Source organism: Faecalibacterium sp. OM04-11BH, assembly GCF_003482185.1.
Taxonomy (GTDB): domain Bacteria; phylum Bacillota; class Clostridia; order Oscillospirales; family Ruminococcaceae; genus Faecalibacterium; species Faecalibacterium tardum.
On record NZ_QULS01000001.1, the window covers coordinates 229,678 to 285,487 of the forward strand.

Sequence of the window (55,810 nt, forward strand, 5' to 3'; positions counted from 1 at the left end):
CGGTACTGGTGATGACCAGCGTGTGCACGTCCATGGAGCCTGCCATAAAGTCCAGATTGGTGCGCAGAGACTTGTAAGCCTCCACATAGCCAAAGGGCATCTTTTTATCGGTGATCAGCTGCAGGGTGCGGTGCTCACCTTCTTTTTTCTTTTTACCAAACAGATTCCACATCGTCTTACACCTCCGGGATCAGGCCCAGCACGGGCAGGCCGAGCTTCTTCTGAATATCTTCGTCATCCACAATGGTATCATGCAGCAGATGTGCCAGCACCAGCACGCCGCACACCAGAACAGCGCCCAGCAGACCGGCCATTACAACGTACTTCTTGGTCTGGGGGAACACCTTGTTGGGGTTGATAGACACATCGCTCACCGTCTTGCAGGAACCGGCTTCCACCTTTTCCACCAGCACGTCGGGCACGATGTCCGCAATGGTCTGTGCGATCTCACCCGCACGCTCTGCATCCGTATCGGTGACCGTGATCTTCATGATCTGGGTAGAGTCCACATCGGCAACATCCACCATGTCGTACAGCTCGGCGTAGGTCATGTCCAGATTCAGCTCATCAATGACCTCGTTCAGCACGGTGTTGCCCTTGATGATGACCGCATAGGTGCTGATCAGGTTCTTAGCCGAGTTGAAGTTATCACTGGTGAAAGTAGTGGTCGTGTCCTGCCGGGTGTTCACGATCATGTTGATGGAAGCCTGATACTTGGGTGTAAGCGCAAACATACACACCAGCAGGCAGATCAGCGCTGCCGCAACAGCTGCTGCCACGATCTGCACAGCATGAGCCCACAGCAGGCGCGCCAGTTCCATCAGATCAATGGTCTCTTCGTCCTCCATGTTCCGGAGCGACTGTCCCATAGTTGTTTTTTCGTCCATAATAGAGAAACTCACCTTTCTTGTTCTTCCGCAGTGCAAGAAATGTACACCGGGTTCCTATAGATACACATTCGTTCTTTAATGATAACATATCTCGTTGTATTTTACAAGCAAAAATGCCATTTTCTACCGGCAAATACATGGATAAAATGTGCCATCTCCCGTACAAAAAAGGCATCCGCAGCACGTTGATGGCTGCGGATGCCCTAATTTTATGGATTTTTAGCAAAAGCGCTTAACGGGAGCCCTTGTCGTAGGGGATACCCTCGGCCTTGGGTGCCATGCTGTTCTTGGAGGTAAAGGCCAGAATGACCATGGAGGCCACAAAGGGCATCATATTATAGATGTTGCTGGACCAGTGCAGCTGTGCAAGAAAGGTGGAGTCTGCGATGTTGGCAAGGCTCTTGAACACGGCAAAGAACATTGCCGCGCCAAAGATGTGGAAGGGCTTCCACTGACCAAAGATCATAACTGCCAGTGCCAAAAAGCCTGCACCGGCCACGCCGACTTCAAAGTTCCAGGTTTGCACCGGGGGCACGATATAGGCCAGACCGCCGATGGCGCCCAGCGCACCGGAAAGGATGACACCGGCGTAACGCATCTTGTAAACGTTGATGCCCACCGAGTCCGCAGCCTGCGGATGCTCGCCGCAGGCACGCAGGCGCAGGCCAAAGCGGGTCTTATACAGCACGATGTAGCTGACCACCAGCAAGATCAGCCCCAACGGCACGAACACGCTGAGCTCCAGCCCGCCGATGCTGAACAGGAAGGGCTTGTTGGAGTAATTCAGCTTGGCGCTGCCGCTCTCGCTGAAGTACTTGGAGATGACCACGGCAATGGCGGTAGCCAGCAGGTTCAGTGCCGTGCCGCCGATGGTCTGGTCTGCCTTCAGGTTGATGGAGGCAAAGGCCAACAGCAGACTGTAAACCACGCCCGCCAGCGCTGCCACCAGAATGGAGATGAGCACCACAAGGAAGGGCGACAGGCTTGCAGGCAGCATAGTCAGGGTAAGCACACCGGCCACACCGCCGATGACCATGATGCCCTCCAGCGCAATGTTGATGATGCCGGAATGTTCGCTGAACATACCGCCCAGTGCCACCAGCATCAGCACGATACCGTACAGCAGGGTATATTTGATCAGAAGCAGCATATTACTTGCCCTCCTTTTTGGTCTTTTCTGCGGCAGGCGCAGGCTCTGCGTTCACGTTGGTCTTTTCGGCATTCCGGAACAGCAGGCTCTGGATCTTGCCGCGGAACAGCATGGAGAATGCGCACAGGTAGATGATGATGCCGCTGATCAGATCCGAGATCTCAGTGGGGTAAAATTTGGTGGACAGGAAGGAGCCGCCGACCGAGATATGGGAGATGAACAGCGCAGAGAACACGGTACCGATGGGGTTGGAGCTTGCCAGCAGTGCCACCGAGATACCGTTGAAGCCCATGCCCGGCAGGCTGGTGGAGTTCAGCGGGTTCCACTGGGACACGTTGGACAGAAAGAACAGACCCGCGCCGAAGCCCGCCAGCGCACCGGCAATGGCCATGGAGAGGATGATGTTCTTCTTCTCGTTGATACCGGCATAGCGGGCGGCGTTCTTGTTCAGGCCAACAGCCTTGAGCTCGTAGCCGAAGGTGGTCTTGTTCAGCACCACCCAGATCAGCACGGCCACCGCTGCCGCTAAGAAGATGGCAATGGTGGTGCTGTTGGTCTGGAACAGCTTGTTCAGGCCGAAGTCCGGGATCAGGGACTGGGCAAAATCGGCATTCTTGCTCAGGTTCAAGGTACGGGTGTTGCGCACATCGTACATAGGGCCTGTACCGTTCTGGTAGATGAGCTCATTCACCAGATACAGGCCGATCCAGTTGAACATAATGGAGGTAATGACCTCGTTGATGTTGAAGTAGGCCTTGAAGAAACCGGGGATCGCGCCCCACAGGCCGCCCAGCACGGCTGCTGCCAGCAGGCAGACGAACCAAGGCAGCTTGAGCATGATGGCGCAGTACAGCGCACCGTAAGCGCCCAGCGTGTACTGACCGGCTGCACCGATGTTGAACAGGCCGGTCTTGAAGGCAAAGGCCACGGACAGACCGGTCATGATCAGGGGTGCGGCATTGGCAAGCTCCTTGCCCACGCCGTAGGGGGCATCGTGGAAGCCGCCCTTGATGATGCGCACAAAACCATCGCCCCATGCGTGTGCGGGGTTGATGGCCACCAGCACCAGAAATCCCACCAGCAAACCAATCAGGATGCACAGCAGTGCAGCCAGCACGCTGGTAACAGAACTTTGCAGGCTGCCGCTGTGGGAAAGTTTTTTCTTATTCATGTGTTACTGCTCCTCCTTTCCCTGCTTGCGGGCGCCTGCCATATACAGACCCAGCTCCTGCACGGTGGTGGTCTTGGGGTCAAACTCGCCCACGATCTCGCCCTCGTACATTACAAGGATGCGGTCAGAAAGGTTCATCACCTCGTCCAGCTCCAAGCTGACCAGCAGCACGGCCTTGCCCCTGTCGCGCTCGGCCACGATCTGGCGGTGGATGTACTCAATAGCACCCACATCCAGGCCACGGGTGGGCTGCACTGCCACCAGCAGCTTGGGGTCGCGGTCGATCTCGCGGGCGATGATCGCCTTCTGCTGGTTGCCGCCGGACATACTGCGCACGGTGGTCACACTGCCCTGACCGCTGCGCACGTCGTACTGCTTGATCAGCCGGTCGGAGTACTCGCGCACCTTATCGGCACGGATAAAGCCACCCTTCTGGAACTCCGGCTGCCAGTAGCGCTGCAGCACGATGTTGTTTTCCAGACTGAAATCCAGCACCAGACCGTGCTTGTGGCGGTCCTCCGGGATGTGACCCATGCCGTCCTTGGAGCGCTGGCGGATGCTCTCGTGGGTGATGTCCTTGCCGTCCAGCGTAAGCTTGCCGCTAGACACCTTGCTCAGACCGGTCAGGCCGTAGATGAACTCGGTCTGACCGTTGCCCTCGATGCCCGCCAGACAGACGATCTCGCCTGCGTGCACCTTGAAGGACACATTCTTTACCACGTCCTTCTTGCGCTGGTCGTTATGGATGGTAACGTTCTCCACATCCAGCACGGTCTCGCCGGGGTGCGCGGGCTGCTTTTCTACCTGCAGCTGCACGTCGCGGCCCACCATGCGACGGGAAAGCTCTTCCTTGGTAGTGTCCTTGATATCCACCGTGCCCATATATTTGCCCTTGCGCAGCACGGTGCAGCGGTCAGCCACAGCCATGATCTCGTTGAGCTTATGGGTGATGAACAGGATGGACTTGCCCTCCTTCTTGAACCCGCGCATGATCTCCATCAGCTCGTCGATCTCCTGCGGGGTCAGCACAGCGGTGGGCTCGTCAAAAATCAGGATCTCGTTGTCGCGGTATAGCATCTTCAAAATCTCTACGCGCTGCTGCATACCCACCGAGATATCGCTGATGAGTGCGTCCGGGTCTACCCGCAGACCGTACTTTTCGCTCAGCGCCATCACCTTTTTGCGTGCCTCGGCCTTCTGCAAAAAGCCCATCTTGTTGGGCTCCACGCCCAGAATGATGTTGTCCAGCACGCTGAAGCATTCCACCAGCTTGAAGTGCTGGTGCACCATGCCGATGCCCAGTGCGTTGGCATCGTTGGGGTTGCGGATGGCAACCTCCTTGCCGTTTTTCAGGATCTTGCCCTGTTCCGGCTGATACAGGCCGAACAGCACGCTCATCAGTGTACTTTTGCCCGCGCCATTCTCGCCCAGAAGGGCGTGTACCTCGCCCTTGCGCAGTTGCAGGGTGATATCATCGTTTGCCTTGATACCGGGGAATTCCTTGGTAATGTGGAGCATCTCGATCACATAATCCTCTGCCAATCTGCTCACTCTCCTTTCGTGCCGTAACGACACCTTTTTTATACTACAAACCATTATACCTGATTTTTTGCGGTTTGCACACGGCTTTTTGATTTTTTGTCAAAAAGCACAAGTAAAAGTATTACTTTTGTACGGTCTGCACGATTTCCAACCTGATTCTCCCACACAGGCATACAAAAAGGGCGGGGTGCCCCTGCATGAGCACCCCGCCCCTATTACGGGAGTAATTCCGGGATAGCGATTACTGGATGTAGTTGACCTTGGTGAACTCGCTGACGGTGGGCTTGGTAGCGTCGTCGGAGCTGTTGTCCACAACGAGCTCGCCGGAAGCGATCTTGCTCTTCAGGGTCTCGTATTCGTCCTTGGTGAAGGTCTTGAAGTTCCAGCTGTCATCAGCAGTGGGCAGACCAACGTAGTCGCCGTCCTCCAGACCGAAGTTGCCGTTGGTAGCAGCGATGTTGCTCCACTCGCCGGCCTCGATGTCGCCCAGAGCGGTGCTGACAGACTCAGACAGGCCCTTCATAGCGGAGGTGACGAAGGGGTTGTAAGCGTAGCCGTCCTTTGCCACGCCGTTGACACCGATGTAGTTCTGGTCAACGTCAACGCCCACAACGTAGCCGTTGTTCTTCAGAGCAGCCTCGACAGCGGAGGTGTAGATGCCGCCGCCGCAGGCAAAGACGATCTGGGTGCCGTTGGCATACCAGCCCTCCATACGGGAGGTGATGTTGGCATCGCCGTAGAACTGGCCGCCGTAGAAGTAGTTGATATCAATGTTGGTGCCCAGCTCCTTTGCAGCAGCGTCAGCGCCCTGCACATAGCCGTAGCCGTAACGGATCACAGCGGGCACAGCCATGCCGCCCAGGAAGCCCAGCTTGGTGTAGCCGTCCTTGACAACGGCGTAGCCTGCCAGATAGCCTGCCTGCTCCTCCTTGAAGGTGATGCAGTAGCAGTTGGCGGGGATGCTGTCGGTGCCGATATCACCCTGGGTCACATCGATAGCGATGAGCTTGACGTCAGGGTACTGCTCAGCAGCCCATGCCAGAGAGGCACCGTACAGGTAGCCCACGCAGACGATAACGTCAGCGCCATCGTTGACAGCCTGACGGATCATGGTCTCACGGTCCTCATCGGAAGCATCGGAATCGGGGATGTAGTACTGGCAGTTGTCGCCCATGTAGCTGGAAACAGCAGCCCAGCAAGCCTGGTTGAAGCTCTCATCATCGATTGTGCCAGTATCGCAGGTCAGAGCGACCTTGGCGATCTTCTCAGCGCCGTCTGCTGCGCCGGAAGCGGCGGCAGAGCTGGCAGCTGCGGAAGAAGCAGTGCTGGTAGAAGAAGCGGAAGAACCGCCGCAGGCGGTCAGAGCAGCGGCAGCGGCAGCAGCACCGGCCACAGCCAGAAAGTTACGACGAGAAATCTTCATAAGAAACTCTCCTTTTATTTTAAAAAATTGCGTCAAATGAATGGAATGTGCGCTCTGGCACATTTACTGGCTCAAGTATAGCGGGTGGATGTGACAGATGCAAGCAATTTCCGATTACAAATTCTTTACAAATCCCTTGTATAATTTAGGAAAAAGCAATGCTTTTCCACTAATTTTCCCCTGCTTGCGCTGTTTTTCAAAGAAGAACACTTACTCCTTTTCCACGGCACTGTTGCCCGCCACGTTGGAGGGGCCAAAGCCGAAGGGCAGCAGCTCGTCCATGCTGCGCTCGATGAAATCCTCCGGGGTCTTTGCCATAATGACGTTCAGTTCCGGCCCGCCGAACTCGAACAATGCCTGACGGCACACCCCGCAGGGCGAGGTGATCTGTCGGTTCACCTCGCCCCGACGGCTGCCCACCACGGCGATATCCGTAAACGCGGTCACGCCCTCCGCCACCGCCTTGAACAAGGCGGTGCGCTCGGCGCAGCTGGTGGGGGTAAAGGCGGCGTTCTCCACGTTGCAGCCGGTAAAGATGCGGCCATCCGCAGCGCGCAGTGCAGCGCCCACCATAAAATCACTGTACGGTGCATAGGCCTTTTCCCGCGCGGCCAGTGCCATGCGGATCAGCTGCTGCTTTTCTTCCATGGTCAGTTTTGTCATGCTGTTCCCTCCTTTTACGGGCAAAAACAGCGCGGCTGTGCCTTTGGCGGCAGCCGCGCTGGAAAATTATGCGATCAGTACTCTGCGCCCAGAGCGACCTTCATCATATCGGTAAAGCTCTTCTGGCGCTCCTCGGCGGTGGTGATGCCGGGGGCCACAAAGCTGTCCGAGATGGTCAGCAGGCAGGCGGCGTTCTTGCCCAGCACCTGCGCGTTGGCAAACAGGGCAAAGCTTTCCATCTCCACGCACAGGCAGCCGTCCTCGTCCCGCAGCTTTTCCCAGTAGGTGGGCTTTGCGTCCGAGGGCTGGCGGTAGAACACATCCGAGGAGTGGATGTTGCCCTCGATCAGAGGGATGCCCTGCTTTGCAGCGGAGGCACGCAGCTTTTCATTCAAAGCTGCGCTGGGCAGGGTGATGTTGCCGGTAAAGCCGCTCTGCACCCGGGCGTAGTTGCTCTCGCTCACAGCGCCGGTAGCCAACACGGTGTCAAACAGCTTAGCCTTTTCGGTATAGCTGCCGGCAGAGCCGATGCGGATGATGTTCTCCACGCCGTAGAAGCTGAACAGCTCGTAGGAGTAGATGCCAATAGAGGGCATACCCATACCGCTGCCCATCACGCTGATGGGACGGCCTTCGTAGGTGCCGGTAAAGCCCAGCATCCCGCGCACACCGGTCACCTGCCGGACATCCTGCAAAAAGGTGTCGGCAATAAACTTGGCACGCAGGGGGTCACCCGGCATAAGGACTGTCTTGGCGAAATCGCCCATTTCTGCGCTGATGTGAGGGGTAGACATAGATGATCTCTCCTTTTTATTCATGATACAGCAGAGGGGCTTTCCCCTGTGGAAAAGCCCTTGCTGCTATTTACCGATATTTGCTGCGGTTGAACACGTTCTGCGGTGCGATGTAAGAGCCGTTGCGCCGGATCTCGAAGTGACAGTGGTTGCCGCTGGAACGTCCGGTGCTGCCCACATAGCCGATGAGCTGACCCTGCTTGACCGACTGACCGGCGTGCACCACCAGCGACAGGCAGTGGGCGTACAAGGTGGTGTAGCCGTTGCCGTGGCTGATGATGATGGAGTTGCCGTAGCCGTTGCCTGCACCGGCGCGGTTGTAGCCGGCCTTGGTCACCGTACCGCCTGCCGAAGCATAGATAGGCGTACCGGCGGCGGCGCAGATATCCACGCCCTTGTGGCTGCCGCCGTACCAGCGGGAACAATTCCGGTAGCCGGGCACCGGCCAGATGAACCGTCCGCTGCCGGTGATATAGGATGCACCGGAGGACACCTTTTTGGTGCCCACCATAACTTTTTCAGTCACCGGTTCCTTGGTCACCACAGTGCTCAAAATCTGCTGGGAAAGCTGATTGCCGTTTGCATCGTACACCCGCTGTGCCGTCACGGTGCGGATGCCGTTCTCGCCCTTCTGGGTAACACGCTTGGTACCGGAGTTCAGCTCCTTGGATTTGGTGGTCTCGGTGGTGTAGGCGATCTCTTCCTCCCAGCTTTCCACCTTGGTGATGCGCACCTCCAGCGTTTCCTCCTCCCGCACCACGGTCAGTGCATCGCCGGGCAGGATCTTGGAGTTCTGGGTCAGGCCGTTTTCCCCGTTGGCGTTAAAGCCGGTGTTCATTTCACACAGTTCCTTCACGGTCAGGCCGTTTTTCTGGGCGATGGACCAGATGGTATCGCCGTTCTGCACCGTATAGGATTTTTCTGCCTGCTGCACGCCGGAGAGCAGCTGTTCCACCTCGGCTTCCTCCTGGAAGCTCTCGTTGAAGTAGATGCCGTTTTCCAGCGTGACATCCTTGTTGAAGCCCACAGTGGTGTTGGGGTCATCAGGGTTCTCGTAGGGCTCCAGCAGGCCGCTGATATATCGTTGCAGGCTTGTGCCGTCCGCGCACACGGCGGTCAGCTCACCGTCCAGATACAAAGCCGTGCCCTCGCTGATCTGGTCGCTGGAGGTTTTGAGGATAGCGTCAGCCACGTCATTTTCGTCCATCACGTCATGGGCGATGGTCACGGAATAAGTAGGCTCCACGGTAAAGCGCGCCTGTTCTGCACCGGAATAATTGATACGCTGTTGCACGGCCTCCAGCGCAGAGTTGAACACCTCTTCGTTGGCCACATAGCCCACGGTCTTGTCATCCACCTGTACCTGCAAGGCGTAGGGCTGGCGGATGGTAGTCTGGAACACAGTCACCATAACAGCCAGCGCTGCCACCGGCAGCACATACATGGCCATGCGGGGCACAAGACGGATGTTATCAGCGATACCACGGGCAAGGAAGTGCCCACTTGCGCGCAGCGCAGCGCCAAAGCCATTTTCCTTGCGCACCCGATGTGCGTGGCGCAGCAGCGCCCCGATGCCCCGCAGGGCAAGCACTACCGGGCCGAACAGATCCCGCAGCAGCTGCGCCGCCCCAGGAAAGGCCATGGATGCGATATTTTTCAGCAGTTCTCTAACCGTTTGCAGCAGACGCTGCAAGCCGTGCTGCAAGCGGCGTCCTGTGCGAACAACGGCATACTCGGCAGAAAAGCCTACGGCGTACAACGTCTCGCCCACTATGGGCGCTACGGGGTTATGCAGCAGCTTACGCCACAACGTTTCCCGGCGGTGCTGACGCTTGCGCCGCAGCCTGTGCCGCCGCAGCACACCCCGGCACTGGAACTGCGCCCACAGCGAGCGCAGCTTCTGGCGGCGGGGCTGCCGTACCGGCTGCGCAGCGGGCTGCTGCTCCTTTGTTTTATCTTCAGTCAACGGGATTTTCTCCTTCCTACGCCGCTGCAGGGCATTTTTTCGGCCCGGAATACAGCAGCTAGATGGTGTACGTTCCCCTGTTCAAAAGGCCAACAGGGCCTGTACACAATACGCTCTCTTTTTATTATACACTTTGCACGGTTTGAAACAAGCGCTTACATAAAATTTGGCTACTTTTTTCACGCAGTTTTCACGAAAAAAGCCCTTCCATATCCGGCGGCAGCGGGCTTTCCACCGTGACGGTGCGCAGCTGCAAGGGCATTTCTACCCGGATACCGTCCGGCAGCGGGGTGTATACAGGCACCGTAAAGCTTTGTCTGGCGCAGTGCAGCGCCTGCCGGCCAATGCGTTCCCGGCTGCCGCCGTAAAGGTCGTCTCCGGCAAGCGGATGACCAATAGACGCAAAATGCATCCGGATCTGGTGGGTGCGGCCAGTCACCGGCACGCAGACCGCAAGGCTAAGGCCGTTTTCTTCCTTTATAATAGTATACTCCGTGCGGCTGGGCTTGCCCTCGGGGGTAACGCAGCGCCCAATGATGCTGTCGCTCCGGCGGCCGATGGGGGCATCGATGACCCCTTCCCCCAGCGGCAGCGCACCCTGCGCAATGGCATAGTACAGCTTTGCCACTCCGCCCGCCAATAGTGGCGCTGCGTAAGCGTTTTTCGCTGCCAGCACAAGGCCGCTGGTGTCCTTATCAATGCGGTTCACCGGACGGAACACCGGGCTGTGGCCGTGTTCTGCCGCCCACGCGGCGTAGCCGTTTGCCAGCGTACCACCGGGGTAGTTCAGGGTGGGGTGCACCGCCAGCTGCGGCGGCTTTTCCAGCACCACCGCAAAGGCGTCCTCGTAGACCACCTTGACCGGAATTTCCGGCTGCGGGGTCACGCCATCTCCTTCCGGCGGCAGCACAAAGGAGAACACCTGCCCGGGGAAGATGCGCCGGTTTGCCAGAACGGGCTCGCCGTCCGCAAAAAAGCCGCCACCTCGGAACTTGACCGCCCGGGCAAGGTCCGTAGAGACGGCACACTGGCGCAGAAAGCTGCGCACCAGCACCCCCTCGTGGGTGGTAGCCGTATCTGGCACGGCAAAATACAGCTGCATGGCCTGCCCCTCCCCTGCAAAATCCGCAAAAAATACAAATGATATTATAACAAAAATCCGTTTCACTTGCAAATCTTACTTTTTTATGGTATCATGAGGAACGGAAAACGAGTGGAACATACGGCGGCGGGGCGGCTTTGACCGCTCTGAGGAAAGTCCGGGCCTCACAGAGCACGGTAACTGCTAACGGCAGCCGAGGGTGACCTTAGGGAAAGTGCAACAGAAAACAAACCGCCGCAGCAATGCGGTAAGGATGAAACGGCGAGGTAAGAGCTCACCAGCGCATGGGTGACCATGCGGCTTTGTAAACCCTACCGGAAGCAACGCCTATATGGGACGTACAGCGCTGCTCGCGTGTCCCGAAGGCGGCACGAGCCTGTCAGCAATGGCAGGCCTAGACAGATCGTCGTTTAATACAGAACCCGGCTTACGGTCTATCTCGTTTTCCCTTTTGTGTGTTTGCGCTGTCTGCTGCGTGCAGGCAGCGTTTTTTGTTGTTGTAACGCAAAAAGACCACCGCACAGTATTTGTGCAGTGGCCTTTTTGTTGCTTGGCGGAATAATTATTTTAAATTGCATCCCGGGAAAATCTGCGGATTTTCCCGGGATGCCTTTTCACGCAAAAGGGACTGCTCAGTTCCCACCTGCGCCAAGGATGGCGTCCAGTACGGTGGAGGCAGCGCTGTACAGCGAGCCTGCGGCCTGCTCTACCTGCTCCTGTGTGGGCAGACTGACGGCGGGCGTCTCGGTGCTGCCGCCCTCGGCGGGGGTGGTCTCCGGCTGGGGTGTCTCGGTAGCAGCAGGCTGCTCGGCGGGCGTCTCCGCGGGCTGCTCGGTGGGCTGCTCTGCCGGTTGTTCGGCGGGCTGCTCCGGCACGCTTTCCGCAGGCTGCTCCACGATCACGCTGTCGGCAGGCGTCTCGGGCACCGAGACAGCGGCATCGGGGTCAGTGGTGGGGGTGTACACATCCGTCTTTTCCGGGGTCTGGGTGGTGGAGCTTACCGTGCCCTCGCCACCCAGCACAGCCGCGATCATCTCTTTGGCCTTTGCCACAGAGTTTTCATCCGGCTTCATGACGTAGAGCTTCTGCCCCTTGGCAGAGTAGCACTTGGTACTGCTGCCGGAGGTGCCTGTAACGGTGTATCGTTCAATATTCCACTCGGCAAAATCGCTCAGCTGCATGCGCACCAGCGCGCTGATCTGGTTCTGGGAAAGGCTGGTAACAAAGCTGTCGGAAACAGCATCCAGAATCTTGGTAAAGCCCATCAGCAGCGCCGGGGACTTGATCTTGTTCAGCATGGCATCGATCACCTTCATCTGGTTGATGCCGCGCTGCACATCGCCGGTCTTAAAGGCGTGGCGCTCGCGGGCAAAGGCCAGCGCGGCTTTGCCGTCCAGATGGTTCCACCCCTCCACAAAGGTGGTGGGGTCGTAGTAGCCGGGGCTGCCTACTGAGGTGAACGCCTGATCGGAGTACACGTCCACGCCGCCCAGTGCATCAATAACGTTGATGAACCCTGCAAAATTGATGCGGATGTAGTGTTGCACGTCCACCCCGTACAGGTTGCCGAGGGTGTCCATGCTGGTCTGCACGCCGTAAAGCCCGGCGTGGGTCAGCTTATCCTTGCTGTTCGTTCCGGCAAGGTCCACATAGTAATCGCGCGGGGTGTTGATCAGCACCACCTGCTTGGTAACAGGGTTCACGGCGGCAATGATATTCACATCGCTTCGTGCTTTATCAGTCAAATCACCGCGGGTATCTACGCCGCTCAGGTACACCACAAAAGGCTCTTTTGTGATCTTATTCGCCTCGGCGTTGCTCAAAAAACCATTGGTCATATTGCCCAGCGCTGCAAGGCCCTGCTGCGCCCACACGCAGCCCATTGCCATGGCGGCGCACAGCACCACCGAGAACACCCGGGACACGGTGCCTGCAGTTTTGTACTCCTGACAGCGCTTGACCAGCAGCCACAGCAGCGCCAGCAGCGCCGCCAGCACCACCAGATACAGCACCGGCAGCATCTGGGTGCGCCAGAGCTGCACCAGCACCAGAACGCTTAAAATTGCCTGTACGATCAGCAAGATCTTCCCTCGTTTCGGGGGCAGGTACGCCCCATTCTCCCCGCCAGCAGTGCTGCGGGGGGTGTTTTGCTGCGGGCGGCGGGGCGGCGCGGATTGCTCCGGCGGCAGCTCCGAGAAAAACGCGGCGCTGTCCACCACCACAGTGGCGTCCTGCTGCTCTGCCTTGTGCAAAAGACGGTGCAGGGAACGACCGTCCTCCTTGCGGGAATGCTCGTTTTCGTCCAACATGAGAATACTCCTTTTTTAGCCCACCGGAACGATGGTCAGCACGGCGCGGGCGGGCAGGCAGGTGGCGGTCTGATCCTCCGCCGACAGCCAGCCAAAGCCCTCGCAGATGTGATCCGGGCAGGGCGATTCAACAAACCGCGCTCTGCCGTCCTTTACCTCTATATGCACCGTATAATAACCGGTGTCCACACTGTAAGTCTCGTCCTTTTCCAGCGGAATGTCCAGCACAGCGTTGCTATCGCCGTAGATCAGCTGGGCAGTCAGTTTTCCTCCTGTGGCGTTGTGGCTGCGCACGGCCAGCAGCACCGCTGCTATGGCCAGCACCACCACCGCAAACAGGATATTGGTCAAAATCTTTTTGTTCTTCACGGCTTACTCCCCGGGCTTGAGCTGCTCCAGCTCAGCCAGCCAGAGGGTGGCGCAGGCATCGCTGGGCATGCGCCAGTCGCCCCGGGGCGAAAGGGTCACGCTGCCTACCTTGGGGCCGTCCGGCAGGCAGCTGCGCTTGAACTGCTGGGCAAAAAAGCGCCAGTAGAAGTTGCGCAGCCACTTGTACAGCACGGCGTCCGTGTACTCTGCCCTGCCCGCAAAGGCAGCCTTTGCCAGCCGGTAGATCTTTGCCGGGCCAAAGCCGCAGCGCAGTACATAATACAGGTAAAAATCGTGCAGCTCGTAGGGGCCCACTAAATCCTCGGTGATCTGTGCAATTTCGCCGTCCTTGGCGGGCAGCAGCTCCGGCGAGACCGGGGTGGCCAGAATATCCAGCAGTACATCGTGCAAAGCGGCGGTGGCGGCGGCTTCGGCTTCGTACTGCACCAGATAGCGCACCAGCGTTTTGGGCACACCGGCATTCACGCCGTACATGCTCATGTGGTCGCCGTTGTAGGTTGCCCAGCCCAGCGCCAGCTCCGAAAGGTCGCCCGTGCCCACCACAAGGCCGCCGGTGCGGTTGGCAAGGTCCATCAGCTCCAGCGTGCGCACACGCGCCTGCCCATTTTCAAAGGTAACGTCCAGCACAGTCTCGTCCTGTCCGATATCCGCAAAGTGGCTGCGCACAGTGTCGGCGATGCGAATTTCCTGAAAGCTTACGCCCAGCTCCCCGCACAAAATCTCGGCGTTGCTGCGGGTGCGTTTGGTAGTGCCAAAGCAGGGCATGGTCACCGCCAGCACATCGGCGGCGGGGCGGTGCAGCTGCTTCATGGCGCGCACCGCCACCAGCAGGGCAAGGCAGCTGTCCAAGCCGCCGGAAATACCAATGACCGCTGTTTTTGCGTGGGCGTGTTCCAGCCGCTTGGCAAGGCCGTCGGCCTGCATCTTTAAAATCAGCTCGCACCGGGCGGCGCGGCGCTGCGGGTCGCCGGGCACAAAGGGAGCGGGGTCGATGCGGCGGGTGAGCACCGTTTCCTCCGGTGATAGGTCAAATTCCACCGTGACGTAGCCCTCGGCAGTGTGCTCAAAGCTGGTGTTGCGGGCACGCTCGGCCTCCATGCGCTGGCAGTCCAGCTCGGTCTCAGCGTAATCGCCCGCAAAGGGCGCAGTCTCGGCCAGAATGCTGCCGTCCTCGGCAATGAGGTCGTGCCCGGCAAACACCATGTCGGTGGTGCTTTCGCCGTGCCCTGCCGAGGCGTACAGGTAGCCGCACAGCAGCCGGGCAGACTGGTTTGCCACCAGTGCGCGGCGGTACTCGGCTTTGCCCACGGTCTCATCGCTGGCGGAAAGGTTTGCAATGACGGTCGCGCCCGCCAGTGCGTGGAAGGTGGAAGGCGGCAGCGCGCTCCACAGATCCTCGCACAGCTCCACGCCCAGCACAAAGCTGGGCATCTGGCGGCAGCGGAACAGCAGCGACGTGCCAAAGGGCACCTGCTGCCCGCAGACAGTCACCGTCTGCACCTCGGTGCTGCCGGGGGTGAACTGCCGCTTTTCGTAAAACTCGCCGTAGTTTGGCAGGTAGGTCTTGGGCACGATGCCCAGCAGCTGCCCCCGGCACAGTACGGCGGCGCAGTTGTACAGCTTGCCGTGCACCAGCAGCGGCAAGCCCACCAGCGCTACGGTATCCAGCGTGCGGGTCTGCGCAAGCAGCCACTCCAGCGCATCCAGTGCGCCCTGCTGCAAGGTGCGCTGCAAAAACAAATCGCCGCAGGTGTAGCCGGTAAGGCAAAACTCCGGGAATACCGCCAGCTTTACCCCGCGCTGCGCGGCAGCTTGCAGCTGCGCCAGAATCTGCTGCGCGTTATAGGTGCAGTCTGCCACCCGCAGCGCGGGCGAAAAGGCAGCTGCCTTTAAAAAACCATCTTTCATAAGAGGATTTCACATCCTGTCTGTTTCAATGTTGCCATGGTGACCCATGTTGACCATAGTATACCACAAACAGCACAAAACGGAAAGTAACAGACTGGTAAAAGAAGTGTGAACTGGGGAAAACCCTCTCAGTCTCGTTTTTCCGGTTAGCGACTCCCCGGAGTGCACCCCTTCCGTCTGCTCACTTCGTTCGCAGCCACCTTCCCCAAGGGGACGGCTTTTCGCTGTGGCGGCAAAGTTTCTTATTGCGTCGGATGCTTTAGCATCGAAGCTAACGGCGTGCGCCCTCTCCGTCTTTGCTTCGCAAATCCACCTCTCCCAAAGGGAGAGGCAAGAGCACGCCCATACACTTCCTCGTTACACCTGATGCTTTAGCAATGGACTTTAAAACTTGGCTCTCCCTTCGGGAGAGCTGGCGCGGGAGCGCCTGAGAGGGCGCAACTGGCGCTGCCGGAAACTTTGCACTTTAGCCAGAAGCTTTGCCACCGCCACTAAAGGCGCCCCCTTGGGGGAGCCGGCACGGCGCAAGCCGTGACTGAGGGGGTACTGCTGCAGGCTTTGACTGAGGAAGTTACGCAAAAAAAACACCCCCGCAGGCATGAACCTGCGGGGGTGTTATTATGCTAGTATGTTCCCTGCACCTCTAGGGCACAGTCACGCAAGCATTGTCTGAGAATTAGACACCGGCGGGGAAGTTGAACTTGCCCTCGTTGACGATGTTCTTAGCGGTGCCGAAGCCCAGGTTGTAGATAGCAGCCAGGTTGCCAGCAACGTTCAGGATGCTGTTCACAACGCCCAGAGCGCCGTAGCCGAACTTCTGAGCGCCAGTGGACTCACCGGTCACATTATCGGTGTAGTTCTTCTTCCAGATGTTGCTGAACTGGCCGCCGAAGCCGGTCAGGCCGTCGCCGGGGGTCCAGGTGCCGCTGAACACAGCGCCAACGGTGTTGTCCAGGAAGCCCTGAACGTACTTGTTACCAACGATGGTAATCAGGTTCTTGTGGAAGTTCTGCCACTGAGCAGCGCCCATAGCGGGTGCCAGGTAGTCAGCAACACTACCGCCCATAACGTAGGTCATCTCGTTCTCAGACACAGCAGAGAAATTTGCAGGCATCATCATAATGAATTACTCCCTTCAAAAATAGAAAAAATATTTTCGAACCGGTGTTTCCGGTTCAATCCTTGCTAGGATGGCAATAATATACCACACTTTCCAGAAATGTTCAAGTACTTTTTTGAAAAAAGTGTAAAAACTGTGAAACCTCGTCCCCGCTTTTGTAGCAAATGTGCACTGTTCATGCGGGTTTTTCTGGTGTGACAAGTTTTTTCGCAAATTTGTGAAAAATAGAATTACCAGAACCATAAGGCGGTGCTGCACAATGAAAACAGTTGTTTTTGTGGACGAATTGCTGCTGGTAAACTTTGCTGCAGCCGCCGCGCTGCTGCTGGGCGCGGGGCTTTTGTGCGGGCGCAGCTGCACCGGGCTGCGGCTGTGCGTGGGCAGCGCGGCGGCTGCGGCAAGCACCCTTGCCCTGCTGGCGCCGCCGTGGCCTGCCCCGCTGGCGATACTATATAAAATAGCCAGCTGCTGCGGGGTGGTGGCGGTGTGCTACGGCGTGCCCGGCGCGCGCAGCTTTGCCCGGCTGTGCGGGTGGTACGCGGCGCTGAACGGCCTGCTGTGCGGCGCGGTGGTGCTACCCGGGGTACAGGCCAATAACCTGAGCGTGCTGCTGCCGGTGCGCCCGGGGCGGCTTTTGCTGTGCTGCGCCGGGGTGTATGCGCTGCTGCGCGGGCTGCTGGCGGTGTTTGGCCGCCCGCAGCGGGGCTGCTTTGCCGCCGTGCTTCACCTTGCGGGAGCGGCTGTGCCCGTGCAGGCCTACCATGACACCGGCTTTACCCTGCAAGACCCTCTTGCCGGGCGGCGGGTGGTGCTGGTGCAGTATCCGCCGGTGCGCAGCCGGCTGCCCGCGCCGCTGCGGGAAACCTTAGACAGCTGGTTTGCCGCCGGTGCTGCCCCGCCCCCGGGGCTGGGGGTGCAGTTTGTGCCCTGCGCCGCCGTTACCGGCCACTGCCTGCTGCCGGCCGTACCCGCTGTGCTATGCTGTGGGCAGCGCCGTGTGCCCGGCCTGCTGGCGGCCTTTTGCGCGCCGGATGCCCCCACCGGCGCGTGGACGCTGCTGTTGGGGGATGACGTAGCGGAGGAGGCGGGGGTGTAGGAGAGCACCCAAAACTCCCCCAGTCGCCTACGGCGACAGATTCCCCTTTTTGTCACCTGCGGCGACATCTTCCCCCGGCCGGGGGAAGTCGTCCTCTGGGATGGGGCCTTTGGCATGGCGGTAAGGTTTCCGGCTAAAGCGCAAAGCTTCCGAGCGCGCCAGAGGCTCCCTCCCCGAGGGAGCTGGCAAAGCCGCAAGGCTTTAACTGAGGGAGTTTCTTCTATTATACATATAATTAACAGTGCACAGGAGGGATTTCCATGTTGCAGTTTTTACGGCAAGTCTGGCGGCGGCTGTGGGGGCGTTTGCGCTACTGCGGCGCGGTGCATTATCTGGCGGGCGGGCCAAGCCTGCCCCCGCCCCTGACCCCCGAGCAGGAAAAGACCCTGCTTGACCGCATGGCTGCCGGGGACACCGCCGCCCGCGAAGAGCTGATCACCCACAACCTGCGGCTGGTGGTGTATCTGGCAAAAAAGTACGAGAACAGCGGCGTGCCCGCTGAGGACTTGGTAAGCATCGGTACCATTGGGCTGATCAAGGCGGTAAACACCTTTACCCCTGCCCGCAGCATCAAGCTTGCCACCTACGCCAGCCGCTGCATCGGCAACGAGATCTTGATGTACCTGCGCAAAAGCTCCAACCGCCGGCAGGAAACCAGCATCGACGAGCCTTTGAACGTGGACGGCGACGGCAACGAGCTGCTGCTCTCGGACATCCTTGGCAGCGACGCCAACGCGGTAAGCCAGCAGCTGGAGCAGGACGCCGAACGCGCGGTACTGCGCAGCGCCGTGGCGGCGCTCTCGGCACGGGAGCGGCAGATCATGGAACTGCGTTTCGGCCTTACCGACGGCGTGGAGCGCACCCAGAAGGAAGCCGCCGATGCCCTTGGCATCAGCCAGAGCTATATTTCCCGGCTGGAAAAGCGCATCATCCATACCCTGAAAGCCCGGCTTGAAAGCGAGTAGCAGCGGGCGTAGCGCTTGACATTCCGCGTGGGAACGTGTATAATGAAAACACAAGAGGCGCTGGCCCTGCAAACGGCTAACTCCTTACCATACTAGATCAAAAGAAAAATGACCGTTCAGGATTGGGAGTCACTGAGGGCGGTCATTTTTTCTTTTTATCATCACTGTGCGATACAGTCCATGTGATCTGAAAGGTGATGTAGATTGCTCCGCCAAGCAGCGTGAGCAGCAATACGACCTGTTCAAACGTCATGACGCATCCCCCCTTCCCGCCCTTAAGCGTCCGGGGAGAAACGAGATCTCAAAGAAAAAATTCGCTCTTACCCGGCACTCAGGTACCGGTAAGGAGCTAGCTGCAACGGAGCCGACCGCTGCCTGCGGCAGAAACAGGGAGGCGAGGTTGGGGCAGCGGCCAGTAAGACGCGAGTGCCGCCCAAGGCACGAAGCGGATACTGGGTGCCGCAACCCGTCCTGCGTTTGTGGGCACAGCGCCTGATGGACGGCTTGCGCCGCCAGTCACAGCATACCATAAAATTACAGCTTTGTCTACAAAGCGCCCCTCTTTTGCGGAGGGGCGCTCAATTTTTTCCACGCATAGCGCCCGGCGCACAGAGCCATACTTCCGGTAAAGCTAAAAGACCGGGGGCGTTTGGATGTACAACAAGGTGGAGCTATGCGGTGTGAACACGGGGCAGCTGCCTGTGCTGACCGAGGCGGAAAAGCGGCAGCTGCTCACCCTTGCCCACGCCGGGGACAAGGCTGCCCGGGCGCGGATGGTGGAGGGCAACCTGCGGCTGGTGCTCAGCGTGGTGCAGCGGTTTGCCCAGCGGGGCGAGAATCTGGACGATCTGTTTCAGGTGGGGTGCATCGGGTTGATCAAAGCCATCGACAACTTTGACCCCGCACAGCCGGTGCGGTTCTCCACCTACGGCGTGCCCATGATCATCGGGGAGATCCGGCGTTTTCTGCGGGACAACAACGCCCTGCGGGTAAGCCGCACCCTGCGGGACACCGCCTACCGTGCCATGCAGGCGCGGGAAACGCTGGAAAAGCAGCTGGGGCGCGAGCCCACCATGGACGAGATCGCCGCCGCAGCGGGGCTTGCCCGACGCGAGGTGACCGCCGCGCTGGAGTCGGTGGTAGAACCGCTCAGCCTTGATGAGCCGGTGTACACCGACGGCGGCGATGCCATGTACGTGATCGATCAGGTGCGCGACCCGGACAGCGAGGAGAGCTGGATCAGTGGGTTGCAGTTCCGCGATACGGTAGCCGCCCTTTCGCCCCGGGAAAAGCGCATTATGGAGCTGCGATATCTGCGCGGCAAAACGCAGATGGAGGTAGCGCAGGAGATCGGCATCAGTCAGGCACAGGTAAGCCGGTTGGAAAAAAGTGCGCTGCAGCAGTTCCACACCGGGGGATGAAAGCAGCCGCAGCTGCTGCTTTTCTTTGTGCCCCCTATGAAAAAGCGGTTCAAAAGCACCCGCAGGTGTTTTTGAACCACGAATTATAATCATGCTTTCCTCTGAATATGGCCAAAGCAGCGCGGCGGCCATTCAAAATCGTCCCAGTCAAAAAAGACCGCTGCGCAGGGCAGTGGTCTTTTTTGGCTTTAGCGGCGGCTGTATCTGCGTCGGGTGGCAGCCCCGCCCCGCAGGTGGCGCTCGGCCTTGTTGCGCGCCAGCACGGCACGCACCTGCCCGTACAGCGCAGGGCTGATGCTGCGCAGCCGCACGGCAACATCCTTGTGCACGGTGGACTTGCTGCACCCGAACGCAGCCGCCGCTGCCCGCACCGTGGCGTTGTGGGCAGCAATGTACTCCCCCAGCTGCACGGCGCGCTGTTCTGGATCGGCTTTCATATCCCGCCTCCCTGCGTTCCAGCTTTGCAATGGTATAACATACGCACCGCCGGGGCGGATTATGTCTGCGGGCTTGACTTTTTGTCCCTCGGCGCGTATACTGTGGGCGGACATAAAAACAGGGGCGCCGTAAGGCTGAGATCCGCATTGCGCGGAGTACCCTTTACCTGATCCGGGCAATACCGGCGTAGGGAGTTTGCGGAACTGTCCGGTACGTTCAACAAACCTCCATGCGTCTGCTGCCAGCAGGCGCATTTTGTTTTTGTGTACTACTATGAGAGAGGAATTTTTTTCATCATGTCCAAAACCTATTCCAAGACCCGCATTCTGGTGGAATGCGCCCTGATGATCGCCATTGGCACGGTGCTTTCCAACATCAAGTTCTTCACCATGCCCAACGGCGGCAGCATTACCCTGCTGAGCATGCTGCCCTTTGTGCTGGTGTCCTTCCGCCACGGCGCAAAGTGGGGCCTGTTCACCGGTTTCGTGAACTCCTGCCTGCAAATGATCATGGGCTTCTACCCTCCTCCCGCTTCCACCTTCCTCTACTTCCTCGGCGAGGTGCTGCTGGACTATGTGCTGGCCTTTATGGCACTGGGTCTGGCCGAGCTGTTCGCCCGCCCCTTCAAGAACCGCACCGTAGGCGTGGCCGTGGGCACCTTTGCCGCCGGTTTCCTGCGCTTTATGTGCAGCTTTTTGTCCGGCGTGCTGGTCTGGGGCAACCTGAATGATGGTCTGGCTGCATGGACTTACAGCCTGACCTACAACGGCAGTTATATGCTGCCCGAGACCCTGCTCACCATGGTGGCCGCTGTGCTGCTGTGCCGCGTGGCCCCGCAGATCTTCGACCGTCAGGCACGCTAAGGCGTAGTTTTTCAAAACGAGCACTCCCCCGCTTTCCGATCCCCGCCGGGCACACGCCCTGCGGGGATCTTTTACTGCAAAAATTTTTCAAAAAACTGTTGACAAGCGCCCCTGTGGCTGGTATAATTACACACGTCGTCAGGCACAAAGCAAGACATCTGGGGGTTTAGCTCAGCTGGGAGAGCGCTTGCATGGCATGCAAGAGGTCACCGGTTCGATCCCGGTAATCTCCACCAGAAAGAAAAGCATCGCACAGAAATGTGCGGTGCTTTTTTCGTTAAGGCCAAACGAGTGAGGGCTTAGTTCACCCGGGAAAGCGCCGTGCATGGACTGCAAGAGGGTCACCGTGATTACAACAGCCCGGTAATCTCTACCAGAACCAAAGCACCACACAGAGATGTGTGGTGCTTTTTGTTTTATCTGCCGTTCACCTTAACGACCTCTTTCATGAAAAAAGCGTTTGTCGCAGCCCGCAGGCCGCGACAAACGCTTTTTATTTTACTGTGCGCCCAAGCGCATTTTGAAGTCCTGATAACCGAAGTGCACCAGCTCGCGGCAATTGCCGTCTGCGCCCAGCAGCCAGATGGGCGGCAGGGGCATCCCGTTGAAGGTGTTGTTCTTGCAGGTGGTGTAGATGGCCATATCGCCGAAGATGAGCTTATCCCCCTCAGCAAGAGGTGCATCAAAGCTGTAATCCCCGATGATATCCCCCGCAAGGCAGGTGGGGCCGCCCAGCCGGACAGTGTGTGCCTTCTCCCCTGCCTCACCGGCATCCAGTAGCGGCGGGCGGTAGGGCATCTCGATGACGTCCGGGGTGTGGCAGGCTGCGGACATATCCAGAATGGCAAGGCTGGTATCCCCGTTGCGCAGGGTGTCCAGCACGGTGGTGACCAGATAGCCCGCGTTCAGCGCCCAAGCCTCGCCGGGTTCCAGATACACCTGCACGCCGTACTTCTGCCGCACCGACAGGATGCAGCTTTCCAGCGTAGCAAGGGCATAGCCCGGGCGGGTGATGTGGTGTCCCCCGCCGAAGTTGAGCCATTTCATGCGGGGCAGCAGGTCGGCAAACTTTTCCTCCACCGCTGCCAGCGTCACCGCCAACGCATCCGCGTCCTGCTCGCACAGGGTGTGGAAGTGCAGACCGTCCAGCAGGGCGGGCAGCTCCGGGTGCGCCGCCACGGCGGCGTCCCACTGGGCACGGGTGGTGCCCAGACGGCTGCCGGGGGCGCAGGGGTCGTAAATTTCGTGTTCCTCCTGCGTAGAGCACTCCGGGTTGATGCGCAGACCGATGCTTTTGCCCGCCGCCTTTGCCGCCGGGCCGAACTTTGCCAGCTGGCTGGGCGAGTTGAACACGATGTGGTCGGCGTATTGCAGCAATTCCTCAAACTCGTCTGCCCGGTAGGCCGCGCAGAACACATGGTTCTCCTTCTCCGGCAGCTCTTCCCTGCCCAAACGGCTCTCGTACAGGCCGCTGGCCTCGGTACCGGCCAGATAGGGTGCCAGCACCGGGTAGACGTTGAAGTTGGAAAAAGCCTTCTGCGCCAGCAGGATGCGGCAGCCGGTGCGCTGCTGCACGCCCAGCAGGATCTCGCCGTTGCGGCGCAGCTGGGCTTCGTCCAGCAGATAGCAGGGGGTGGGCAGGCGGTGCAGCTGCTCCTCGGACAGGTTTGCCAGCCCCGCAAAGGGCGGGCGGCTGTCGCGTACCCGCATCAGTCCACCAGAGCCGGGTTGTGGCTCTCGGAGCGGGGCAGGCCGTACTTGTCCAGTGCATCCAGATACGGATCAGGATCAAACTCCTCGACAGTGTGCACGCCCTTGGTGGTCCACTTGCCGGTAAGCAGCATCAGGGCGCCGCACATAGCCGGCACGCCGGTGGTGTAGCTGATGGCCTGACTGCCCACCTCTTTGTAGCACTCCTGATGGTCGCAGACGTTGTAGATGTAGTAGGTCTTGTCCTTGCCGTCCTTTTTGCCGGTAAAGATGCAGCCGATGTTGGTCTTGCCCTTGGTGCGGGGGCCAAGGCTGGCAGGGTCCGGCAGCAGAGCCTTGAGGAACTGGATGGGCACGATCTCCTGTCCGTTGAAATTGACCGGGGTGGTGGACAGCATGCCCACGTCCTCCAGACAGCGCATGTGGTCCAGATAGCTCTGGCCAAAGGTCATGAAGAAGCGGATGCGCTTTGCCTCCGGGATGTTCTTTGCCAGAGACTCGATCTCCTCGTGGTGCAGCAGGTACATATCCTTGTCGCCCACCTGATCGAAGTTGTACTCCCGCTTGATGCTCATAGCCGGAATTTCTACCCAGTGGCCGTTCTCCCAGTAGCTGCCGGGGGCGGACACCTCGCGCAGATTGATCTCGGGGTTGAAGTTGGTGGCGAAGGCGTAGCCATGGTCGCCGCCGTTGCAGTCCAGAATGTCGATAGTGTCAATGGTATCGAACTCATGCTTTTTGGCGTAGGCACAGTAAGCCTGCGTCACGCCCGGGTCAAAGCCGCTGCCCAGCAGGGCGGTCAGACCGGCTTCCTCGAACTTTTTGGCGTAAGCCCACTGCCAGCTGTAATCAAAGTAGGCAGAGAAACCAGCCTCCTTGCAGCGCTTCTCGTAGATGGCGCGCCATTCCGGGTCGTCGGTGTTCTCGGGCTCATAGTTGGCGGTGTCCATGTAGTTGACGCCGCAGGCAAGGCAGGCGTCCATGATGGTCAGATCCTGATAAGGCAGGGCGATGTTCATCACGAGGTCGGGCTGGTAAGCCTTGATCAGGGCGATGACCTCCTCGGTCTTGTCTGCGTCCACCTGTGCGGTGGTGATCTTGGTAGCGGTGGTGGGAGCCAGCTCGGCAGCCAGCTTATCGCACTTTGCCTTGGTACGGCTGGCGATGCAGATCTCGGTGAACACTTCAGGCACCTGGCAGCACTTGTGGATGGCAACGGAGGCCACGCCGCCGCAGCCGATGATCAGAACTTTGCTCATGTCGGTTACTCCTTTATCTGTAAATGGTAGGTTCGTATTTATACCTGAAATCCCGGCCAGCCTTTGTCCAGCGCGATCAGGGTCTCACGCAGTACCTTGCAGGCAGTGGCGGTGGAAACGCCGGTGGTGTCCAGCGTGGGAGCCAGCTCGTTCAGGTCTGCACCGATGATGTTGGCCTTGGTCACAGTGCGGATGGCATCCAGCAGCTGCAAAAAGCTTACGCCGCCGGCCTCCGGGGTACCGGTACCCGGGAAGCAGGAGGGGTCAAGGCAGTCCAAGTCAATGGTCAGGTACACCGGCACCTTGCTCTCGCACAGCTGTGCGGTCAGCTCGGCAAGGCCGGTAAAATCAAACTTGTGCATCTCGGTGTGCTGGGCAGCAAACTCGAACTCTGCCCGGTCTCCGCTGCGGATGCAGAACTGATGGATGCGGCCATCCCCTACCAGCTCGTGGCAGCGGCGCAGCACGCAGGCGTGGCTGAGCTTTGCGCCCAGATAGTCGTCCCGCAGGTCGGCGTGGGCATCGAAGTGCACGATATGCAGATCCGGGTATTTCTTCACCGCAACCCGCACCGCGCCCAGCGTGACCAGATGCTCGCCGCCCAGCAGCAGCGGAAACTTGCCATCCTTCAAAATCTCCTCTGCCCGGGCCTCGATATCGGCCAGTGCCAGCTCGCTGGAGCCGAAGCACAGTTCCAGATCGCCGCTGTCGAACACGTCAAAATCGGTCAGGTCGGCGTTCTGGTAGGGGCTGTAAGTCTCCAGACCATAGCTCTCGTGCCGGATGGCCGCCGGGCCGAACCGTGCGCCGGGGCGGTAGCTGGTGGTGGAATCGTAAGGTGCACCGTACAGCACGATGCTGGCGGCGCGGTAGCTGCTGTCGCAGCCGATAAAGGTCTCAACGTTGGGGTGCATCAGTGTTCCTCCACTTCCCGCAGCATCTCCTCCAGAAAAGCCGGCAGGTAGAATGCTCCGATATGCAGTTTGGTGGTGTAGTAGCGAGTGCGCATATTCAGCGCCTTCCACGATTCAGCGTCCAGATCATCGATGGGATGATATTTTTTGCTTGCAAAGCCGAACAGCCAGTACCCCGCCGCAAAGGTAGGGATATGTGCCTGATACACCCGGCTGATGGGGAAGGTAGATGCGATGCGCTTATGGCTGCGCTGCATGGCGCTGGCATCTTCGGCGTAGAAGGGGCTGCCCTGCTGATTGACCATGATGCCGTCCTCTTTCAGGGCGTTGAAGCAGCTGCCGTAGAACTCGCGGGTGAACAGACCCTCGGAGGGGCCGAAGGGGTCAGAGGAGTCCACGATGATCAGGTCGTACTCTTCCTCGCAGCGGCGGATATACTTCAGGGCGTTCTCAAAATAGATATGCACCCGGCGGTCATCCATACGGCAGGCATTGCCGGGCAGGTAAGCGCGGCAGGCTTCCACCACCTGCGGGTCCATCTCCACAAGGTCGATGCGCTCCACGCGGTCATAGCGGGTCAGCTCCCGCACCACGCCGCCATCGCCGGCGCCGATGACCAGAATATCCTTGGCCTCCTTGTGCACCGCCATGGGCACATGGACGATCATTTCGTCGTAGATGAACTCGTCGCGCTCGGTCAGCATCACGTTGCCGTCCAGCGTAAGCACCCGGCCAAACTCCGGGGTCTCAAAGATATCAATGCGCTGGTAATCGCTCTGCTTGGAGTAGAGCTGCTTATTCACACGGATGCTGTGCTTCACATCCGGGGTGTGAAACTCCGAAAACCAAAATTCCATCTTTTTCCCTCCTTATGCCAGAACATTCAGGTGCAAAATTTCAGGGTCCTCCGGGCCGGTCATGCTGCAGCCCTTGGCCTTGGCGTACTCGATGTAGTTCAAAATCTCCTTGGTGATGCGCTCGCCGGGTGCAAGGATGGGGATGCCCGGGGGATAGCACATGACGAACTCGCTGCACACCATGCCCTCGGTCTCGCGCAGGGGCAGGCTCTTTTTGGGGGCGTAGAAGGCCTCCTGCGGGCTGGCGGCCACCACAGGGTCGATGTATTCCTGACTCAGCAGACCCGAACCGTCGGTGCGGTAGCGGCGCTTGATCTCGGCCAGTGCACTGACCAGGCGCTCCACCTCCTGCGGGCGGTCGCCGATGGACAGGTAAGCAAGGATGTTGCCGATGTCACCGAACTCGATCTGGATATCGTACTCGTCGCGTAGGATGTCGTAGACCTCGATGCCGGCCAGACCAATATCCAGCGTATGGACGCTGAGCTTGGTGGTGTCGAAATCAAAGACGGAATCGCCGTTGCACAGCTCCTTGCCAAAGGCGTAGTAGCCACCCACGGCGTTGATCTCCTCGCGGGCGTACTCGGCAATGTCTGCCACCTGATGGAACACCTGCCGTCCCCGCAGCGCCAGATTGCGGCGGGAGATATCCAGACTGGACATCAGCAGATAGCTGCCGGAGGTGGTCTGGGTCAGGTTGATGATCTGGCGCACATAGCCCTGATGCACATTGGGGCCGATGAGCAGCAGGCTGGACTGGGTCAGGCTGCCGCCGCTCTTGTGCATGGACACCGAGGCCATATCCGCGCCTGCCGCCATGGCAGACACCGGCAGACCGCCGCCAAAGTAGAAGTGGGTGCCGTGGGCTTCATCCGCAAGGCAGAGCATTCCGGCATCGTGCGCCATTTTTACGATGGCACGCAGGTCGGAGCAGATGCCGTAGTAGGTGGGGTTATTCACCAGCACAGCCACAGCGTTGGGGTGCTCCTTGATGGCCTTGGCCACCTGCTCCCGCTTCATGCCCAGCGAGATGCCCAAGCGCTTATCCACCTCCGGGTTCACATACACCGGTACCGCGCCGCACAGCACCAGCGCGTTCAGCACGCTGCGGTGCACATTGCGGGGCAGAATGATTTCATCGCCCCGTTTGCAGGCGGTAAGCACCATGCTCTGCACGCTGCTGGTGGTGCCGCCCACCATTAAAAAGGCGTGTGCTGCGCCAAAGGCGTCGGCGGCAAGCTCCTCAGCTTCCCGGATGACCGACACCGGGTGGCAAAGGTTATCCAGCGGCTTCATACTGTTCACGTCCACGCCCACGCACTGCTGACCCAGAAAAGCGGTCAGCTCCGGGTTGCCGCGGCCCCGCTTGTGGCCGGGCACGTCAAAAGGCACCACCCGCATCTGCCGGAACCGCTCCAGCGCCTCGTAAATGGGCGCACGGCGCTGATCCAGCCGGGAACGCGCTTTGTTCTCGTTCATCTTTTCCTCCGTCCCTGTTCTCTTTTTGCACAACAAAAAAGCGCAGGCACTGCACAAATATGCAGACCTGCGCTTGGAAAAGCTTTTTCCGCGCTGACAAAGCACCCAGCCTTAAATGCCGGTGCTGCGCGTTATTTGCGATCCAAAAAGACGGGGTGATGAGAGTCTATATAGCAACTACACTTTTACTACTCTTATTGACCGTTTCACAAGTCTGCGCATAGGCTGCGCAATTTCATGGTTGTAAAGGAACCAACTTATAAAATTCGAGCTTCAAACTCAATCAATAATGGCAGCTTGCGCCGCCGGTCGGCAGTGGACCCGGCTGTCCGTATGGCCTTAGCCCCGTTTGGGCGGTCCCGAGTAAATTGCTTTGAAAAGACTCTGCAAGGCGGTGTCTCTCAAAATCAACAAAAGAATAACATGATTCGCCGTATCTGTCAACCAAAACTTTTTGGCAGTCGCCCGCTGCGGGTGCGCAGGGCGGCGCTCGGCGCGCAAAATGGGGCGTTTTGTGCAAAAAAGCAGATGCCCTTCCCGCCGCAGTATGCTATAATAAAGGAACAATGAATGGAGAAAGAGGGTATATGGATGGCACTGCCAATCGCCATCGTAGAGGATCAGACCCTAGACGCCCAGCGGCTGGAGGAACTGCTGCAACAGCAACTGCCCGAAGCCGAGTGCACATGGTTTACCTGCGGGGATGATTTTCTCCGCACCGCAACAGAGCCCGGCTTATACGCCGTGGTGTTTCTGGATATCTGCATGGCGGGCACCAACGGCATCGAGACTGCCCGCCGGCTGCGGCAGTCCGACCCGGAGGTGCTGATCGTATTCGTGACCTCCTCGCCGGAATATGTATGGGATGCCTTTCCGGTGCACCCCTTCGATTACCTGCTCAAGCCCTATCAGGAGGAAAAATTCGAGCACCTTGCCGCCGAGCTGCGGCGGGCGCTGCGTTGTAAGGAGCCGGAACTTGAGATCCGCATTGCCCGCCAGAGCATTCAGCTGCCGCTGTGCAAGGTGCTGTATGCCATTGCCCGGAACCACTACGTCCTTATCACCACCGAAGAGGGTGAGTATCGCGCCATGTGCAGCTTTGCGCAGATCGAAGAAAAGCTTACCGCGCGGGAAAACTTTATGAGCTGCAACCGGGGCGTTATCATCAATATGGACAAGGTGCTGCGGTTCGGAGAGGACTGCATCGAGATCTTGGACGGCACCTGCCTGCCGGTACGGCAAAAGGATAAATGCACCCTGCTTGCCCACTTTACACAGTACCAGTTCCGTCACATGCGGCAGGAGCTGCATTGAGGAAAGGAGCAGCCGCCATGAATCTTGCCCTGTTCGGCCGTTATTTTCTGGATTTTGCACTGCTGTACCCCAGCGCGTTTCTGTGTCTGGCATCCCTATGGGAAAAGCTGCGCACCCCCAGGCGCACTGCCTGCATTGCCGCCGGGTGCATCACCCTGCTGTGCATCGGCTGCGCCGCGCTCTGCACCGTGTTCGGGCAGAACAGCAATTCTCTTCTGCCCGCCATCGTGCTGGTCTCCTTCTGGCTGCTGCGCTGGCGGGTAACGCCGGAAGTGACCGTAAGCCAGACCGCCTTTTTATTTTCCATCTCTGCCGTGATGATGGCGGTGTGTTCCCTGCTGTCGACGGTACTCAACGCCCATGCCGAGATCTCCAACCCACAGACGGTCTGCCTTGCCTCCACGGCGCTGCTGCGGCTGGGCCTTGCTGCGGTACTCACCGTGCTGTTCTGGTTCACCGCCGTGCAATGGAGCCGGTGGCTGCTGCGGGAATACAGCGGCGAAGCCTTCTGGCAGTCCGCATGGCCGCTGCCCGCCCTCTATGCCGTTTTTCTGGTATACTGTATGCCGCTGAATCCCGCCGTGGTGCTGGTCGGGCGGCTGAAGATCATCTCGGTGCTGGCGGTGTCCATCTCGCTGTTCGGCATCTTTCTGCTGCTGTACGAGATGTACCGCGTTGCCCGGGAGTTCGCCCGCAACGCCCGGCTGGACCGGGAAAACCAGCTGCTGGCCATGGAATCCCGCCGATATATGGAGTTGCAGACCTATCTGGACAACACCCGCCGTCTGCGGCACGACTTCCGGCAGCACCTGCATGTGATCGCCGGACTGACCGAGACCGGGCAGCTGGAGGAGCTAAAAAGCTATCTGCGCCAGTATGAAAGCGAACTCAGTGAGCACCGCCCCAGCCTGTGCGCCAACGCCGCCGTGGATGCGCTGGCCGGATATTACGACCACGCGGCCGGGCAGCAGGGTGTCCCTGTGGAGTGGAAGCTGGCACTGCCCCGGCAGCTGCCCATGCCGGAGGCCGACCTGTGCACCATTCTGGGCAATCTGCTGGAAAACGCCCTGCACGCCAGCCAGAAGCTGCCGCCGGAGCAGCGCCGGGTGCAGGTGATGGCGCAGATGCTCAGCCCCGCCATGCTGGGGCTTGTGGTAGAGAACCATTACGACGGCGTGCTGAAAAAGCAGCAGGGCATCCTGCACTCCACCAAGCACGAGGGCACCGGCATCGGGCTGGTATCCGCCGAGATGGTGGTGCACAAATACAACGGCAGTCTGCACTTGGAGACAGAGGAACACCTCTTCCGGGTGAATGTCCTGCTGAATCTGTAACCACCGGCAGACTAACGTGAAAGCGTTCAAAAAAGCAGCGCCGTCCTTTGCAGAGAGTTTTTTCTGCGAAGGGCGGCGCTGTATTATTTTTCAAGCTTTTCCGTGCTTTTTTGTGCGGCTTCCAGCTCATCCACCCGCTTTTGCAGGGCAGTGATCTTGTCGTCCATTTTCCAGCACACGGCGATCACAGCACTGATACAAAGACTAACAGGCAGCGTCCAACCGTAGACGTTTTTGTGAAGGTCAAACAGGAGAACGCCACCGCAGAACGTAAATAGCAGCAACAATAAAAGCGTGCAAAAAAAGATGGAAAGAAAGCGCTTCATAGCGGCACCTCCTGTTATTCTTCCGCTTCTTCCTCGTCCGGGTCCAGCTCAATGCTGAACACGGCTTTTTTCAGCTTGCCGCAGCCCTGCGCCTTCAGTCCGGATTTATACGGTTCCCCGGCCAGATACAGGGCAAAGCGTCCCTCACAGAGCATCCCGGCAATGCTGGTACCGGCGGTGCCTACGGTGGTGTCGGCGGCTTCATCGGTGGGCTTGGTGGGGGTCAGCTCCGCAAGGCTTACCTCAAACAGCTCACTGCCGTCCAAGTCAGTCTCCAGCGTGATATGGTTGTCGTGCCGCTGGAACAGCGCCTTGTCGGACGTCTGGGGCGTGACGGTGCTCACGGTGACCACCGCCTTGTCCCCATCAATGCGGGTGCGCCCGGCAGGCAGAGTGGTGATATCCCGCGCCATGATGTACTCGATCACGGTGTCCAGATTGTCGCTTACGCCCAGATAGTTGGGCAGGTTGTTCAGGGTATCGTAGATCATGGAAAAAGTCCTCCGTCTGTATCGTTTTGCTTACCTGTATGGTATCACAGGTCAGAGACAGATGCAATATGTGTGCGGGCGGATGTCGCGAGCCGCGCTGTATAAGGAGCCCGGGTCGCGGCTGGCAGCGGCTGCATCGTGCCTTGGGCGGCACGCGCATCCTGCTGGCCGCAGCCCCAACAGCTCCTCCCTGTTTCTGCCGCAGGCAGCGGTCGTCGCTGTTGCACAGGGGCTTTTTTACCCGCCGGACTATTCGGCGGGTCGATGCTGTTCGAATCCACCCTTGCAGCCCCTTTTGCAAGACAGATAAAACAGAAACTCCGGTACCCATTGGATACCGGAGTTCTTGGTGGGCGCGGGTGGATTCGAACCACCGAAGCTGAAAGCAGCAGATTTACAGTCTGTCCCCATTGGCCACTCGGGAACACGCCCATATTCATTTTTACAGTCGCGTGGACTGCCTGTATATGTTACCACTGAAAACGCGGTTTGTCAACCCATAATTTGGGCTGAGGGCAAAAATATATACAACAATCACAAAAGCCCTCCCGTCCGGGTGTGCTTTACAGCATCCGGGCGGGAGGGCTTTTCAGCCTGACAAAAAATCAGGAGAAAATCACTTCTGGTTCTTCATGTAGATGTGGTGCGGCAGACCGGCGATGTACAGCGGGGTCAGCTCGGCCTGGATCAGCGGACGGGCGTAGTCCAAGAAGTCCTCGGTCATCTGGGTGTGGTTGTTGTTCATCCAGCTCAGGGGAACCTTCTTTTCCAAGTTGGCGACCTCGCTGATGGGATGCAGCTCGGTGGTGCACTGGTAGGGGTTGTTGGAGATGCGCTTCAGAGCCACCATCTGACCGGTGACGCCCTCAAAGGCTGCCTTGGCGGCGGCACCGCCCACCTGATAGGCCTCGGTGATATCGGTGCGGCTGGTCAGGTGACCGGCGCAGCGCTGCAGGGTGGAAAGCTCGATGCAGCGGGTCTTGGTGTCCAGATTGCGGGCCACCACGTTGGCCAGATACCGTGCGGTACCGGTCAGCGCCTTGTGACCGAAAGCGTCTACTGCGTGCACGTCATCCGCCAGCTCACAGACATAGCGTCCATCCTCCAGCTTTACGCCCTCGGAAACGGCAATGACGATGCTGGGCTTTTTTTCCTGCATCACACGCACCTTTTCCACAAAGCGCTCTACATTGAAGGGAACCTCGGGCAGGCAGATCATATCCACGCCCTCGCAATCGTCACTCTTGGCCAGTGCGGCGGCGGCGGTCAGCCAGCCGGCGTTGCGGCCCATGATCTCCACCACGGTAACGTACTTGGTGCCGTACACGGTGGCGTCGCGGATGATCTCTTTCATCACAACGCCAATGTACTTGGCCGCAGAGCCGTAGCCGGGGGTGTGGTCGGTAACCATCAGGTCGTTGTCGATGGTCTTGGGCACGCCCATAAAGCGGATGTCGCTGCCAACGCGCTGGCCATAGTCAGCCAGCTTGCCGATGGTGTCCATGGAGTCGTTGCCGCCGATGTAGAAGAAGTAGCCGATGTTCAGCTTTTCCAGAATGGCAAACAGCTTTTTGTACACCGCCTCGTCATCCCGCCAGTCGGGCAGCTTGTAGCGGCAGCTGCCCAGAAAGCTGGACGGGGTGCGCTTGAGCAGCTCGATGTCCAAGTCATCGGTCAGCAGGGTGGAAAGATCCACCACCCGCTCCTCCAGCAGACCGGCAACACCGTTGCACATACCGTACACAACGTCTGCGCCGCGGTTCTTGCAGCTTTCAAAGACACCCGCCAGACTGGCATTGATGACAGAGGTGGGGCCGCCGGACTGACCGACGATTGCGTTTTTTCCCATGATGATTTCTCCTTTTTTGTTTTTTCTGTTTCGGCTATAAAAACGTGCAGTCGCACGAAAACAGACGCGGAAGGAAAAGATAGATCACAGACGGATGTGGCGGGGGGGACCGTTCACATAAACGGGGGTCACCTCATCCAAAATCAGCGGACGGGCGTACTCCTCAAAGGCCTCGGTCACCTGCATCCCGTCCGGGGTGATCCATTCCAGCGGGACCTTCTTTTCCAGATTTGCCACCTGCTGCACATCCACAGACTCAGTGATGCACTGGTACGGGTAGTTGGAGACCCGCTTGAGGGCGATCATGCGACCGCTCTCGCCCGCAAAGGCAGCAGCGGCAGCGGCACCGCCAACGGCGTAAGCCTCGTTCACATCCGTGCGGCTGGCCAGATGGCTGGCGCAGCGCTGCAGGGTGGAAAACTCGATGGCGCGGCTCTTGCACTGCAGCTTGTCGTGGATGAGCTCGGAAAGATAGCGGCTGGTGCCGCTGAGGATGGCCTTGTGACCAAAGGCGTCCAGCTGACCGGCGGTGGAAACCAGATCGCACAGATAAGTGCCGTCTGCAGTCTTTACGCCCTCGCTGGCTGCGATGATAACGTTGGACTTTACCCGCTGCAGCTCATCCACCCGGGCAAGAAACTTGTCCTGATCAAAGGGCACTTCCGGCAGCAGGATCAGGTCGGGGCCTTCGCAGTCCTCGCCGCCTGCCAGACAGGCCGCACCAGCCAGCCAGCCTGCGTGGCGACCCATGATCTCGGCCACCGTCACGCTGCGGATGTTATACACCGAGGAGTCGCGGATGACTTCCTTCAAGATGGTGGCAATGTACTTTGCGGCAGAGCCGTAGCCGGGGGTGTGGTCGGTGAGACACAGATCGTTGTCGATAGTCTTGGGCACACCGATGAACCGCACACTGCTGCCCACCTGCTGCCCGTATCGGGACAACTTTGCGATGGTGTCCATCGAGTCGTTGCCGCCGATGTAGAACACGGCACAGATGTCGTACTTGTCAAACAGGGTGAACAGCTTGACGAACGGGGTGGCATCGGTGTCCGGGTCGGGCAGCTTGAACCGGCAGCTGCCCAGATAGCTGGACGGGGTACGCTTGAGCAGCTCGATGCTCATGCGGTCGTCCAGCAGGACGTTGAGCTCCAGCAGCTCTTCCTTGAGCAGACCCTCAATGCCGTACTTCATGCCGTACACCTTGTCTGCACCCAGACTGCGGGCGGCTTTGTATACGCCCGCAAGGCTGGAGTTGATCACGGCGGTAGGGCCGCCGCTCTGACCAATGATGATATTCTTGGCCATGGAAACCTCCTTCAGATCATATAAAATGTGTCCGCTGCCGGGCAAACGGCTTTCCGCACCGTCCGGTAAAGTGGTCTGTCGGCCCTGCACTGCCAACGGACCGGGACGGCAAAACAGCCGCCTGCCGCAACTGACACAAAAATATTTGCAGCTTGTGTATTCGCTTTTTGTAAAATGTGCAAAATAAGCTGCAATCCTATTGTACCCGTTTTGCCTGTTGTATGCAAGACCCAATTGGTTGCGCAGGCAAAAAAAATATGATAAAATGGGTGCGCACTCCAAAAATACCGGGCAGAAGCACCTGCCTGTTGGGATAAATGCAGAAAGCTGGACAGAGAATATGGGCATTTCACACGAGTATCATTCGGCACCCCGGCGGCGCACGCGCGGGGGCATCGGCGGCAAGCTGCGGCTGGCGGGGGTCATTGTGTCCATTTTGCTGGTCGCCTATGCGGTGACCGCCATCTTGGAAAAAGGGACTGCGGAGGAAGAAAGCACCCCGCAGACCGGCGCAGGCGGCATTGCACAGAACATTTTGGCACCGCTGCCCATGCAGGGCGAGGCGGCTTCCGGCAGTGGCAGCGAAAGTACAGCCGACGGCAGCGGCACGGCACAGGCGGTGCAGCTGGAGAGCTTCGGCCCTGCCCGGCAGACCGACGGTGCCTATACCATTAATGCGTATGACGCCAGTGTTATCCGGCAGCCGACCTGCGGTCAGGTAGACCTGAGCTATTTTTCGGACGCCGCCTTTCTGGGCGACAGCCTGACGGTGGGCTTTTCGGACTATCAGATCAATCTGAGCGGCGCACTCATCTGCGGCTATACAGGTGTGGGGCCGGACGCCATCGTCAACCGCGCCGCCGTCAAGAGCCCCACCCGCGGGCAGGAGGTGGCGCTGGATGTGCTGGCAGCGGCGCAGCCCAAAAAGCTGTATATCCTGCTGGGCACCAACACCCTGACCACCTTGGGCGCCTCTGACCGTTTTCTGGCCTACTACGGCCAGATGCTGGACGAGCTGCGCCAGACGCTGGGCGAGGACTGCATTATTTATGTGCAGGCCATCCCGCCGGTACGGCCTGCGGCAGCGGAAAAGAAGCCGGGGCTTGCCTCGGACGTGCTACGCGGCGTGAACGAGCAGCTGGCACAGCTGGCTGCAAGCAAGGGCTGCGTTTATCTGGACCTGTGGGAGGCACTGGCTGACGGCGAGGGCAACCTGAAAGAGATGATCGCCGCACCGGACGGCGTGCACCTCTCGGCCGGCAACGGCTACGGCGCATGGGTCACCTATCTGCGCAACCACGCAAAATATTCCGCAAGTAACCCGTGGATCATGGGCAGCGCGTACAGCGCAGAATAAAAAAACAAAAAGCAAGTGCACCACCCCGTCAAAAGCCAACGCTTTTGGTGTAGAGGTGGTGCACTTGCTTTTTTATCACTTTTTATCCGGTGGGTCATCCAGCCCTTCAAACATCACCATGCCCAGACTGACAAAGCCGGCACCCAGCGCAAAACCGACTGTTCCCAGTGACACGCTGAACAAAACGCCCATGGCAACACCGAACAGGATGCCCGCGACCTGACTTTTCTTCATTTTACTGCTCCGCCTTTCCGTACCATGCAACGGACAGCCGCCACGAGGCAGCGTATAGCGCCAGCACCGCTGCCAGCACGACCACTCCCACCAGCGCAGAGCTATGGGCGGGTAGGATGCTGTTCAGCAGAATCCCACCGGAGGACACCGTAATGCCCATCAAGGCTCCCAGCATACCAATGCAAAGATAATACACATATTTTGCCTTCTCGTAGCCAAAGCGGTAGGTCAACGGCAGCAGGATAATGTTGCCCAGCAGGGTCAGCATCGCCACCTGAAGCAGAGTCGCCACGGTGAGCTTCACCGTCACTGTACCCCAGAGCAGCTGTGCTGCTGCCAGCGCCGCCATACTCAGCAGCTCCGCCAGCGCCATACCGCACAGACCAATGAGGTATTTGCCGCCCACCAGCTGCTCTTTTGTCACCGGCAGGGCGGCACTGCAAATGCTGAACCGGCTGCTCTGGTCGTAAGCCAGTAAGGACATTGGCGACAGCCCCAGCAAAAGCCCGCCGTACAGCATAAAGAAATTAGACCCTTCCTTCATGAAAAACGTTCCCATCAATATCATGGCTACCGACGCCAGAATGATCCATCTGGTGTAGCTCCACATCTGATAGGCATCCTTCAATAACAGACCTTTCATTGCACATCTTCCCCTTTCACCATCAGTACAAACAATTCCTCAATGCTTACCGGGGTAAGCTCTGCCCCGGCGGGCAGTGCATCCCGGCGCACAAGCGCTTCGACTCCGTAGGGGGTGACCCGCTTGCCGTACACCTGTGCATCCAGTGCCGCCAGCTGCGCTGCCGTGCCATGCCACAGGGCATATTCCTCCCGCAGGGCGTCCTTTTCCTCACAGAGCAGCAGCCTGCCCTTGTGCAGAAAGGCGATGGTATCGCACAGCTTTTCCAAGTCGCTGACGATGTGGGAGGAGATGAGGATGGAGTGGTTTTCGTCCCGGGCAAAGTCCAGCAGCAGGTCGGTCACCTCGTCCCGCACCACCGGGTCCAGCCCGTTGGTGGCTTCGTCCAACAGCAGCAGCTTCGGGTGGTGCGCCAGCGCCACGGCGATGCACAGTTTCATCTTCATGCCGGTGGAGTAGTCCTTATATTGCTTTTTGTCCGGCAGACCGAACTTTTGGCACAGCTCCGCATAGGCGGCAGTGTCCCAGTTCTGGTAGATGCCCGCCATCACTTTGCCCGCCTGCACGGCGTTCAGGCACAGGGGGATGCCCTCGCTGCCCAGCACCACGCCGATCTCCTCCTTGGTGCGAACAGAAGCGGTGCGGCTGTCCCTGCCAAGGATGGTCACGGTGCCGCCATCCCGCCGCACCATGTCCAAGATCAGCCGGATGGTGGTGCTTTTGCCCGCCCCGTTTTCGCCGATCAGGCCGCAGATGGTGCCGCCGGGCAAGGTCAGGTCCAGCGGCCCAAGGGTAAAGTCCTTATAGTGCTTTGTAAGCCCCCGTAGTTCCAGTGCGTTCATATTCAGCCCTCCCACAGTAGTTCCAGCATCTCCCGCAGTTCTTCCCTGCTCAGTCCGCAGGATGCGGACAGGCGGACGGCCTCGGTAAGATGTTCTTCAATCTTTTTCAGGTTTTCTTCCCGCAGCAACTCGGTATTTTTCGGGGCTACAAAAAAGCCCTTTGCCGGTACTGCGTAAAGAAAGCCCTCTTTTTCCAGTTCATCGTAGGCGCGCTTGGTAGTAATGACGCTGATGCGCAGATCCCGTGCCAGCCCCCGGATGGAGGGCATGGCCTCGTCCGGCTGCAAAGCACCGCTGATGATCTGCTGCTTGATCTGGTTGTAGATCTGGTCATAGATGGGCGCGCCGCTTTTGTTGTTGATAAACAGTTCCATCGGCTGCTCCTTTGACGCTTGTGTTTTATCTGTATATGCACAGTATATACAGCAGATACAGATTTGTCAAGAGGGTGCGCAAAAAAATACACCCGCCGCCCAAAACGGACAGCGGGTGCTATTTTTATAGGTTTTACAGTGCTTTAATAGCGGTCTTGATGCGCTCGGCGGCAAGCTTGGTCTTTTCCGCATCGCCGAAGGCGGTCAGGCGGAAGTAGCCCTCGCCGCACTCGCCGAAGCCCACGCCGGGGGTGCCCACAACGCCGCAGTTTTCCAGCAGCCAGTCGAAGAACTCCCAGCTCTTCATGTTGCCGGGGCAGCGCAGCCAGATGTAGGGGCTGTTCTTGCCGCCGCAGTACCACACGCCGCACTCGTCCAGTGCATCGGCGATGACCTTTGCGTTGCGGCGGTAGTAGTCCAGATTAGACTGGATCTCGGCCATGCCGCTCTCGGTGAACACGGCGGCAGCAGCGCGCTGCACCACATAGGGCACACCGTTGAACTTGGTGGTCTGGCGGCGCAGCCAGAGCTTGTTCAAGCTCATGCCCTCGCGCTCCAGCTCCTTGGGCACTACGGTGTAGCCGCAGCGGGTGCCAGTAAAGCCTGCGATCTTGGAGAAGGAGCAGATTTCCACGGCGCACTCGCGTGCGCCCTCGATCTCGAAGATGCTGCGGGCCAGCTCACCCTCCGAGATAAAGCATTCGTAAGCGGCATCGTACAGGATGATGGCATCATTCTTGCGTGCGTAATCCACCCATGCCTTCAGCTGTGCACGGGTGTAGGCAGCACCGGTGGGGTTGTTGGGGCTGCAGATATAGATGATATCCGCCTTCACGTTCTCGTCCGGCATGCCAAGGAAGCCATTTTCCTGCCCGGTGCGGCTGTAAATGATCTTGCGGCCATCGGTGACGTTATCGTCCACATAGGTGGGGTACACGGGGTCCGGTACCAGCACGGTATTGTCCACATCGAACAGACCCAGCAGGTTTGCAAGGTCGCTCTTTGCGCCGTCCGAGATAAAGATCTCGTCCTCGGCAAGCTGGGTGCCGCGGCTGGCGTAGTAGCCCTGAATAGCCTGCTTGAGGAAGGGGTAGCCCTGCTCCGGGCCGTAGCCGTGGAAGCCCTCCTTGGTGCCCATCTCCTCGGCGGCGTCACGCATGGCCTGCACCACGCACTTTGCCAGCGGCTGGGTCACATCACCAATGCCCAGACGGATGATCTCCTTTTCCGGGTGTGCTTCCTGATACGCAGCCACCTTGTGGGCAATGTCCACAAACAGGTAGCTGGCCTTCAGCTCGTTGTAATGCTTGTTCATCTTCATGATACTTTCCCTCGCTTCTTTTATTGGTGCAACCCTCTCAGTCATCTCGCATTCGCTCGATGCCAGCTTCCCCGAGAGGGGGAGCTTTTTCGCTTTGAAGAGAAACTTTTCCTTTTGATGCAGAAAAGCTCGCCCTTCGGGAGAGCTGTCGCCGTCAGGCGACTGAGAGGGTTCTTATTTAAACTTCAGTCGTGCCCTCGCACACGGTCTCGGCAGCGCCGGTCATCAGCAGCTGCTTGCCGGGCAGCACCCGGATGGTCAGCTCGCCGCCGCGCAGCTGCACATGAACATCCTCCCCGGCGGGGCAGATGCCCAGCTCGGTCAGGGCTGCCACGGTGGCGCAGGTGCCGGTACCGCAGGCCCATGTCTCGCCGCTGCCGCGCTCCCACACACGCATCTTCAGGTGGGTGGCATCCACCACCTGCACAAACTCGGTGTTGATGCGCTCCGGGAAGTTTTCGTGGTGCTCAAAGCCCGGGCCGATCTGCTCCAGCTTCAGGCTGTCCACCTCCGGCACAATGGTCACGCAATGGGGGTTGCCCACGCTGATGCAGGTCACCCGCCACAGGTTCTCTTCCACCTGCAGGGGCAGGTCTACCAGCGGCCCTTCGCCCATGTTCACGGCGGGCAGCGCCGCCGCCATGGCGGTGTAGGTGCCCATCTCTACCTGCCACAGCCCTTCGCCCATGCGGGTAACGGTCTTTAAGCCGCTGAGGGTGTCGATGGCAAGCTTCGGCTTTGCCGTACCGTGGGTATACAGCCACTCGGCCACGCAGCGGATGCCGTTGCCGCACATTTTACCCTCGCTGCCGTCCGCATTGAAGATGCGCATCATGGCATCTGCCCCGGCTGTGACCGGTGCGCAGATGCAGATAATGCCGTCCGCGCCGATGGAGAAGTGCCGCCGGGACAAGCGCTCTGAAAGCGCTGCGATATTCTCCGGCACACCGGAGGTGCGGCAGTCCAGATAGATATAATCGTTGGCGCAGCCCTGCATTTTGGTGAATGAAAGCTTCATGCTTATCGCTCCTTATAAAAGGGACTGGTCAGTCCCTGTAAACTCATTACTTTATAATGATAAAAAAACCGGCACGAGATGTCAAGGGAAAAAGCAGCTTTCAGACAATTTTCTTCAGTTGCTGCAAAACAGGGCTTGACAATACGCACTGCATGGGATATAAAAAAAGAGAGCGCTTTGTACAGCAGGCAAGGCTGTGCCGGATACCGGAGGCTTTTCCGGGGCACGGCGGGCTGTACGCGTATGCAATACAACTGCAAAAAGGAGACCACAGGAATGGATACTTTTGAAAAAATCCGTGCATTGCTGGCTGAGCAGCTGGACGTTGACCCGGCAAAGATCACGCTGGAAAGCGATATCATGAGCGATTTCGAGGCGGACAGTCTGGATATCGTAGATATGGTGATGACGCTGGAGGACGAGTTTGGCATTGAGGTGCCGGACGACGCCATCGAGTCCCTGCGCACCGTAGGCGATGTGGTAAACTTTGTGGACAGCCACGCGCAGAACTGATTCTTTTAGGCAAAAGCCCCGCCTTTGCAGTGCGGCACACGGCCGTGCAGGCAGGCGGGGCTTTATTATGGTTCGTGCGGAACGCAAAGCGTTTGGCGCACGGCCTTGGGAGGATATAACAAAATGGCAAAAGACAACAAGAAGCTCGTGCAGGCGATCACCAGTCAGGAAGAAAACTTTGCACAGTGGTACACCGACATCTGCGTAAAGGCAGAGCTGGTGGAGTATTCCAGTGTGAAGGGCTTTATCATCCTGCGCCCCTATGGTCAGGCCATCTGGGAGCTGATCCAGAAGGATCTGGATGCCCGGTTCAAGGCTACCGGCCATGAGAATGTGGCTATGCCGGTGCTGATCCCGGAGAGCCTGCTGCAGAAGGAAGGCGAGCTCGTCAATGGCTTCGCGCCGGAGGTGGCGTGGGTCACGATGGGCGGCTCCGACAAGCTGGAAGAGCGTCTGGCGGTGCGTCCCACCAGCGAGACCATGTTCTGCGATCACTGGTCCCGCGTGCTGCACAGCTACCGCGAGCTTCCCATGAAGTACAACCAGTGGTGTAGCGTGGTGCGCTGGGAAAAGACCACCCGTCCCTTCCTGCGCAGCCGCGAGTTCTGGTGGCAGGAGGGTCACACCATCCATGAGACCGCTGCCGAAGCCGAGGCTGAGACCCAGCAGCAGCTGAACTGCTACGCAGACACCTGCGAGCAGGATCTGGCGATTCCCGTGGTGAAGGGCCGCAAGACCGACAAGGAAAAGTTTGCCGGTGCCGAGGCCACCTACACCATCGAGGCCATGATGAAGGATGGCAAGGCTTTGCAGAGCGGCACCAGCCACTACTTTGGCGACAAGTTCAGCAAGGCTTACGATGTCACCTTTACCGGCCGCGACAACCAGCTGCATCATCCGTTCCAGACCAGCTGGGGCGTTTCCACCCGTCTGGTGGGTGCTATCATCATGACCCACGGTGACGACGACGGTCTGATCCTGCCCCCGGCCATTGCCCCCATTCAGGTGGTGGTGGTACCCATTGCTGCCCACAAACCCGGCGTCTCCGAGAAGGCTGCCGAGCTGGCCGAGAAGATCAGCAAGTACGCCCGCGTGAAGCTGGACGACAGCGACAATGCCCCCGGCTGGAAGTTTGCCCAGTGGGAGATGAAGGGCGTGCCCCTGCGCCTTGAGATCGGCCCCAAGGATCTGGAAAAGAACCAGTGCGTTCTGGTGCGCCGCGACACCCGCGAGAAGGTCTTTGTAAGCTTGGACGAGCTGGAGACCGCCATCCCCGCCCAGCTGGAAGCTCTGCGCAAGGATCTGTACCAGCGTGCGCTGGAAAACCGCGAAAAGCGCACTTGGGCTGCCACCACTATGGACGAGGTGAAGGAGCTGGCAAAGGCCAACACCGGCTACATCAAGACCATGTGGTGCGGCGATCTGGCCTGCGAGATGAAGATGAAGGAAGAGGCCGGACTTTCCAGCCGCTGCATGCCCTTTGAGCAGGAACAGCTCAGCGATGTGTGCCCCTGCTGCGGCAAGCCCGCCAAGGCCATGGTCTACTGGGGCGTTGCTTACTAAGCATCTGTTTTTCTGACCCGATACAAAACCCCCGGAGCAAAAAACGCTCCGGGGGTTTTACTTGTCATTTGTCGAATTATATGCTATTATAGAATTGCTGCTTCGGCAGCAAGGCACTGCACATAACGGCAGGCGGTTCGGCCCCACTTCCGAAAGGAGGTGAAGCTTATGCCAATTACTTTGACGTTCCATATCTTCGGATTGGTATTTACCATCAAGGTAAAAAGCGAGAACCGCCACCCTGGCCGGTGACGGTTCTTAGTTTCTAAGACGGTTCATCAAAAGGGCTGACCGCTTGTCGCAGTGCCTTTTCTATTTACAGTATACCCGCTTTTGAGGTTTCTGTCAAGAGCACGCCGTTTCGTTTCTGCGTGCTTTTTTCTTACCGGTCAAAGGTGGTGCTGAGGGTGGTCTGCCAGCTTTCGCCGGGGGCAAGGCAGGCGGCTGCGGCGCGCTGCTCCCAGTCCTGCGGGTCGGTAACAGCTGCGGGCAGGCTGTGCCACGGCTCAATGCACACAAAGCGCACCGGTTTTGCGGGAGCCGACCAGATGAGCGAATAGGGGTAGCCCTCCACCTTGCAGGTGATATTGCGGCCGGTGTCCTTCTCGCAGATGCCGATGGTGCCGGTGCGCAGGCCTGCCATGCAGAAGCTGTCGTTGGCAAACAGGTCATCGGTCAGCGGGATAGCCTGCTGGTTCTTCCACTGGTAATAACTCTTGCCGCTCAGCAGGCCGTTGGGGCGGGCGTCAAGGATGACCGGGCTTTCCGGCCGGTCAAAACGGAACTCGTAGTCAGTGGTGGTATGCTTGGCATCGAACGGGATGTTGAATGCCGGATGAAAACCAATGCCGAAGCGCAGCTCCTCCGTGCCGGGGTTCGTCACCTGCAAGGTGTGGTGCACGGTCTTGCCCTCCAGCCGGAAGGTGCTGGTGAGCACAAAGTCATAGGGAAAACGCTCTGCCTTGATGGCATCGTCCGCCCGCAGCTCCAGTTGGATGGTGTCCCCTTCTGCCTGCAGCAAGGTGTGCTCCAGATCCCGGGCAAAGCCGTGCTGACCGCCCTTCCATGTTTTGCCCTTGGCGGTAAAGGTGCCGTCCACCAGCTTGCCCGTCCATGGGAACAGGATGGGCGCGTGGCGCTTCCAGATGGCGGGGTCGGCCTGCCAGAGCATCTCTTCGCCTGCGGCGTTCTTCAGGCTGACGGCCTCTGCACCGTGGGTGTCCACAGTCAGGGTCAGAAATTCGTTTTGAATGGTTGCCTGCATTTTCAGTATCTCCTTTGTCCTTCTTATTTTCCAGGGCCTGCTGTTTCCAGTATACTCCCCCGTGTGCCAAAAATAAAGCCCCAGTCTGCCGGGCTTCATCACCGCGGCGTCAGCGGCAGAGTAACGACAAAGGTGGTGCCGTTTTCGTTGCTGCTCTCCACAGTCACACTGCCGCCGTGCAGCACGGCGATTTCCCGCACAAGGGCAAGGCCAAGCCCCACGCCGCCCATCTCCCGGCTGCGGGACTTATCCACCCGGAAAAAGGGCTGGAAGATGCTCTCCCGGCAGTCTGCGGGGATGCCCGGGCCGGTATCCGCAACGCGCAGCACGGCGGCCTGCTTTTCCCGCCGCAGAGTGACGCGCACCGCGCCGCCGGGGCGGTTATACTTGATACCGTTTTCCACCAGATTGAACACCAGCCGGTAGATCAGCGCATCGCTGCCCACCATGCCCAGTTCCGCACAGTCCTGCTGCAAGGAGATATTGTTTTTCTGGGCAAGGGGGGTCAGGTCGGTCAAAATTTCCTCCACCAGCGGCGCAAGGGCGATCTGGTCGGTACGGAAGACCGATTGCAGATTGCTCATCTCTAATAAAGTGCGCACTAGGGCGGTCAGGCGATCCAGCTGCTCCCGCAGAGAGCTGACCAACCCGGCAGTCTCGGCATCCATGGCTGGGTGCTCCTCTGCAAACAGTTCCAGCTTCGTCTGCAAAATAGCCAGTGGGGTGCGCAGCTCGTGGGCGGCGTTGCCTGCAAACTGCCGTTGTAATTCAAAGGACTGTGCCAAACCATCCAGCATCCGGTTTACCGACCGGCTCAGCTGCCCGAATTCCTGCACGGTGTTTTCATCCAGACGGGCGGTGGCAATGCTGTCCTGATCGACCCGCTGCGCCTGCTGCGCAAGCTGCTGCAACGGTTTCAGCGCTCTGCCGCTGACAAAATAAGCGATGGCGGCACTGACAATAGTGACCACAGCGGTGATGCACCAGCCCTTGCGGCCAAAAACCACCTTTGCATCGTAGACTTCCTGTGAAAAATGCGCCAGCAGGCTGGACATTTCCTCCTGCGGGATCTCGATGGTCAACGAATCCGCGCTGCCGGGCTGATACTGCATCATAAAGCCGTTAAGGGCATCCATGCCGGTAACGCCGGTGCGGTATAAAAGCAGGTTCATGCACACGCAGGCGCAGGCGATGAGCAGCGCCGTCAGCAGGGTGATGCGCCATTGCAGGGATAAATGCTTCATTGCGCCTCGCCTCCGATCTCGTAGCCTTCCCCGATGCGGTTGCGGATGGGGTCGTAGCCCAGCGCCGCCCGCAGCTTTTTGCGCAGGGCAGAGATATGTACCCGGATGGAGTTGCTGAAGCTGTCCACGCTGCCGTCCCAGACGTGCTCAATCAGCTCTTCCTGACTGACCGGGCGTCCCTGATGCAGCAGCAGATATTCCAGCACGCCGCTCTCCTTCCGCGTCAGCGCAAGGGTCTGACCATCCACCGTGGCAACGCGGCTGCGGGTGTTGAAGCTGAGCCGCCCGCAGCACAGGCAGACGTCCTGCTGGATGAATTTACGCCGGGTCAGGCTGCGCACCCGGGCTTCCAATTCTGCAAGGTGGAAAGGCTTGGAAAGATAATCGTTCGCACCGGCATCCAGTCCCTCCACCTTATCTGCGATCTCGCTGCGCGCCGATAAGATCAGCACACAGGTCTCAAGGTCGTGCTGCCGTAAGCTGCGCAGCACCTGCATCCCGTCCACCTTGGGCAGGTTGAGGTCCAGCAGTACAAGGTCGTACCGCTCTGCCGCCAGTGCTTCCAGTGCGGCTTCGCCATCTGCACAGGCATCCACCTCGTACCCGGACAGCCGCAGCTTCCGGGCAATGTCCTCCCGCAGGGAGTGCTCGTCCTCTACCACCAAAAGACGCATCTTGTGTTCCACCCTTCCCATAAAAATTGCGTTTTTTTCATTATAACAGATTATAGCAGACGGTGTTAAGATTCGTGTTAAGATTTTCTTAGCAGAAATTTTATCCCGGATAGTGTATACTGGTGCCATCAAACAACAGGAGGCTATGATGTTCATGACAAAAAAACAGGCGCAGTTGCTTTTGCTTGCCGCCGGAGTGCTGATGCTGCTCTTCGGCGTATGGCGGGGCGAGGCCGACACCGTATTTTCAAAAGCCATCCGGCTGTGTATGGAGTGTGTAGGCATTGGATAAGAAAAAACTAAATCCCCTTGCTCGCTTCCGGGGCTTTATACAGGCTGGGGCGACCCTTTTGACCAACATCCACCTGCCCAACTTTGCTAAAGGGACGCTGTATCAGGGCAGCGGAAAATACGTCTGCGTACCGGGGCTGAACTGCTATTCCTGCCCGGGCGCTGCCGGTGCCTGCCCGGTGGGAGCGTTCCAAGCGGTGGTGGGCTCTTCCAAATTCCGCTTTTCCTACTACATCACCGGCATCCTGATCCTTTTCGGGGTGCTGCTGGGACGGTTCATCTGCGGTTTCCTCTGCCCGTTTGGGTGGTTTCAGGAGCTTTTGCACAAGATCCCCTCTCCCAAGCTTTCCACCAAAAAGCTAAAGCCGCTGCGCTATTTAAAGTATGTGGTGCTGCTGGTCATGGTGGTGCTGCTGCCATTGCTGGCGGTCAACGAGCTGGGCATGGGCGACCCGTTCTTCTGCAAGTATCTCTGCCCGCAGGGCGTGCTGGAAGGCGCTATTCCCCTCTCCCTGACCAATGCGGGCATCCGCGCCGCGCTGGGCAAACTGTTCACATGGAAAGCCTGCATTCTGCTGGCAGTCATTGTGGGCAGCGTGGTGTTCTACCGCCCCTTCTGCAAGTGGCTGTGCCCGCTGGGTGCGTTCTATGCGCTGCTGAATAAGGTCTCGCTGTTCCAGATGCGCGTAGACACCCACAAATGCGTCTCCTGCGGTGCCTGTGCAAAGGCTTGCAAGATGGACGTAGACATTACCAAGACCCCCAACCACGCCGAATGTATCCGCTGCGGGATGTGCATGAAAGCCTGCCCCACAGATGCCATCCAGTACAAATTCGGGCTGGGAGACCAATCAAACACCGAAACAACAAAGGAGTAAAACCATGAAATTCAACCGTGTAACCGCACTTTCGCTCAGCCTTGTGCTGGCCTTCAGCCTTGCCGCCTGCGGGCAGGGCGCGTCCTCTGCATCCTCTGCATCCTCTGCCTCCTCTGCATCTTCTTCCGCTTCCTCTGCGGCAGCAGAAGGCAAGACCGAGGAGCAGCTGCTGGCCGAGGAAAACGAGATCCTTTCCGCAAACGATGCCCTGTGGGAGAAGGTGTTCTCCTCCATGGACAAAAACGTGACTGAGACCACCCTCAGCACGAACTACGGCGATTTTCTGCGCAGCGCCGTGGAAAAGGCAAAGGACCAATTCTCGGACGAGGAGTACAAGACCCTGACCGCCGATGCAGAAAAGATTCGGGATATCGAGAATCAGATCGCAGCCCTTGCCCCCGCGGACGCGGCCGCCTCCAGTGCTGCCGCACAGGGCACTGCCTTCCCCCAGTTTGAGGGCAGCGATTTAGAGGGCAACCCGGTGGACAACAGCCTGTTTGCGGGCAACGCCTTTACGGTGGTAAACTTCTGGTTCAACGGCTGCAAGCCCTGCGTGGAGGAACTGGACGACCTGAACGCCCTGAACGAGAAGGTCAAGGCGCAGGGCGGCGAGGTCATCGGCATCAACACCGAGACGCTGGACGGCAACCAGCAGGGCATCGAAGCCGCCAAAAAACTGCTGGCTGCAAAGGGCGCAAGCTACCGCAATATCTACTTTGCCTCCGGCAGCGACGCCGGCAAGTTCGCACTGAACATCATGGCCTTCCCCACCACCTACGTCTTTGACCGGGACGGCAACGTTGTGGGTCAGCCCCTGTTGGGCGGCATCGACAAGGAAGAAAACCTTGCCGCCCTGCAAAAAAATATTGACGCCGCCCTTGCCAAGGATAGCGCCAAATAAGCTATTCTCCCCTGCCGCCTCCGGGCGGCTTTTTTGTTTACTGCGGGCATTGCCATGCACGCCCGGGCGCCGGACGGAATACGCTGGGGGCAGAAGCATACTTTTACCAGTAAAGGAGCGTATCTCCATGAAAAACACCGGAACTCTCCGCATCCAGACCTTTGCGGCACGCCAGTCTGCCCCCGTGGAGGGGGTGACCGTTGCGGTGCAGGGGGACGGCTTTACCCTGCACCGCATCACTGATGCCACCGGCAGCGCGGCCGATATCCCCATTGAAGCCCCCGCCTGCGCCCTCTCTCTGGACGAGGACAACACCACCCGCCCCTACGCCATTGTCAGCCTGACCGCCGCAAAGCCCGGCTACCGCACCGTGCGCATTGAGGGCGTGCAGATCTTTGCCGGGCAGGTAACGCTGGCGCAGCCCCAGATGCTGCCCGTCACCGAGGAAGACCGGGACATCCCGAACGCGCCCATCGTCATCCCGCCGCACGCTTTGTTTGCGGGCAGCGGCGGCAGCGGCCCGCAGCCGGTGCAGCACTGCACGCCCCGGGTGCTGGATCAGGTCGTCATCCCAAAAAATATCACGGTGCATCTGGGCAAACCGGCAGCTGCCGCCCGCAACGTGACGGTGTCCTTCCGGGACTATATCGCAAACGTGGCCTCCAGCGAGGTGTACCCTACTTGGCCGGAGCAGGCACTGCGGGCGAACATCCACTGCCAGATCTCGCTGGCGCTGAACCGCATCTACACCGAATGGTACCCCAGCAAGGGCTACACCTTCAACATTACCAACTCCACCAGCTACGACCAGTACTACGTCCACGGGCGCACGGTGTTCGAGGTGATGGTGCGCATTACAGACGATATCTTCAACACCTATCTGCGCAAAAGCGGTACGGTGAACCCCTATTATTCCGAGTACTGCGACGGTAAGTCGGTCACCTGCCCGGGGCTCAAGCAGTGGGGCACGGTGACACTGGCCAACAACGGGCGCAGCGCCTTGCAGATCTTACGCTACTACTACGGCAGCAGCATCGAGATCGTGCGCACCAAGAATATCCGCTCCATCCCGCAGAGCTACCCCGGTACACCGCTGCGACAGGGCAGCCGCGGCGCGGCGGTGTTCACCCTGCAAAGGCAGCTGAACCGCATCGCCAAGGACTATCCCTTCCTTGGCAAACTGACGGTGGATGGCGTATTCGGCAGCCGGATGGCCGCCACGGTGCGGGCGTTCCAGAAGCAGTTCAACCTGACCGCCGACGGTGTGGTTGGGCGGCAGACATGGTACAAGATCAGCTACATCTATGTATCGGTAAAGGACCTCGCCGAGTTGACCAGCGAGGGCGAGACTTCCACCGGCACCCTGTCCAACGGCACATGGAACGGCACGGTGCTGAGCACCGGTGCTTCCGGCAGCGCTGTGGAGCAGGTACAGTTCTGGCTGAACACGCTGGCGCAGTACGACAGTGCCATCCCCTCCGTAACGGTAGACGGCGTATACGGCACTGCCACCGCCAATGCGGTGCGCGCTTTCCAGCGCAAATACGGCCTTACCGTAGACGGCATAGTGGGGCAGACTACCTGGAAGGAGTTGTACGACGAATTTTTGAGCATCCAGTCCGACAACGGCACCCCCAACGCCTACCCCGGCACGCCGCTGCGGGAGGGTGCCTCCGGGCAGAATGTGCGGCTGGTGCAGTTCTGGCTGAAGATCGCTCGCACCGTGTACACAAGCCTTGAAAGCGTGACCGTGGACGGAAAATTCGGCGCGGATACGGCAGCGGCTGTGCGGCGGTTCCAGCGCTATTTCGGGCTGACGGCAGACGGGGTGGTGGGGCGCACCACATGGCAAAAGCTGTACGAGGTGTACAACGATATCGCCAACCGGCTGCTCTCCTCTTCCCTGCGCCCCGGCGAGTACCCGGGCGTGCTGCGCACCGGCTCTGCCGGCACAGCGGTGCGGGAACTGCAATTTTACCTCTACCTCATGAGCGCCTACGAGAGCAGCATCCCGCCGGTAAGCATTGACGGAAAGTTTGGCGCGGACACCGAGCGGGCGGTGCGGGCGTACCAGCGGTTTGCGGGGCTTACCGTGGACGGCATAGTGGGGCGCACCACATGGAACTCCCTCTACGGCCGCGCCAGCCAGCTGCGCTCCTCCGGCCCGGTGGTCACCTTAAAGCGTCTGCCCTACCCCGGCACGCCGCTGACAGTGGGCAGCAGCGGCGAGACCGTGCTGTACTACAATCTGCTTTTGCAGCGCATCGCCTATTATTTTTCCAGCGTGGAAGCTCCGCCCCTTGCCGACCGTTATACCGACGAGACTGCCGCCGCCACCCGCAGCGCCCAGCAGCTATTAGGGCTGGAGCAGACCGGCATTGCAGATGCTGACACATGGACAGCGGTGGAGGCGCTGAGTTTGCAGCTGGCCGCTCATGCCCCAAACCCCGACCGGGACACCCCGCCCAGCACTGCCTACCCGGGGCGCGCCATCGCCGAAGGCAGCGCCGGGCAGGAGGTAGGACAGGTGGAGCGCTGGCTCAACCGCCGGGCACAGCTTTCCTGCGGCGAGGGCTATGTGGCCGATAACAACCGCTTTGGCGCGTCAGACGCCGCTGCCGTGCGGGCTGTCCAGCAGCAGGCGGGGCTGCACCCGGTAAACGGCATCGTGTACCGCGAAACATGGCACGCTTTGCAAGCCCAATGCACTGACCCCTGCGGCTGTGAGAAGGAGGAATGAGGGATGGCACGCCTTTTGATCTATGACGCCTACGAAAACAAGGTGTACACCTACACAAACCTGAACGAGAACGACCCCATGCCTTACAGCACCCTGACCACCCTGCGGCTGCGGGAGTTCCGGGGAAAATCGGCCAGCCCTACCCTGTGGACCACCATTGCCGCTATGGAAGCGTGGAACCTGACCCGCCGCAAATACGGCAGGGGCATCCCGGTAGGGTACGCCTTCCGCCGCATCTGGGAGGGCGGTCACGGCACCCGCAGCCAGCACTATGCAGGGGTAGCGTTTGACGTAGGGCAAAGCCTTGACCAGCGCCAGCGCACCGCCATTTACAACGCCGCCCGCGCTACCGGCGCATGGGGCTATGTGGAGCCGCTGAGCCAGACCCCCACATGGGTGCACTTTGACCGCCGCTACGGCACCCCGGCGTGCAGCGGCACCACCGCAGGCTACCCCACCCTGCGCCGGGGCAGCCGGGGCTGCTATGTCATGATCTTGCAGGACGCACTTTCCACCCTTGGCTACCAGACCGGCAGCCGTATCGACGGCATCTTTGGTGCCCGCACCGAGCAGGCGCTGCGCGGCTACCAGAAACGCACCAGCCTGCGGGTGGACGGCGTATGCGGCTGCGACAGCTGGAAAAAGATCTCCACCGCCGTCATCGGCATCGGACGTACCAAAACCACCATTGACTAGCGTTTGTCCCATACAGAAAAAGCGGCCGCACAAAACCATGTGCGGTCGCTCTTTTTCACTTATTTTACAGCCTGTTTCAGCTGTTCCAGATCTGCGGCATCCGGGTGGGAGAGCGCCTTGTCGAAGTTTTCGATCAGGGCGTCCAGATTGGGGATGTGCAAAGGCTTTGCCTTCATGGCCTCGTACCGCTGCCGGACGGACACCGGCATCTTGCCCTGACACATAAAGCTGCCGATGACGGTATTGCTCCCGTCCAGCGCCTTCCGGGTGGCGGCAAGGATCTTTTCAAAGTAGGGTGCACTGCCGCCAAAGCCTGCGGTGCCGAACAGAAACACCCGCTTGCCGCGCAGCTGCTTCAAAAAATCCAGCGTGTCGGCGTCGGCCTTGCCCTTGTCCGTCCAAAAGCCCACATACAGGGTATCTGCTGCCAATGCGGCAGCGTCCGGTGCGCCGAAATAGCAGCAGTCTGCCTGCGGCAGTTGCTCCTGCAGGGTCTGTGCCAGCAGTGCGGTGTTGCCGGTTTTGCTGCTGAATACGATGGCGTAGCTCATTTTTACCTCCCTCAGAGCAGCGGCAAAGCTGCCGGATGCTCTTGTGCATACGTTATTTTACGGCAGTTCCTTTGCCGTGAGAGCCTGAAATCATGGAACAGTATAGTACAGTGCCCTGTCAAAATCAAGGGTTGACGATATTCTCGCCTTTCCCGGCCAGAAAGCTGCGCAGGTTGCCGGTGGTGATGTCCATCAGCCGCTGCAGCGCTTCCTTGGTAGTCCACGCGATATGCGGCGTGAGCACCGCGCCCGGCAGGCCGCGCAGACGGCTTTGGGGCGGCAGCGGCTCAGTGGCAAAAGCATCGGCACCGTAAAAGGCAAGCTTCCCGCTTTCCAGCGCATCGGCTACGGCTTCTTCGTCCACCAGTGCGCCCCGGGCGGTGTTCAGCAAAATAGCACCGGGCTTCATTTTTGCAAGGGCTTCCCGGCTTATCAGCCCGCGGGTTTCCGGGGTGGCCGGGCAGTGCAGGCTGAGCACATCGCTGCGGGCAAGCAGGGTGTCAAAGTCCACAAACTCCACCCCATCGGCGGCATACTCCGGGCGCACCGTGCGGGTGCACACCAGCACCTCCATGCCAAAGGCTTTTGCAATGCGGGCGGTCTGGCGGCCAATGCTGCCGTAGCCGTAGATGCCAAAGGTCTTGCCCAGCAGCTCCACCTGCGGCAGCAGACCATATTCTGCCGGGATGCCCAGCTGCCAGTACCCGGCCTTTACCGCCCGGTCGTACCGCTGGGCGCACTGGCAGATGGCCAGCAGCAGGCTGAAGGTCATCTGCGCCACGCTGTAAGTAGAATACCCCGGCACGTTGGCTACTGCCACCCCATGGCGGCGGCAGGCATCAAGGTCGATATTATCCGTGCCGGTGGCGATGATGCCCACCCACTTGAGGTTCGGGCACTGCGCCAACACTGCTTCGTCAATGCGGCACTTGTTGATGAGCACCAGCTCTGCATCCCCGATGCGGGGCGCAATATCGGCGTAGTCGGTGCGCACATAGCTGGTGGTGTCCGGCACCAGTGCCTTTACCCCGGACCAGTCCAAGTCCCCTTCTTCCATCACATAGCTTTCCAGAATCACTGCCTTCATAATTTCTCATTCCCTCTCTGGTTTACGTCATTCCGTTTCTTTCAGCGGATAGAGCGCCAGTGCAAGACTGCCGCCGTAGGGGCGGCTGTCCAGTGCAGCATAGCCCTTTGCCAGCAGCAGCGCCAGCTGTACCCTGTCCTCCAGCGGCACCCACACCGGCGCAGTGCGGACGGGCGCGCAGCCGGTGCGCAGCAAAAAGCAGGGCGCAAGGCTTTCCAGCGGGCGCAGCGCCCGCAGTCCGAAGCCCTGCCGGAAATACAGCGGCAACAGCGCTGCCGCCGTTTCGGTGCACTCCACCACTGCCCATGCCGTACCCTTGCGGCGCAGCCGGTCTGCCCGAGCTGCGGCAATTTCCACCAGCCGGGCGGGCAGCTCCGTACCGGTACTCACCAGCGGAGTGAGCAGACAACCGCCTTCCAGCTGCCTGCGTCCCAGCCAGCTGCGCAGTGCTGCTGCGGCGGCGGTATCGGCGGTGAGGGGCAGCACCAGCAGCGCCGCCCCGGCTGTGCCCCACGCCTCGCCTGCGGTCAGCATCCGTAGCACCTCGGTACGGGGACGGTAGAACCCCGCCCCGCCGCAGCGCACCAATGTAAAAAATTCTTCGGCGGAAAGCCGCCGCACCTGCCGCTGACGCGGCGGGTCGCATACCTGGATCATTTGCAGTTCCTCCGTTCTGATGTTCTTTCCATCAGCATACGAAAAACTGCGTGCAAACCGGCGCGAAACAGCGCACCTTACAGTGCAAAAATCAGTCCAGCGAAACGTCCTCGCTCAGCACCTGCCCAATGGGCTTTGCGATGCACAAGTCGGCGGATGCATCGGCTCCGGTGGGCTGCATATTGATGACCACCAAATTGTCGCCCCGGAAGTACCGGATGAGCCCAGCGGCGGGGTACACCACCAGACTGGTGCCGCCGATGATAAGAGTATCGGCATGGCGGATGGCATCCACCGCGCCGGACAGCACCTGTTCGTCCAAGCCCTCCTCGTAAAGCACCACGTCCGGCTTTACGATGCCGCCGCACTCGGTACAGCGGGGCACGCCGGTGCTGTTTGCGATAAAATCCACATCGTAGAACTTACCGCAGCGGGTGCAGTAGTTGCGCAGGGTGCTGCCGTGCAGCTCGTACACCGTTTTGCTGCCCGCCGCCTGATGCAGCCCGTCAATGTTCTGGGTGACCACCGCCCGCAGCTTACCCTGCTGTTCCAGTTTTGCCAGCCGCAGATGGGCAGCGTTGGGCTTTGCGCCCTTTACGATCATCTTATCGCGGTAAAAACGGTAAAACTCCTCCGGGTTTTCCTCCCAGAAGGTATGGCTGAGGATGGTTTCGGGCGGGTAGTCGTATTTCTGGTGGTACAGCCCGTCCACACTGCGGAAATCCGGGATGCCGCTCTCCGTAGAAACGCCCGCGCCGCCGAAAAAGACGATGCTACTGCTTTTTGCAATGATGTCTTCCAGTGCCTTGACCATAGTTGAAACGCCCCTTTCCTCATGGAAGCTTTTGTGTTAAGATAGTACCAGTATAGCACATTCTTGCAGGAAAGGAAGAGGCCGGTTTTGAACGTCTGGTACATCAACAGCATCCTTGGAGCCATTTGCTTGGAGGAGGAAAACGACGCGCTGTGCGGGGTACATTTTTGCCCGGACGGCGCACCGGAGCTGGAACCACTCCCCCGCAGGGTGGTGGAGACGCCCCTGTTACAGGAGGCCGAGGAGCAGCTGAACGAATATTTTGCCGGGGTGCGCCGGGAGTTCGACCTGCCGCTGGCGGCAAAAGGCACGCCCTTTCAGCAGGCGGTATGGGCGCAGCTGCGCAAGATTCCCTACGGGGAGGTGCGCACCTACGGACAGCTGGCGGCGGCGCTGGGCAAACCCAAAGCCAGCCGCGCTGTGGGCAGCGCCTGCCACCGCAACCCGCTGTGCATCGTGGTGCCCTGCCACCGGGTCATTGGCGCAGACGGCAGTCTGACCGGCTACGCCGAGGGGTTGGAGATCAAGGAATATCTGCTGGAATTGGAGCGGTTTTAAGCAATTTATTATAGGATAACAGCACGCCTGCGGGCATTCCCTTGCCCCACTTTCAAACCCATAAAAGGAAAAAAGGCCGCTGCGCATCATCGCGCAACAGCCTTTTGTGTTTTATGCAGTTTTAAAAGCCCGTGGGCGGGACGTAATAGCTTGGGATCGACCCGCTTTTGGGCGTAGCTGCGGCCTGCTGGCGCAGCGCCGAACGGGTAACCTCTGCCCAGGAATACTGGGTCATATACTCGCCCCGGTAGGAGTTGAAGGCCGAGCGGTCTCCCCGTAGGAAGTTATAATAGTCGCAATCCACCTTGCTGGTATCTAGCGCCAGCGTGCTGCGGCCGCGTACCAGCAGCCCGTTGACCCCTGCATCCTCCAGCGTATGGCTGAGGTCAAAGATCAAATTGCGCAGATGGCTGTGCAGCGAGGCGGTATCGGGCTTATCTTCCCACAAAATAGCCAGCATCTCGCCGTTGGTGCAGGTGGCACCGTTGCGGTCCACAAGGTAGGCCAGCAGCTCCTTGCTCTTACTGCGCTTGAAGGAGAGCGGACGTCCGCCCACAAAGATCTCGAAATTGCCGAAACACTGGATCTTGATACCCACCGGCGCAGTCTCCGGCGGGTAACGCAGGTTTTCCAGCACATTGCGCACATCGGCCTCGTTGGCGGGCTTGAGCAGAAAACCGCTGACGAAGATCTGCAATGCTTCCAGCGCATACTCCGGGTGCTCGGTGACCACGATGATATTGCAGCGGGGCTGCAATTTCTGGATCATACGGGCAAGGGCAAGGCCATTCATCCCCGGCATTTCCAAGTTCAAAAAGGCAGCATCCATCGGGCCCTGCCTCATCCACGTCAGGGCATCGTCGGTCGTCATGGCACTGATATAATCACAGTCCGGTGCCACCCGGCACAGGATACGGATCAGCGAATTGATCGCAAGCTGACCGTCATCCACGACCAGTATTTTCATAGCTTCACCCCCTGTCTGCTTACACAAAACAATTCCCCGCTGTTAGTTTAGCACGCCACAAACTTTTAGGCAAGTTATTTTCTGGAAAAAACCAAAAAAGAAACGTTTTCGCCCGGATATTTGCCCATCTTTTCCTATATCTTCAAGACTTTTTTGCGACTTTGGTCGCTTTTTCCGACGAAATACCGGAGCATTGTTCGGTCAACTGAACTATCAAATCGACCTTTATTTGTTTTCTCCTCCCGCCGGAAAGCACCGCCTTTCCCTGACAAACAACAGGCCGCCGCACCGGTTTTGTGCAGCGGCCTTATTTCATAATTTACGTTTACCGCGGGTGTCTTAATGGAGATCCAGTTCCGGCGGGACGTCCAACTGGTCGGAGACATATTTCCCGTTCTTTTTGCGCTGACGCACGCACTCGGTAAGCAGATATTCGATCTGCCCGTTCACCGAGCGGAAGTCATCCTCTGCCCAAGCGGCAAGGGCATCGTAGAGTTTGGCGTTCAGGCGCAGGGGCACCTGTTTTTTCGGCTCGGCCATCAGTACAGGCTGCCGCTGTTCACGATGGGCT

The 55,810-nt window shown here is 59.1% G+C and carries 55 protein-coding genes, 2 tRNA genes, 1 other RNA gene and 1 riboswitch (2 of these 59 running past the window's edge); of the genes, 17 read left to right on the top strand and 41 right to left on the bottom strand.

Annotation, left to right across the window (positions count from 1 at the left end; genetic code table 11):
* The 10 genes from DXB44_RS00975 to DXB44_RS01020 all read right to left on the bottom strand — a co-directional run.
* Positions 1–172, bottom strand: the start of a protein-coding gene (locus DXB44_RS00975) for a CpsD/CapB family tyrosine-protein kinase (protein WP_118657416.1). 593 nt of this gene lie to the left of the window's left edge; only the first 172 of its 765 coding nucleotides appear in the window; the start codon lies at positions 170–172; its stop codon lies beyond the left edge, outside the window.
* A 4-nt stretch (positions 173–176) separates the two neighbouring features.
* On the bottom strand, positions 177–887 hold the full coding sequence (locus DXB44_RS00980; RefSeq protein ID WP_118657417.1) for a Wzz/FepE/Etk N-terminal domain-containing protein: 711 nt from the start codon (positions 885–887) through the stop codon (positions 177–179).
* A gap of 235 nt (positions 888–1,122) precedes the next feature.
* A complete protein-coding gene (locus DXB44_RS00985) occupies positions 1,123–2,040 on the bottom strand; it encodes an ABC transporter permease (RefSeq protein ID WP_097779607.1) in 918 nt (305 codons plus the stop codon).
* Position 2,041: 1 nt separating this feature from the next.
* The gene (locus tag DXB44_RS00990; protein WP_055184922.1) at positions 2,042–3,211 is read right to left on the bottom strand and encodes an ABC transporter permease; all 1,170 of its coding nucleotides are present in this window, start codon (positions 3,209–3,211) and stop codon (positions 2,042–2,044) included.
* A gap of 3 nt (positions 3,212–3,214) precedes the next feature.
* Positions 3,215–4,729 carry an ABC transporter ATP-binding protein gene (locus tag DXB44_RS00995; RefSeq protein WP_118657529.1) on the bottom strand — a complete coding sequence of 505 codons (1,515 nt, stop codon included), beginning with the start codon at positions 4,727–4,729 and terminating at the stop codon, positions 3,215–3,217.
* A 265-nt stretch (positions 4,730–4,994) separates the two neighbouring features.
* Positions 4,995–6,176: a BMP family ABC transporter substrate-binding protein gene (locus DXB44_RS01000; protein WP_118657418.1), complete on the bottom strand. Its 1,182-nt coding sequence runs from the start codon at positions 6,174–6,176 to the stop codon at positions 4,995–4,997.
* Positions 6,177–6,386: 210 nt separating this feature from the next.
* Positions 6,387–6,839, bottom strand: coding sequence for a cytidine deaminase (cdd, locus tag DXB44_RS01005; RefSeq protein WP_118657419.1), 453 nt, complete (start codon positions 6,837–6,839; stop codon positions 6,387–6,389).
* 74 nt (positions 6,840–6,913) lie between these two features.
* Positions 6,914–7,633: a purine-nucleoside phosphorylase gene (gene deoD, locus DXB44_RS01010; protein WP_044960247.1), complete on the bottom strand. Its 720-nt coding sequence runs from the start codon at positions 7,631–7,633 to the stop codon at positions 6,914–6,916.
* A gap of 70 nt (positions 7,634–7,703) precedes the next feature.
* A complete protein-coding gene (locus DXB44_RS01015) occupies positions 7,704–9,599 on the bottom strand; it encodes a M23 family metallopeptidase (protein ID WP_243110994.1) in 1,896 nt (631 codons plus the stop codon).
* A gap of 190 nt (positions 9,600–9,789) precedes the next feature.
* The gene (locus DXB44_RS01020) at positions 9,790–10,701 is read right to left on the bottom strand and encodes an RluA family pseudouridine synthase (RefSeq protein WP_118657421.1); all 912 of its coding nucleotides are present in this window, start codon (positions 10,699–10,701) and stop codon (positions 9,790–9,792) included.
* 108 nt (positions 10,702–10,809) lie between these two features.
* On the opposite strand from DXB44_RS01020, the gene rnpB reads away from it, so the two are divergent.
* An RNA gene (gene rnpB, locus DXB44_RS01025) (RNase P RNA component class A) lies at positions 10,810–11,147 on the top strand.
* 186 nt (positions 11,148–11,333) lie between these two features.
* Here rnpB and DXB44_RS01030 read toward each other — a convergent pair.
* The 4 genes from DXB44_RS01030 to DXB44_RS01045 all read right to left on the bottom strand — a co-directional run bounded on the left by DXB44_RS01030 (position 11,334) and on the right by DXB44_RS01045 (position 16,428).
* Positions 11,334–13,010: an LCP family protein gene (locus DXB44_RS01030; protein WP_118657422.1), complete on the bottom strand. Its 1,677-nt coding sequence runs from the start codon at positions 13,008–13,010 to the stop codon at positions 11,334–11,336.
* 15 nt (positions 13,011–13,025) lie between these two features.
* The gene (locus DXB44_RS01035) at positions 13,026–13,379 is read right to left on the bottom strand and encodes a NusG domain II-containing protein (protein ID WP_118657423.1); all 354 of its coding nucleotides are present in this window, start codon (positions 13,377–13,379) and stop codon (positions 13,026–13,028) included.
* 3 nt (positions 13,380–13,382) lie between these two features.
* Positions 13,383–15,308 carry an NAD(+) synthase gene (locus tag DXB44_RS01040; RefSeq protein WP_118657424.1) on the bottom strand — a complete coding sequence of 642 codons (1,926 nt, stop codon included), beginning with the start codon at positions 15,306–15,308 and terminating at the stop codon, positions 13,383–13,385.
* 676 nt (positions 15,309–15,984) lie between these two features.
* A complete protein-coding gene (locus DXB44_RS01045; protein ID WP_118657425.1) occupies positions 15,985–16,428 on the bottom strand; it encodes a hypothetical protein in 444 nt (147 codons plus the stop codon).
* A gap of 259 nt (positions 16,429–16,687) precedes the next feature.
* Between DXB44_RS01045 and DXB44_RS01050 the strand changes: the two genes are divergently transcribed.
* The 3 genes from DXB44_RS01050 (at position 16,688) to sigG (ending at position 19,910) form a co-directional block, all read left to right on the top strand.
* Entirely contained in the window at positions 16,688–17,524 is an 837-nt protein-coding gene (locus DXB44_RS01050) for a sigma-E processing peptidase SpoIIGA (RefSeq protein WP_055184905.1), read from the top strand.
* 260 nt (positions 17,525–17,784) lie between these two features.
* Positions 17,785–18,489, top strand: coding sequence for an RNA polymerase sporulation sigma factor SigK (sigK, locus tag DXB44_RS01055; RefSeq protein WP_118657426.1), 705 nt, complete (start codon positions 17,785–17,787; stop codon positions 18,487–18,489).
* 653 nt (positions 18,490–19,142) lie between these two features.
* A complete protein-coding gene (sigG, locus tag DXB44_RS01065) occupies positions 19,143–19,910 on the top strand; it encodes an RNA polymerase sporulation sigma factor SigG (RefSeq protein WP_118657427.1) in 768 nt (255 codons plus the stop codon).
* A gap of 188 nt (positions 19,911–20,098) precedes the next feature.
* Here sigG and DXB44_RS01070 read toward each other — a convergent pair whose 3' ends face one another.
* A complete protein-coding gene (locus DXB44_RS01070; protein ID WP_015537824.1) occupies positions 20,099–20,347 on the bottom strand; it encodes a sporulation transcriptional regulator SpoIIID in 249 nt (82 codons plus the stop codon).
* 110 nt (positions 20,348–20,457) lie between these two features.
* Positions 20,458–20,558: riboswitch (TPP riboswitch) on the top strand.
* Between the two features lie 86 nt (positions 20,559–20,644).
* Here DXB44_RS01070 and thiT point away from each other — a divergent pair.
* Complete coding sequence (gene thiT, locus DXB44_RS01075) at positions 20,645–21,211, top strand: energy-coupled thiamine transporter ThiT (RefSeq protein WP_097783562.1); 567 nt, start codon at positions 20,645–20,647, stop codon at positions 21,209–21,211.
* Between the two features lie 160 nt (positions 21,212–21,371).
* A tRNA-Ala gene (locus DXB44_RS01080) sits at positions 21,372–21,447 on the top strand.
* Between the two features lie 262 nt (positions 21,448–21,709).
* Here DXB44_RS01080 and DXB44_RS01085 read toward each other — a convergent pair.
* Genes DXB44_RS01085 through DXB44_RS01105 form a run of 5 tightly spaced genes read right to left on the bottom strand, consistent with a single transcriptional unit; the run spans position 21,710 to position 27,430 of the window.
* Positions 21,710–22,921 (bottom strand): carboxynorspermidine decarboxylase, encoded by a 1,212-nt coding sequence (locus DXB44_RS01085; RefSeq protein ID WP_118657428.1) that lies wholly within the window; start codon positions 22,919–22,921, stop codon positions 21,710–21,712.
* A complete protein-coding gene (locus DXB44_RS01090; RefSeq protein ID WP_118657429.1) occupies positions 22,921–24,180 on the bottom strand; it encodes a saccharopine dehydrogenase family protein in 1,260 nt (419 codons plus the stop codon). The genes DXB44_RS01085 and DXB44_RS01090 overlap by 1 nt, the downstream gene beginning before the upstream one ends.
* 38 nt (positions 24,181–24,218) lie before the next feature.
* On the bottom strand, positions 24,219–25,094 hold the full coding sequence (gene speB / locus DXB44_RS01095; protein WP_118657430.1) for an agmatinase: 876 nt from the start codon (positions 25,092–25,094) through the stop codon (positions 24,219–24,221).
* The gene (gene speE, locus DXB44_RS01100; protein WP_055186663.1) at positions 25,094–25,951 is read right to left on the bottom strand and encodes a polyamine aminopropyltransferase; all 858 of its coding nucleotides are present in this window, start codon (positions 25,949–25,951) and stop codon (positions 25,094–25,096) included. The genes speB and speE overlap by 1 nt, the downstream gene beginning before the upstream one ends.
* 12 nt (positions 25,952–25,963) lie before the next feature.
* Positions 25,964–27,430: an aminotransferase class I/II-fold pyridoxal phosphate-dependent enzyme gene (locus DXB44_RS01105; RefSeq protein ID WP_097785880.1), complete on the bottom strand. Its 1,467-nt coding sequence runs from the start codon at positions 27,428–27,430 to the stop codon at positions 25,964–25,966.
* A 591-nt stretch (positions 27,431–28,021) separates the two neighbouring features.
* On the opposite strand from DXB44_RS01105, the gene DXB44_RS01110 reads away from it, so the two are divergent.
* Positions 28,022–28,744: a LytTR family DNA-binding domain-containing protein gene (locus DXB44_RS01110; RefSeq protein WP_199680539.1), complete on the top strand. Its 723-nt coding sequence runs from the start codon at positions 28,022–28,024 to the stop codon at positions 28,742–28,744.
* Between the two features lie 17 nt (positions 28,745–28,761).
* Positions 28,762–30,078: a GHKL domain-containing protein gene (locus tag DXB44_RS01115; protein WP_118657432.1), complete on the top strand. Its 1,317-nt coding sequence runs from the start codon at positions 28,762–28,764 to the stop codon at positions 30,076–30,078.
* An 83-nt stretch (positions 30,079–30,161) separates the two neighbouring features.
* Here the strand turns inward: DXB44_RS01115 and DXB44_RS01120 are convergent, their stop codons facing one another.
* From DXB44_RS01120 to DXB44_RS01145, 5 genes are all read right to left on the bottom strand, one after another.
* Positions 30,162–30,404 (bottom strand): hypothetical protein, encoded by a 243-nt coding sequence (locus DXB44_RS01120; RefSeq protein WP_118657433.1) that lies wholly within the window; start codon positions 30,402–30,404, stop codon positions 30,162–30,164.
* A gap of 14 nt (positions 30,405–30,418) precedes the next feature.
* A complete protein-coding gene (locus DXB44_RS01125) occupies positions 30,419–30,895 on the bottom strand; it encodes a YhcH/YjgK/YiaL family protein (protein ID WP_097779590.1) in 477 nt (158 codons plus the stop codon).
* Positions 30,896–31,242: 347 nt separating this feature from the next.
* A tRNA-Tyr gene (locus DXB44_RS01135) sits at positions 31,243–31,327 on the bottom strand.
* 184 nt (positions 31,328–31,511) lie between these two features.
* Complete coding sequence (locus tag DXB44_RS01140) at positions 31,512–32,744, bottom strand: 6-phosphofructokinase (protein ID WP_015537806.1); 1,233 nt, start codon at positions 32,742–32,744, stop codon at positions 31,512–31,514.
* A gap of 84 nt (positions 32,745–32,828) precedes the next feature.
* The gene (locus tag DXB44_RS01145; protein ID WP_118657435.1) at positions 32,829–34,052 is read right to left on the bottom strand and encodes a 6-phosphofructokinase; all 1,224 of its coding nucleotides are present in this window, start codon (positions 34,050–34,052) and stop codon (positions 32,829–32,831) included.
* A gap of 340 nt (positions 34,053–34,392) precedes the next feature.
* Between DXB44_RS01145 and DXB44_RS01150 the strand changes: the two genes are divergently transcribed.
* Entirely contained in the window at positions 34,393–35,409 is a 1,017-nt protein-coding gene (locus tag DXB44_RS01150; protein WP_243110995.1) for a GDSL-type esterase/lipase family protein, read from the top strand.
* A gap of 75 nt (positions 35,410–35,484) precedes the next feature.
* Here the strand turns inward: DXB44_RS01150 and DXB44_RS14580 are convergent, their stop codons facing one another.
* The 6 genes from DXB44_RS14580 to dapF all read right to left on the bottom strand — a co-directional run bounded on the left by DXB44_RS14580 (position 35,485) and on the right by dapF (position 39,841).
* Positions 35,485–35,643: a hypothetical protein gene (locus DXB44_RS14580; RefSeq protein WP_199680540.1), complete on the bottom strand. Its 159-nt coding sequence runs from the start codon at positions 35,641–35,643 to the stop codon at positions 35,485–35,487.
* A 1-nt stretch (position 35,644) separates the two neighbouring features.
* The gene (locus DXB44_RS01155; RefSeq protein WP_117553368.1) at positions 35,645–36,286 is read right to left on the bottom strand and encodes an ABC-2 transporter permease; all 642 of its coding nucleotides are present in this window, start codon (positions 36,284–36,286) and stop codon (positions 35,645–35,647) included.
* Positions 36,283–37,128 carry an ABC transporter ATP-binding protein gene (locus DXB44_RS01160; RefSeq protein WP_118657437.1) on the bottom strand — a complete coding sequence of 282 codons (846 nt, stop codon included), beginning with the start codon at positions 37,126–37,128 and terminating at the stop codon, positions 36,283–36,285. The genes DXB44_RS01155 and DXB44_RS01160 overlap by 4 nt, the downstream gene beginning before the upstream one ends.
* A gap of 2 nt (positions 37,129–37,130) precedes the next feature.
* On the bottom strand, positions 37,131–37,550 hold the full coding sequence (locus DXB44_RS01165) for a GntR family transcriptional regulator (RefSeq protein WP_347561782.1): 420 nt from the start codon (positions 37,548–37,550) through the stop codon (positions 37,131–37,133).
* 85 nt (positions 37,551–37,635) lie between these two features.
* Positions 37,636–38,823 (bottom strand): LL-diaminopimelate aminotransferase, encoded by a 1,188-nt coding sequence (locus DXB44_RS01170; RefSeq protein WP_199680541.1) that lies wholly within the window; start codon positions 38,821–38,823, stop codon positions 37,636–37,638.
* Positions 38,824–39,001: 178 nt separating this feature from the next.
* Positions 39,002–39,841: a diaminopimelate epimerase gene (gene dapF / locus DXB44_RS01175; RefSeq protein ID WP_055185827.1), complete on the bottom strand. Its 840-nt coding sequence runs from the start codon at positions 39,839–39,841 to the stop codon at positions 39,002–39,004.
* A 276-nt stretch (positions 39,842–40,117) separates the two neighbouring features.
* Here dapF and acpP point away from each other — a divergent pair, with 276 nt between their 5' ends.
* Positions 40,118–40,354 (top strand): acyl carrier protein, encoded by a 237-nt coding sequence (gene acpP, locus DXB44_RS01180; protein WP_015537798.1) that lies wholly within the window; start codon positions 40,118–40,120, stop codon positions 40,352–40,354.
* A 123-nt stretch (positions 40,355–40,477) separates the two neighbouring features.
* The gene (gene proS, locus DXB44_RS01185; RefSeq protein ID WP_005922033.1) at positions 40,478–41,917 is read left to right on the top strand and encodes a proline--tRNA ligase; all 1,440 of its coding nucleotides are present in this window, start codon (positions 40,478–40,480) and stop codon (positions 41,915–41,917) included.
* A gap of 382 nt (positions 41,918–42,299) precedes the next feature.
* Here the strand turns inward: proS and DXB44_RS01190 are convergent, their stop codons facing one another.
* The 3 genes from DXB44_RS01190 to DXB44_RS01200 form a co-directional block, all read right to left on the bottom strand.
* On the bottom strand, positions 42,300–43,181 hold the full coding sequence (locus DXB44_RS01190; RefSeq protein WP_118657439.1) for an aldose 1-epimerase family protein: 882 nt from the start codon (positions 43,179–43,181) through the stop codon (positions 42,300–42,302).
* A gap of 98 nt (positions 43,182–43,279) precedes the next feature.
* On the bottom strand, positions 43,280–44,425 hold the full coding sequence (locus DXB44_RS01195; protein ID WP_118657440.1) for a HAMP domain-containing sensor histidine kinase: 1,146 nt from the start codon (positions 44,423–44,425) through the stop codon (positions 43,280–43,282).
* Entirely contained in the window at positions 44,422–45,099 is a 678-nt protein-coding gene (locus tag DXB44_RS01200; protein ID WP_055185824.1) for a response regulator transcription factor, read from the bottom strand. Before DXB44_RS01200 ends, DXB44_RS01195 begins: the two co-directional genes overlap by 4 nt.
* Before the next feature lie 148 nt (positions 45,100–45,247).
* Between DXB44_RS01200 and DXB44_RS14585 the strand changes: the two genes are divergently transcribed.
* The 5 genes from DXB44_RS14585 to DXB44_RS01220 all read left to right on the top strand — a co-directional run bounded on the left by DXB44_RS14585 (position 45,248) and on the right by DXB44_RS01220 (position 50,605).
* Positions 45,248–45,391, top strand: a complete 144-nt coding sequence (locus tag DXB44_RS14585) for a CD1871A family CXXC motif-containing protein (RefSeq protein ID WP_333490614.1) — start codon at positions 45,248–45,250, stop codon at positions 45,389–45,391.
* Positions 45,384–46,268 carry a 4Fe-4S binding protein gene (locus tag DXB44_RS01205; RefSeq protein WP_118657441.1) on the top strand — a complete coding sequence of 295 codons (885 nt, stop codon included), beginning with the start codon at positions 45,384–45,386 and terminating at the stop codon, positions 46,266–46,268. The genes DXB44_RS14585 and DXB44_RS01205 overlap by 8 nt, the downstream gene beginning before the upstream one ends.
* A 4-nt stretch (positions 46,269–46,272) precedes the next feature.
* A complete protein-coding gene (locus DXB44_RS01210) occupies positions 46,273–47,169 on the top strand; it encodes a TlpA disulfide reductase family protein (protein ID WP_118657442.1) in 897 nt (298 codons plus the stop codon).
* 127 nt (positions 47,170–47,296) lie between these two features.
* Positions 47,297–49,909, top strand: coding sequence for a peptidoglycan-binding protein (locus DXB44_RS01215; protein WP_118657443.1), 2,613 nt, complete (start codon positions 47,297–47,299; stop codon positions 49,907–49,909).
* Positions 49,910–49,912: 3 nt separating this feature from the next.
* Entirely contained in the window at positions 49,913–50,605 is a 693-nt protein-coding gene (locus tag DXB44_RS01220; RefSeq protein WP_097779567.1) for a peptidoglycan-binding domain-containing protein, read from the top strand.
* A gap of 59 nt (positions 50,606–50,664) precedes the next feature.
* Here the strand turns inward: DXB44_RS01220 and bilS are convergent, their stop codons facing one another.
* The 4 genes from bilS to DXB44_RS01240 form a co-directional block, all read right to left on the bottom strand.
* Positions 50,665–51,156, bottom strand: coding sequence for a flavodoxin family protein BilS (gene bilS / locus DXB44_RS01225; RefSeq protein WP_055185820.1), 492 nt, complete (start codon positions 51,154–51,156; stop codon positions 50,665–50,667).
* 124 nt (positions 51,157–51,280) lie between these two features.
* Entirely contained in the window at positions 51,281–52,243 is a 963-nt protein-coding gene (locus tag DXB44_RS01230) for a D-2-hydroxyacid dehydrogenase (RefSeq protein ID WP_118657444.1), read from the bottom strand.
* 27 nt (positions 52,244–52,270) lie between these two features.
* Positions 52,271–52,900, bottom strand: a complete 630-nt coding sequence (locus tag DXB44_RS01235) for a hypothetical protein (RefSeq protein WP_118657445.1) — start codon at positions 52,898–52,900, stop codon at positions 52,271–52,273.
* Between the two features lie 91 nt (positions 52,901–52,991).
* On the bottom strand, positions 52,992–53,714 hold the full coding sequence (locus DXB44_RS01240; RefSeq protein ID WP_118657446.1) for an NAD-dependent protein deacylase: 723 nt from the start codon (positions 53,712–53,714) through the stop codon (positions 52,992–52,994).
* Positions 53,715–53,801: 87 nt separating this feature from the next.
* Here DXB44_RS01240 and DXB44_RS01245 point away from each other — a divergent pair, with 87 nt between their 5' ends.
* Positions 53,802–54,272: a methylated-DNA--[protein]-cysteine S-methyltransferase gene (locus tag DXB44_RS01245; protein ID WP_055185816.1), complete on the top strand. Its 471-nt coding sequence runs from the start codon at positions 53,802–53,804 to the stop codon at positions 54,270–54,272.
* Between the two features lie 121 nt (positions 54,273–54,393).
* On the opposite strand, the gene DXB44_RS01250 is transcribed toward DXB44_RS01245, so the two are convergent.
* The 3 genes from DXB44_RS01250 to DXB44_RS01260 form a co-directional block, all read right to left on the bottom strand.
* A complete protein-coding gene (locus tag DXB44_RS01250; protein WP_055185815.1) occupies positions 54,394–55,239 on the bottom strand; it encodes a response regulator in 846 nt (281 codons plus the stop codon).
* Positions 55,240–55,578: 339 nt separating this feature from the next.
* Positions 55,579–55,779 (bottom strand): hypothetical protein, encoded by a 201-nt coding sequence (locus tag DXB44_RS01255; RefSeq protein ID WP_015537787.1) that lies wholly within the window; start codon positions 55,777–55,779, stop codon positions 55,579–55,581.
* A protein-coding gene (locus DXB44_RS01260; protein WP_055185814.1) for an SPFH domain-containing protein crosses the window boundary here: on the bottom strand, positions 55,779–55,810 show its final stretch. Its footprint extends 1,006 nt past the window's final position; only the last 32 of its 1,038 coding nucleotides appear in the window; its start codon lies beyond the right edge, outside the window; its stop codon occupies positions 55,779–55,781. Before DXB44_RS01260 ends, DXB44_RS01255 begins: the two co-directional genes overlap by 1 nt.

Bases quoted from the DNA above. Each gene is read 5' to 3' on its own strand.
- DXB44_RS00990 (WP_055184922.1), bottom strand. From the start codon at position 3,211: ATGAATAAGAAAAAACTTTCCCACAGCGGCAGCCTGCAAAGTTCTGTT.
- sigK (WP_118657426.1), top strand. From the start codon at position 17,785: ATGTTGCAGTTTTTACGGCAAGTCTGGCGGCGGCTGTGGGGGCGTTTG.
- DXB44_RS01170 (WP_199680541.1), bottom strand. From the start codon at position 38,823: ATGAAGATGAACAAGCATTACAACGAGCTGAAGGCCAGCTACCTGTTT.
- DXB44_RS01220 (WP_097779567.1), top strand. From the start codon at position 49,913: ATGGCACGCCTTTTGATCTATGACGCCTACGAAAACAAGGTGTACACC.
- DXB44_RS01195 (WP_118657440.1), bottom strand. From the start codon at position 44,425: ATGAAGCATTTATCCCTGCAATGGCGCATCACCCTGCTGACGGCGCTG.
- sigG (WP_118657427.1), top strand. From the start codon at position 19,143: ATGTACAACAAGGTGGAGCTATGCGGTGTGAACACGGGGCAGCTGCCT.
- DXB44_RS14580 (WP_199680540.1), bottom strand. From the start codon at position 35,643: ATGAAGAAAAGTCAGGTCGCGGGCATCCTGTTCGGTGTTGCCATGGGC.
- DXB44_RS00980 (WP_118657417.1), bottom strand. From the start codon at position 887: ATGGACGAAAAAACAACTATGGGACAGTCGCTCCGGAACATGGAGGAC.
- DXB44_RS01000 (WP_118657418.1), bottom strand. From the start codon at position 6,176: ATGAAGATTTCTCGTCGTAACTTTCTGGCTGTGGCCGGTGCTGCTGCC.
- DXB44_RS00985 (WP_097779607.1), bottom strand. From the start codon at position 2,040: ATGCTGCTTCTGATCAAATATACCCTGCTGTACGGTATCGTGCTGATG.
- DXB44_RS01120 (WP_118657433.1), bottom strand. From the start codon at position 30,404: ATGAAGCGCTTTCTTTCCATCTTTTTTTGCACGCTTTTATTGTTGCTG.
- DXB44_RS01240 (WP_118657446.1), bottom strand. From the start codon at position 53,714: ATGGTCAAGGCACTGGAAGACATCATTGCAAAAAGCAGTAGCATCGTC.
- DXB44_RS01045 (WP_118657425.1), bottom strand. From the start codon at position 16,428: ATGATGATGCCTGCAAATTTCTCTGCTGTGTCTGAGAACGAGATGACC.
- DXB44_RS01255 (WP_015537787.1), bottom strand. From the start codon at position 55,779: ATGGCCGAGCCGAAAAAACAGGTGCCCCTGCGCCTGAACGCCAAACTC.
- DXB44_RS01200 (WP_055185824.1), bottom strand. From the start codon at position 45,099: ATGCGTCTTTTGGTGGTAGAGGACGAGCACTCCCTGCGGGAGGACATT.
- DXB44_RS01085 (WP_118657428.1), bottom strand. From the start codon at position 22,921: ATGCGGGTACGCGACAGCCGCCCGCCCTTTGCGGGGCTGGCAAACCTG.
- DXB44_RS01125 (WP_097779590.1), bottom strand. From the start codon at position 30,895: ATGATCTACGATACCCTGAACAACCTGCCCAACTATCTGGGCGTAAGC.
- deoD (WP_044960247.1), bottom strand. From the start codon at position 7,633: ATGTCTACCCCTCACATCAGCGCAGAAATGGGCGATTTCGCCAAGACA.
- DXB44_RS01150 (WP_243110995.1), top strand. From the start codon at position 34,393: ATGGGCATTTCACACGAGTATCATTCGGCACCCCGGCGGCGCACGCGC.
- DXB44_RS01160 (WP_118657437.1), bottom strand. From the start codon at position 37,128: ATGAACGCACTGGAACTACGGGGGCTTACAAAGCACTATAAGGACTTT.
- bilS (WP_055185820.1), bottom strand. From the start codon at position 51,156: ATGAGCTACGCCATCGTATTCAGCAGCAAAACCGGCAACACCGCACTG.
- DXB44_RS01090 (WP_118657429.1), bottom strand. From the start codon at position 24,180: ATGAGCAAAGTTCTGATCATCGGCTGCGGCGGCGTGGCCTCCGTTGCC.
- speE (WP_055186663.1), bottom strand. From the start codon at position 25,951: ATGGAATTTTGGTTTTCGGAGTTTCACACCCCGGATGTGAAGCACAGC.
- DXB44_RS00995 (WP_118657529.1), bottom strand. From the start codon at position 4,729: ATGCTCCACATTACCAAGGAATTCCCCGGTATCAAGGCAAACGATGAT.
- DXB44_RS01105 (WP_097785880.1), bottom strand. From the start codon at position 27,430: ATGAACGAGAACAAAGCGCGTTCCCGGCTGGATCAGCGCCGTGCGCCC.
- DXB44_RS14585 (WP_333490614.1), top strand. From the start codon at position 45,248: ATGTTCATGACAAAAAAACAGGCGCAGTTGCTTTTGCTTGCCGCCGGA.
- DXB44_RS01110 (WP_199680539.1), top strand. From the start codon at position 28,022: ATGGCACTGCCAATCGCCATCGTAGAGGATCAGACCCTAGACGCCCAG.
- DXB44_RS01210 (WP_118657442.1), top strand. From the start codon at position 46,273: ATGAAATTCAACCGTGTAACCGCACTTTCGCTCAGCCTTGTGCTGGCC.
- speB (WP_118657430.1), bottom strand. From the start codon at position 25,094: ATGCACCCCAACGTTGAGACCTTTATCGGCTGCGACAGCAGCTACCGC.
- DXB44_RS01230 (WP_118657444.1), bottom strand. From the start codon at position 52,243: ATGAAGGCAGTGATTCTGGAAAGCTATGTGATGGAAGAAGGGGACTTG.
- DXB44_RS01190 (WP_118657439.1), bottom strand. From the start codon at position 43,181: ATGCAGGCAACCATTCAAAACGAATTTCTGACCCTGACTGTGGACACC.
- DXB44_RS01140 (WP_015537806.1), bottom strand. From the start codon at position 32,744: ATGGGAAAAAACGCAATCGTCGGTCAGTCCGGCGGCCCCACCTCTGTC.
- DXB44_RS01070 (WP_015537824.1), bottom strand. From the start codon at position 20,347: ATGAAAGCCGATCCAGAACAGCGCGCCGTGCAGCTGGGGGAGTACATT.
- dapF (WP_055185827.1), bottom strand. From the start codon at position 39,841: ATGAAGCTTTCATTCACCAAAATGCAGGGCTGCGCCAACGATTATATC.
- thiT (WP_097783562.1), top strand. From the start codon at position 20,645: ATGTCCAAAACCTATTCCAAGACCCGCATTCTGGTGGAATGCGCCCTG.
- DXB44_RS01115 (WP_118657432.1), top strand. From the start codon at position 28,762: ATGAATCTTGCCCTGTTCGGCCGTTATTTTCTGGATTTTGCACTGCTG.
- cdd (WP_118657419.1), bottom strand. From the start codon at position 6,839: ATGACAAAACTGACCATGGAAGAAAAGCAGCAGCTGATCCGCATGGCA.
- DXB44_RS01020 (WP_118657421.1), bottom strand. From the start codon at position 10,701: ATGCAGCTGTATTTTGCCGTGCCAGATACGGCTACCACCCACGAGGGG.
- DXB44_RS01250 (WP_055185815.1), bottom strand. From the start codon at position 55,239: ATGAAAATACTGGTCGTGGATGACGGTCAGCTTGCGATCAATTCGCTG.
- DXB44_RS01155 (WP_117553368.1), bottom strand. From the start codon at position 36,286: ATGAAAGGTCTGTTATTGAAGGATGCCTATCAGATGTGGAGCTACACC.
- DXB44_RS01235 (WP_118657445.1), bottom strand. From the start codon at position 52,900: ATGATCCAGGTATGCGACCCGCCGCGTCAGCGGCAGGTGCGGCGGCTT.
- DXB44_RS01050 (WP_055184905.1), top strand. From the start codon at position 16,688: ATGAAAACAGTTGTTTTTGTGGACGAATTGCTGCTGGTAAACTTTGCT.
- proS (WP_005922033.1), top strand. From the start codon at position 40,478: ATGGCAAAAGACAACAAGAAGCTCGTGCAGGCGATCACCAGTCAGGAA.
- DXB44_RS01030 (WP_118657422.1), bottom strand. From the start codon at position 13,010: ATGTTGGACGAAAACGAGCATTCCCGCAAGGAGGACGGTCGTTCCCTG.
- DXB44_RS01215 (WP_118657443.1), top strand. From the start codon at position 47,297: ATGAAAAACACCGGAACTCTCCGCATCCAGACCTTTGCGGCACGCCAG.
- DXB44_RS01145 (WP_118657435.1), bottom strand. From the start codon at position 34,052: ATGGCCAAGAATATCATCATTGGTCAGAGCGGCGGCCCTACCGCCGTG.
- acpP (WP_015537798.1), top strand. From the start codon at position 40,118: ATGGATACTTTTGAAAAAATCCGTGCATTGCTGGCTGAGCAGCTGGAC.
- DXB44_RS01040 (WP_118657424.1), bottom strand. From the start codon at position 15,308: ATGAAAGATGGTTTTTTAAAGGCAGCTGCCTTTTCGCCCGCGCTGCGG.